The 57,671-nt window shown below is 73.0% G+C and carries 46 protein-coding genes (2 of these 46 only partly in view); 31 read left to right on the top strand and 15 right to left on the bottom strand.

The genetic code is table 11. From position 1 onward, the window contains the following. From BMX74_RS31060 to BMX74_RS31075, 4 genes are all read left to right on the top strand, one after another. Window positions 1-820, top strand: the 3' portion of a protein-coding gene (locus BMX74_RS31060) for a bifunctional MaoC family dehydratase N-terminal/OB-fold nucleic acid binding domain-containing protein (RefSeq protein ID WP_091104161.1). The gene continues 125 nt to the left of window position 1, outside the view; only the last 820 of its 945 coding nucleotides appear in the window; its start codon lies beyond the left edge, outside the window; it ends in the stop codon at window positions 818-820. Continuing rightward, window positions 817-1,251, top strand: coding sequence for a MaoC/PaaZ C-terminal domain-containing protein (locus BMX74_RS31065; protein WP_091104163.1), 435 nt, complete (start codon window positions 817-819; stop codon window positions 1,249-1,251). The genes BMX74_RS31060 and BMX74_RS31065 overlap by 4 nt, the downstream gene beginning before the upstream one ends. Next, window positions 1,248-2,423: a lipid-transfer protein gene (locus BMX74_RS31070; protein WP_055505242.1), complete on the top strand. Its 1,176-nt coding sequence runs from the start codon at window positions 1,248-1,250 to the stop codon at window positions 2,421-2,423. The genes BMX74_RS31065 and BMX74_RS31070 overlap by 4 nt, the downstream gene beginning before the upstream one ends. A 69-nt stretch (window positions 2,424-2,492) precedes the next feature. Then, entirely contained in the window at window positions 2,493-3,212 is a 720-nt protein-coding gene (locus tag BMX74_RS31075) for a DUF981 family protein (protein ID WP_236714883.1), read from the top strand. A 4-nt stretch (window positions 3,213-3,216) separates the two neighbouring features. On the opposite strand, the gene BMX74_RS46370 is transcribed toward BMX74_RS31075, so the two are convergent. After that, a complete protein-coding gene (locus tag BMX74_RS46370; protein WP_055505240.1) occupies window positions 3,217-4,800 on the bottom strand; it encodes a sigma factor-like helix-turn-helix DNA-binding protein in 1,584 nt (527 codons plus the stop codon). A gap of 264 nt (window positions 4,801-5,064) precedes the next feature. Here BMX74_RS46370 and BMX74_RS31085 point away from each other — a divergent pair, with 264 nt between their 5' ends. The 5 genes from BMX74_RS31085 (at window position 5,065) to BMX74_RS31105 (ending at window position 8,965) form a co-directional block, all read left to right on the top strand. Beyond that, the gene (locus BMX74_RS31085; protein WP_091104164.1) at window positions 5,065-6,123 is read left to right on the top strand and encodes an ABC transporter ATP-binding protein; all 1,059 of its coding nucleotides are present in this window, start codon (window positions 5,065-5,067) and stop codon (window positions 6,121-6,123) included. After that, entirely contained in the window at window positions 6,116-6,790 is a 675-nt protein-coding gene (locus BMX74_RS31090; protein WP_055505238.1) for an ABC transporter permease, read from the top strand. Before BMX74_RS31085 ends, BMX74_RS31090 begins: the two co-directional genes overlap by 8 nt. Beyond that, a complete protein-coding gene (locus BMX74_RS31095; protein ID WP_082535195.1) occupies window positions 6,787-7,509 on the top strand; it encodes an ABC transporter permease in 723 nt (240 codons plus the stop codon). Before BMX74_RS31090 ends, BMX74_RS31095 begins: the two co-directional genes overlap by 4 nt. Next, window positions 7,506-8,435 (top strand): ABC transporter substrate-binding protein, encoded by a 930-nt coding sequence (locus BMX74_RS31100; RefSeq protein ID WP_091104166.1) that lies wholly within the window; start codon window positions 7,506-7,508, stop codon window positions 8,433-8,435. The genes BMX74_RS31095 and BMX74_RS31100 overlap by 4 nt, the downstream gene beginning before the upstream one ends. A 71-nt stretch (window positions 8,436-8,506) precedes the next feature. Further along, a complete protein-coding gene (locus BMX74_RS31105; RefSeq protein ID WP_420538152.1) occupies window positions 8,507-8,965 on the top strand; it encodes a flavin reductase family protein in 459 nt (152 codons plus the stop codon). Window positions 8,966-8,999: 34 nt separating this feature from the next. Here the strand turns inward: BMX74_RS31105 and sppA are convergent, their stop codons facing one another. The 4 genes from sppA to glgB all read right to left on the bottom strand — a co-directional run bounded on the left by sppA (window position 9,000) and on the right by glgB (window position 17,063). Then, window positions 9,000-10,694, bottom strand: coding sequence for a signal peptide peptidase SppA (gene sppA / locus BMX74_RS31110; RefSeq protein WP_055505236.1), 1,695 nt, complete (start codon window positions 10,692-10,694; stop codon window positions 9,000-9,002). A 135-nt stretch (window positions 10,695-10,829) separates the two neighbouring features. Continuing rightward, window positions 10,830-12,224 (bottom strand): S8 family peptidase, encoded by a 1,395-nt coding sequence (locus BMX74_RS31115; protein ID WP_177227572.1) that lies wholly within the window; start codon window positions 12,222-12,224, stop codon window positions 10,830-10,832. Window positions 12,225-12,376: 152 nt separating this feature from the next. After that, the gene (locus tag BMX74_RS31120) at window positions 12,377-14,470 is read right to left on the bottom strand and encodes a S8 family peptidase (RefSeq protein WP_143078819.1); all 2,094 of its coding nucleotides are present in this window, start codon (window positions 14,468-14,470) and stop codon (window positions 12,377-12,379) included. A 382-nt stretch (window positions 14,471-14,852) separates the two neighbouring features. Continuing rightward, window positions 14,853-17,063, bottom strand: a complete 2,211-nt coding sequence (gene glgB, locus BMX74_RS31125) for a 1,4-alpha-glucan branching protein GlgB (RefSeq protein ID WP_091104173.1) — start codon at window positions 17,061-17,063, stop codon at window positions 14,853-14,855. A 214-nt stretch (window positions 17,064-17,277) separates the two neighbouring features. On the opposite strand from glgB, the gene BMX74_RS31130 reads away from it, so the two are divergent. The 6 genes from BMX74_RS31130 to BMX74_RS31155 are packed head-to-tail and all read left to right on the top strand — an operon-like array spanning window position 17,278 to window position 22,603. Then, window positions 17,278-18,576 (top strand): ABC transporter substrate-binding protein, encoded by a 1,299-nt coding sequence (locus BMX74_RS31130; protein ID WP_091104174.1) that lies wholly within the window; start codon window positions 17,278-17,280, stop codon window positions 18,574-18,576. Further along, window positions 18,573-19,421 (top strand): carbohydrate ABC transporter permease, encoded by an 849-nt coding sequence (locus BMX74_RS31135; protein WP_055505230.1) that lies wholly within the window; start codon window positions 18,573-18,575, stop codon window positions 19,419-19,421. The genes BMX74_RS31130 and BMX74_RS31135 overlap by 4 nt, the downstream gene beginning before the upstream one ends. Further along, entirely contained in the window at window positions 19,418-20,245 is an 828-nt protein-coding gene (locus BMX74_RS31140) for a carbohydrate ABC transporter permease (RefSeq protein ID WP_055505229.1), read from the top strand. The genes BMX74_RS31135 and BMX74_RS31140 overlap by 4 nt, the downstream gene beginning before the upstream one ends. 7 nt (window positions 20,246-20,252) lie before the next feature. Next, the gene (locus BMX74_RS31145) at window positions 20,253-21,098 is read left to right on the top strand and encodes an ROK family protein (protein ID WP_082535192.1); all 846 of its coding nucleotides are present in this window, start codon (window positions 20,253-20,255) and stop codon (window positions 21,096-21,098) included. Between the two features lie 2 nt (window positions 21,099-21,100). Beyond that, the gene (locus BMX74_RS31150) at window positions 21,101-21,835 is read left to right on the top strand and encodes a GntR family transcriptional regulator (RefSeq protein ID WP_063792198.1); all 735 of its coding nucleotides are present in this window, start codon (window positions 21,101-21,103) and stop codon (window positions 21,833-21,835) included. Between the two features lie 9 nt (window positions 21,836-21,844). Further along, complete coding sequence (locus tag BMX74_RS31155) at window positions 21,845-22,603, top strand: sugar isomerase domain-containing protein (protein WP_091104176.1); 759 nt, start codon at window positions 21,845-21,847, stop codon at window positions 22,601-22,603. Window positions 22,604-22,684: 81 nt separating this feature from the next. Here the strand turns inward: BMX74_RS31155 and BMX74_RS31160 are convergent, their stop codons facing one another. Continuing rightward, on the bottom strand, window positions 22,685-25,783 hold the full coding sequence (locus tag BMX74_RS31160; protein ID WP_091104177.1) for an AfsR/SARP family transcriptional regulator: 3,099 nt from the start codon (window positions 25,781-25,783) through the stop codon (window positions 22,685-22,687). A 132-nt stretch (window positions 25,784-25,915) separates the two neighbouring features. On the opposite strand from BMX74_RS31160, the gene BMX74_RS31165 reads away from it, so the two are divergent. Next, window positions 25,916-26,776: an NAD(P)-dependent oxidoreductase gene (locus BMX74_RS31165; protein ID WP_055505225.1), complete on the top strand. Its 861-nt coding sequence runs from the start codon at window positions 25,916-25,918 to the stop codon at window positions 26,774-26,776. Between the two features lie 24 nt (window positions 26,777-26,800). Here BMX74_RS31165 and BMX74_RS31170 read toward each other — a convergent pair whose 3' ends face one another. The 3 genes from BMX74_RS31170 to BMX74_RS31180 all read right to left on the bottom strand — a co-directional run bounded on the left by BMX74_RS31170 (window position 26,801) and on the right by BMX74_RS31180 (window position 31,987). After that, the gene (locus BMX74_RS31170; protein WP_091104179.1) at window positions 26,801-28,132 is read right to left on the bottom strand and encodes a maltokinase N-terminal cap-like domain-containing protein; all 1,332 of its coding nucleotides are present in this window, start codon (window positions 28,130-28,132) and stop codon (window positions 26,801-26,803) included. A gap of 3 nt (window positions 28,133-28,135) precedes the next feature. Next, the gene (gene treS, locus BMX74_RS31175; protein ID WP_055505223.1) at window positions 28,136-29,839 is read right to left on the bottom strand and encodes a maltose alpha-D-glucosyltransferase; all 1,704 of its coding nucleotides are present in this window, start codon (window positions 29,837-29,839) and stop codon (window positions 28,136-28,138) included. Window positions 29,840-29,911: 72 nt separating this feature from the next. Continuing rightward, window positions 29,912-31,987 (bottom strand): alpha-1,4-glucan--maltose-1-phosphate maltosyltransferase, encoded by a 2,076-nt coding sequence (locus BMX74_RS31180; protein ID WP_177227574.1) that lies wholly within the window; start codon window positions 31,985-31,987, stop codon window positions 29,912-29,914. A 244-nt stretch (window positions 31,988-32,231) separates the two neighbouring features. Between BMX74_RS31180 and glgP the strand changes: the two genes are divergently transcribed. Both glgP and BMX74_RS31190 read left to right on the top strand, forming a co-directional pair. Then, window positions 32,232-34,811 (top strand): alpha-glucan family phosphorylase, encoded by a 2,580-nt coding sequence (gene glgP, locus BMX74_RS31185; protein WP_091104182.1) that lies wholly within the window; start codon window positions 32,232-32,234, stop codon window positions 34,809-34,811. Between the two features lie 20 nt (window positions 34,812-34,831). Beyond that, window positions 34,832-35,728 (top strand): MurR/RpiR family transcriptional regulator, encoded by an 897-nt coding sequence (locus BMX74_RS31190; protein WP_055505220.1) that lies wholly within the window; start codon window positions 34,832-34,834, stop codon window positions 35,726-35,728. Here BMX74_RS31190 and BMX74_RS31195 read toward each other — a convergent pair. Further along, entirely contained in the window at window positions 35,691-37,604 is a 1,914-nt protein-coding gene (locus BMX74_RS31195) for an N-acetylmuramoyl-L-alanine amidase (protein ID WP_055505219.1), read from the bottom strand. The genes BMX74_RS31190 and BMX74_RS31195 overlap by 38 nt on opposite strands. Before the next feature lie 163 nt (window positions 37,605-37,767). Here BMX74_RS31195 and BMX74_RS31200 point away from each other — a divergent pair, with 163 nt between their 5' ends. The 11 genes from BMX74_RS31200 (at window position 37,768) to BMX74_RS31250 (ending at window position 50,748) form a co-directional block, all read left to right on the top strand. Further along, window positions 37,768-38,541 carry an enoyl-CoA hydratase/isomerase family protein gene (locus BMX74_RS31200; RefSeq protein WP_091104183.1) on the top strand — a complete coding sequence of 258 codons (774 nt, stop codon included), beginning with the start codon at window positions 37,768-37,770 and terminating at the stop codon, window positions 38,539-38,541. A gap of 75 nt (window positions 38,542-38,616) precedes the next feature. Beyond that, window positions 38,617-38,988, top strand: coding sequence for a hypothetical protein (locus tag BMX74_RS31205; RefSeq protein ID WP_091104185.1), 372 nt, complete (start codon window positions 38,617-38,619; stop codon window positions 38,986-38,988). After that, entirely contained in the window at window positions 38,979-40,214 is a 1,236-nt protein-coding gene (locus BMX74_RS31210; protein ID WP_055505216.1) for a DUF6395 domain-containing protein, read from the top strand. Before BMX74_RS31205 ends, BMX74_RS31210 begins: the two co-directional genes overlap by 10 nt. Further along, a complete protein-coding gene (locus tag BMX74_RS31215) occupies window positions 40,211-41,053 on the top strand; it encodes a M55 family metallopeptidase (protein ID WP_055505215.1) in 843 nt (280 codons plus the stop codon). Before BMX74_RS31210 ends, BMX74_RS31215 begins: the two co-directional genes overlap by 4 nt. A 24-nt stretch (window positions 41,054-41,077) precedes the next feature. Further along, the gene (locus BMX74_RS31220; protein ID WP_091104186.1) at window positions 41,078-42,631 is read left to right on the top strand and encodes a flavin monoamine oxidase family protein; all 1,554 of its coding nucleotides are present in this window, start codon (window positions 41,078-41,080) and stop codon (window positions 42,629-42,631) included. 61 nt (window positions 42,632-42,692) lie between these two features. Then, the gene (locus BMX74_RS31225) at window positions 42,693-43,226 is read left to right on the top strand and encodes a YbaK/EbsC family protein (protein WP_091104188.1); all 534 of its coding nucleotides are present in this window, start codon (window positions 42,693-42,695) and stop codon (window positions 43,224-43,226) included. A 121-nt stretch (window positions 43,227-43,347) separates the two neighbouring features. Beyond that, window positions 43,348-45,501: a serine/threonine-protein kinase gene (locus BMX74_RS31230; RefSeq protein WP_177227576.1), complete on the top strand. Its 2,154-nt coding sequence runs from the start codon at window positions 43,348-43,350 to the stop codon at window positions 45,499-45,501. A 13-nt stretch (window positions 45,502-45,514) separates the two neighbouring features. Next, complete coding sequence (locus BMX74_RS31235) at window positions 45,515-47,428, top strand: serine/threonine-protein kinase (protein ID WP_091104217.1); 1,914 nt, start codon at window positions 45,515-45,517, stop codon at window positions 47,426-47,428. A gap of 35 nt (window positions 47,429-47,463) precedes the next feature. Next, entirely contained in the window at window positions 47,464-48,726 is a 1,263-nt protein-coding gene (locus tag BMX74_RS31240) for a serine/threonine-protein kinase (protein WP_091104191.1), read from the top strand. Window positions 48,727-48,993: 267 nt separating this feature from the next. Continuing rightward, window positions 48,994-49,773 (top strand): electron transfer flavoprotein subunit beta/FixA family protein, encoded by a 780-nt coding sequence (locus BMX74_RS31245; RefSeq protein ID WP_055505209.1) that lies wholly within the window; start codon window positions 48,994-48,996, stop codon window positions 49,771-49,773. A gap of 21 nt (window positions 49,774-49,794) precedes the next feature. Beyond that, on the top strand, window positions 49,795-50,748 hold the full coding sequence (locus BMX74_RS31250) for an electron transfer flavoprotein subunit alpha/FixB family protein (protein WP_055505208.1): 954 nt from the start codon (window positions 49,795-49,797) through the stop codon (window positions 50,746-50,748). 63 nt (window positions 50,749-50,811) lie between these two features. On the opposite strand, the gene BMX74_RS31255 is transcribed toward BMX74_RS31250, so the two are convergent. The 3 genes from BMX74_RS31255 to BMX74_RS31265 form a co-directional block, all read right to left on the bottom strand. Continuing rightward, window positions 50,812-51,516, bottom strand: coding sequence for a rhomboid family intramembrane serine protease (locus BMX74_RS31255; RefSeq protein ID WP_091104192.1), 705 nt, complete (start codon window positions 51,514-51,516; stop codon window positions 50,812-50,814). A gap of 221 nt (window positions 51,517-51,737) precedes the next feature. Further along, window positions 51,738-52,931 carry an MFS transporter gene (locus BMX74_RS31260; protein WP_055505206.1) on the bottom strand — a complete coding sequence of 398 codons (1,194 nt, stop codon included), beginning with the start codon at window positions 52,929-52,931 and terminating at the stop codon, window positions 51,738-51,740. Window positions 52,932-53,173: 242 nt separating this feature from the next. Continuing rightward, the gene (locus tag BMX74_RS31265; RefSeq protein WP_091104194.1) at window positions 53,174-53,695 is read right to left on the bottom strand and encodes a TetR/AcrR family transcriptional regulator; all 522 of its coding nucleotides are present in this window, start codon (window positions 53,693-53,695) and stop codon (window positions 53,174-53,176) included. Between the two features lie 54 nt (window positions 53,696-53,749). Here BMX74_RS31265 and BMX74_RS31270 point away from each other — a divergent pair, with 54 nt between their 5' ends. Continuing rightward, on the top strand, window positions 53,750-54,913 hold the full coding sequence (locus tag BMX74_RS31270; RefSeq protein WP_256257366.1) for a cysteine desulfurase family protein: 1,164 nt from the start codon (window positions 53,750-53,752) through the stop codon (window positions 54,911-54,913). Between the two features lie 10 nt (window positions 54,914-54,923). On the opposite strand, the gene BMX74_RS31275 is transcribed toward BMX74_RS31270, so the two are convergent. Further along, a complete protein-coding gene (locus BMX74_RS31275) occupies window positions 54,924-55,973 on the bottom strand; it encodes a DUF695 domain-containing protein (protein WP_055505203.1) in 1,050 nt (349 codons plus the stop codon). 137 nt (window positions 55,974-56,110) lie between these two features. Between BMX74_RS31275 and mnmA the strand changes: the two genes are divergently transcribed. Beyond that, window positions 56,111-57,169 (top strand): tRNA 2-thiouridine(34) synthase MnmA, encoded by a 1,059-nt coding sequence (gene mnmA / locus BMX74_RS31280; protein WP_091104196.1) that lies wholly within the window; start codon window positions 56,111-56,113, stop codon window positions 57,167-57,169. 3 nt (window positions 57,170-57,172) lie between these two features. On the opposite strand, the gene BMX74_RS31285 is transcribed toward mnmA, so the two are convergent. Beyond that, a protein-coding gene (locus BMX74_RS31285; RefSeq protein WP_055505201.1) for an MBL fold metallo-hydrolase crosses the window boundary here: on the bottom strand, window positions 57,173-57,671 show its 3' portion. The gene runs 131 nt beyond the window's last position; the window shows 499 of its 630 coding nt (coding positions 132-630); its start codon lies off the right edge, out of view — the gene reads right to left on this strand; it ends in the stop codon at window positions 57,173-57,175.

A 57,671-nucleotide genomic window follows, 5' to 3' on the forward strand; every position in this document is an offset into this window, starting at 1 on the left:
CATGATCAGGCACTGGCTCGACGCGATGGGCGACGAGAACCCCGTCTACCTGGACGAGGGCCTCGCGCCGCCCGCGATGGCGCAGGTCTGGACGATGCCGGGCGTGCGAAGGCGGGCCGGTGACCCCTCGCCGGTGGACGACGTGCTCGCCGCCCTCGACGCCGGCGGGTACACGGGCGTGGTGGCGACGAACTGCCGCCAGACCTACCACCGCTACGCCAGGGTCGGGGAGCGGCTGACGCCCGCCACGAGGTTCACGTCGCTCGCGGGCCCCAAGCGCACGGCGCTCGGCGAGGGGTACTTCGCCACCTGGGACGTCACCTGGTACGCCGAGACCGGCGAGGCGGTGGCCGAGATGATGTTCCGCGTGCTCAAGTTCCGCCCCCCGAGGAACCAGGAGCAGCCCCAGACCGTGGAGCCGTACCCGTTGCGGCCGGCGGTCAGCCCCGACACCGCGTTCTTCTGGGAGGGCGTGCGGCGCGGCGAGCTGCGCGTCCAGAGCTGCGGCGACTGCGGCGAACTGCGCCACCCGCCCGGCCCCATGTGCCCGCGCTGCCGCTCGGGCAACCGCTCGTACGCGGTGGCGTCGGGCGAGGGCGTCGTCCACAGCTACGTCGTCCACCATCACCCGCCGGTGCCGGGTCTCCGCCCGCCGTTCGCGGTGGCCCTCGTGGAGCTGCCGGAGGGCGTCAGGATCGTCGGCGGCGTCGTGGACTGCCCGCCGGGCGACGTGACGGTGGGCATGCCGGTGCGGGTGACCTTCCGCCGGATGGACGACGAGCTGACCCTGCCCCTGTGGAAGCCGAAGGAGCGACGATGACGACCGCCGGCGAGCCCGCCCGCGACGAGGCCGAGGTGGGGGCCGAGCTGCCCGCCCTGTCGATCGACCTCACCCCCACCGTGGTGATCTCCACGGCGCTGGCCACGATGGACTTCACCCCGGTGCACCACGATCCCGCGCTGGCCCGCGCCCAGGGCTCGAAGGACGTCTTCCTCAACATCCTGACGACCATGGGCCTGGTGGAGCGGTACGTCACGGACTGGGCCGGGCCGGGGGCGGTGATCAGGGGCATCGACGTCAGGCTGGGCGTCCCCGCGTACGCGGGGGATCGGCTGACCTTCGCCGGCGCCGTCGCCGCCCGGGACGCGGGCGAGATCACCGTGGAGGTACGCGGCCGGGTGAGCCTGGGCGACCACGCGACGGGCACGGTCACGCTGTCCCTCCCCCGGCGAGGGGAGGAGGGGCGGTGAGCGGCGGGCTGTCGGGGCGGGCGGCGATCGCCGGGATCGGCGCCACCGAGTTCAGCAAGGAGTCGGGCCGGTCGGAGCTGCGGCTCGCCGCCGAGGCGGTGCTGGCCGCGCTCGACGACGCCGGCCTGTCGCCCGCCGACGTGGACGGCCTGGTCACGTTCACGCAGGACGCCAACCAGGAGATCGCCGTCGCCAGGGAGATCGGCGCGGGCGACCTGAGCTTCTTCTCCCGCGTCGAGTACGGGGGCGGGGCGGCCTGCGGGACGGTGGCGCACGCGGCGATGGCGGTGGCGACCGGCATGGCGCGGACGGTGGTGTGCTACCGGGCGTTCAACGAGCGGTCGGGGCGCAGGTTCGGCAGGCCGGACGCGGGGCTGGGCGGCCAGCCGACGTCGCAGGGGCTGGAGATGAGCTGGCACGTCCCGTACGGGCTGGCGACGCCCGCCGCCTGGGTGGCCATGTTCGCCCGCCGCTACCTGCACGTCCACGGGGCGTCGTCGGAGGACTTCGGCCGGGTGGCGGTGGCCATGCGCAGGCACGCCGCGACGAACCCGGCGGCGTGGTTCCACGGGCGGCCCATCACGCTGGAGGAGCACCAGGCGTCGCGCTGGATCGCGGAGCCGCTGCGCCTGCTCGACTGCTGCCAGGAGAGCGACGGCGCGGTGGCGCTGGTGGTGACGTCGGCCGAGCGGGCGCGGGACCTGCGCAGGTCCCCGGCGCTGATCACGGCGGCGGCGCAGGGGTCGGCGGCGGGCCAGATGATGATGACGAGCTACTACCGCGACGACCTGACGGGGCTGCCGGAGATGGGGGTGGTGGGCAGGCGGCTGTGGGAGGCGTCGGGCCTGTCGCCCGGCGACGTCCAGACGGCCATCCTGTACGACCACTTCACGCCCTTCGTCCTGGTGCAGCTGGAGGAGCTCGGGTTCTGCGGGCGCGGGGAGGCGCCGGACCTCGTCAGGGACGGCGGCATCGAGCTGGGCGGCAGGCTGCCGGTCAATCCGCACGGGGGGCAGCTCGGGGAGGCGTACATCCACGGGATGAACGGCATCGCGGAGGCGGTGCGCCAGATCAGGGGGACGTCGGCGAACCAGGTGGGGGGAGTGGCGAACGTGCTGGTGACGGCGGGCACGGGGGTGCCGACGAGCGGGCTGGTCCTGTCGGCGGGGTGAGTGTGCGCGCCATGTTCGCGCTCGACGACCCAGGGTAATCACCCCACTATGGGTGGATATTGGGGGATCTTGGCCCAGCCGGAGTTGAAGATCGACTGGACCCGGATGCCCACCTACAACACGATCATGTCGGTCGCGGCCGGCGTGGGGCTCCTGCTGGTGGTCGCCTTCGGCCGCCGCGTGCTGCGCGGCGACCCCCTGGAGCACGTGGACGGCTGGGCGCTCGCGTTCGGCGCGCTCGGCGCCCTGCTCGCCGCCACCGGGCTGCACATGACGCTCACCTGGCCGCTCGCCGGCCAGGGCTTCCCCTTCGACAACATCGTCTTCGGCGAGCCGTCGCTCGCGTTCGGCACGCTGCTGCTGGCCGCCGCCCTCTACCTGTGGAAGCGGTGGGGCATCACCACGGTCACGCCCGACCGGGGCAGGTTCGTGGCGAGGACGATGGCGCCGATCTCGGTGTTCGTCCTCGCCATGGGGCTGGCCTGCTTCGGCATCGCGGCGGCCGGGTGGACGTACGCGCTGTTCGCCGCGCCGCCCCAGGAGCCCATCAGCGGCGCGTTCGCCCGCTGGCCGCTGCTGGAGGCGTCCTTCATCTCGGGCCTGTACGTGCTCGTCGGCGTGGGGGCGGTGCTGCTCCCTTTCGTGCTGCGCGCCCGCGTCAAGGCGGCGGGGAGCGGCCCCCTCGCCGTCGTGACGGGCGTCTGCTGGGGCGTCGCGGGCGTGGCGTTCACGCTGTTCGGCGCGCTGAACTACTTCACCCACATCGGACTGATCATCAACACCATGTAGGGGCTCAGGGGTGGACCATCATCGGCACCGAGAAGAACACGATCATCGCGATGGCCACGCAGATGAGGAACCCGATGAGCTCCCAGGCCCAGTCGTGGTGCCGCTCCCGCCGCCTGGCCGCCGCCCGCTTGCGCGCCCTAGCGGACGGCTTCCCGGACGGCTTCGCGGACGGCTTTCTCGATGGTGCCGCGGCCTCGGTGGTTTCCGCGGGCTCGGCGGTGTCCGGGGTCTTGGCGGTGTCCGGGGTCGCGCCTTCCGGCGTCCCGGTCACCGCGGCCCCCTGGACGGCCTCCCGCGCCTCGGCCGGGAGCGGCAGCCGGTAGACCGGCTCGTCCTGGCGTGGCGGCGTGGCGGGCCTGGGCGTGAACAGCGGCGCCGGGTGGCGGGACGCCGTCTCCGCGGAGCCCGGGACGTCGCGGATGGCGGGCAGTTCCAGCGTGATCGGCTCGTCGTCGAGCACGTCCGCGGGGACGGGCGCCGACAGGAGGAAGGGCCGCGCAGGGGGAAGGACGTCACCGGTGGCGGGCCCGCTGTCGGACCTGCCTGCCGGCCTGAACGCCTGGAACCCGCCGGACGCGGGCGGCTGGAGGTCGCCGGGCTCCGGTGGTTGCGGGGTGTCGGGCGCGGGCGCCTGGACGGGGCCTCCGCTGGTGAACGGGCGGAAGGGCTCCGGGCTGAGGGGGCGGAAGGTGCCCGGGCCGTCGTCCGGCAGGGGGCGGAAGGCGCCCAGGCCGCCGTCCGGCAGGGGGCGGAAGCTGCCGGGGTCGCCGTCCGGCAGGGGGCGGGCCCGGTCGAGGTCGGCGAGCGGGTCGCGCAGCCTCGGCATGGGCGCGGTGGTGGCCTCGTGGTCGGCGACGTGCCCGGGCGGGCGCGGCGTGAGCAGGTCGGCGGGGAAGACGCCGGTGCTGGTGGCCGGGTCGGTCCGGGCCAGCGGCAGCGGCCAGGCGGGCGGCACGGGCCAGCGTGGCCTGACGAACAGGGGCGCGGGCTCGGCCGGGCGCGACCCGGCGAACTGGACGCGCAGCGCGGCGGGCGGCAGGGGCCACGGCAGGCGGCCGAGCACGTCGCGCAGCGGCGCCACGCCGATGGCGCCGTACACGTCGGCGACCGGTTTCGGCACTCGGATGCCGGTGGAGGCGAGCGCGCCGCCCAGCGCCTGCCTGAACCGCTGGGCGGCGGCGGCCAGCAGCTCCTCGGCGGTGTCGGGGGCGACGTCGAGCGCGACGGCCAGCTCGGCTCCGCTCAGCCCGCACACGGCGCACAGCACGAGCACCTCGCGCTGGTGCGGCCGCAGCTCCCGCAGGCTCCGCTCGACCAGCGCGGACGCGGGATCGACGAGCGGATCGACGACGGGCGGCGCGTAGACGACGTCGCGCAGGCGGATCTGGCGGCGGGCGAAGGCGTAGAGCGCGGCGCGGGGCGGTTCGGTGTCGGGGACGCCGGTGAGGACGGACACCAGGACGTCGGCGGCGGAGCCGAGATCGCCGAGCTGGTCCGCGCAGTACGCGAACAGCCCGGCGGCGTGACGGTCGTAGAGCCGCGCGACGAGCTCGCCGCGCGGGCGCTGACCGGTCAGCGGGTGGGACACGGGGCCGGTTCCTCTGGGTGGACGTGCGGACGCTGACGGTGAGGGACGGCGTCGGAAGATTGTGGAGGTAATCATGCCAAGTCCGCCCGCTTCAGCGCACCCTCTGCTCCGGATTTTCGCGGAAATCGCCCAGCTCAGTGAAGCGCTTAAGGACGGGGCGGGGGGACATATCCGAAACATCCGCCGTAGTCTGGGCGATCAGGAGATCATGCGGCGGTCGTGGCATCGGGGGCCGCGGCCTCGCCCACGAGCGGAAGGTCGCGCGTGATCACATTCGACGAAGTCACCAAACGCTATCCGGACGGCACCGTCGCCGTGGACCGCCTCAGCCTGGAGGCGCCCACCGGCGAGATCACCGTGCTGGTCGGCCCCTCGGGCTGCGGGAAGACGACGTCACTCCGGATGATCAACCGCATGATCGACGCCAGTGAGGGCCGGATCCTCCTCGACGGCGTGCCCGTCGAGGGCATCGACCCGCCGACCCTGCGGCGCGGCATCGGGTACGTCATCCAGCAGGCCGGGCTGTTCCCCCACCGCAAGATCGTCGACAACGTCGCCACCGTCCCCTACCTGCTCGGCTGGGACCGCAGGAAGGCCAGGGACCGGGCGATGGAGCTGCTCGAACGCGTCGGGCTCGACCCGTCGCTCGCCGGCCGCTACCCGTTCCAGCTCTCCGGCGGCCAGCAGCAGCGCGTGGGCGTGGCCAGGGCGCTGGCCGCCGACCCGCCGGTGCTGCTGATGGACGAGCCGTTCAGCGCCGTCGACCCGATCGTGCGCACCAGCCTCCAGGACGAGCTGCTCCGCCTGCAGGCGGAGCTCAACAAGACCATCGTCTTCGTCACCCACGACATCGACGAGGCGATCAAGCTCGGCGACCGGGTGGCGGTGCTGCGGGTGGGCGGCACGCTGGCCCAGCTCGCCGACCCCAAGACGCTGCTGTCGCGGCCCGCCGACGACTTCGTCAGGGAGTTCCTCGGGCACGACAGGGGCATCCGCCGCCTCCAGTTCGTCCCCACCTCCGGACTGGAGCTGCGGACGGACCTGGCCGTGGCGCCGGGCGCGAGCGGCCCCGACGGCGAGCCGTGGCACCTGGCGCTGACCCCCGAGGGCCGGCCCGCCGGCTGGGTCCCCCGCGACGAGCCTGAACGCCTGGAGCGGTACGGGACGTTCGTCCTCGGCCGCGACTCCCTGCGCTCGGCCCTCGACGCCGCGCTGCTGTCGCCGTCGGGCTGCGCCGTGGCCGTGGACGGCGACGGCAAGGTGGTGGGCGTCGCCACCAGGGACGCGCTCGACCGGGCGCTGGCGGAGGCCGCCGATGGGTAGCGGACCCCCCACCCTCTGGGAGTGGATCGCGCGCAACTGGGACACCGGCCGGGCCGACAGCATCAGGAACCTCTTGCTCGACCACCTGGTCATGTCGCTGACGCCCGTGCTGTTCTCGCTGCTGGCCGCGCTGCCGCTGGGCCTGGCCTGTGCCCGGTGGCGCCGGCTGTACCAGCCGACGTCCGGCCTGATGAACGTGATCTACGCGCTGCCGTCGCTGCCGGTGTTCATGCTGCTGATCTCGGTCACCGGCCTGTCGCAGACCACCGTCATCATCCCGCTGACCTTCTACGGCATGGCGGTGCTGATCCCGGCCGTCGTGGACGGCCTGGCCTCGGTGCCCGACCACGTCCGCCAGGCCGCCGTGGCGATGGGCTTCACCCCCGCGCGGCGGCTGCTGACCGTGGAGCTGCCGATCGCCGTCCCCGTCGTGCTGTCGGGGCTGCGGGTGGTCGCCGTGTCGAGCATCAGCCTGGTCAGCGTCGGCGCCCTCATCGGGCAGGGCGGCCTGGGCGGGCTGTTCACCCGGGCCTACCAGAACCCGTTCACCCCGCCCGTGATCGTCGGGATCGTGCTCGTCGTGGCGCTGGCCCTGGTGGCGGACGGCGTCCTGGTCCTCGCGCAGCGGCTGCTCACGCCGTGGGTGCGGGCGAGGAGGCCCGCGTGAGCTGGCTGACGTCGTTCCTCGGCTGGCTGGGGGAGTTCTTCGGCGACCCGGCGAACTGGTCGGGGCCCGGCGGCATCCCGGCCCGGCTGACCGAGCACCTGGAGTTCTCGGCGCTGGCGCTCGCGCTGGCCGTGCTCGTCGCGGTGCCCGTCGGGCTCGCCATCGGGCACACCGGCAGGGGCCAGCTCGTCGTGGTCGTCGCGGCGAACCTGGCCAGGGCCCTGCCCACGCTCGGCGTGCTGGTGCTGTTCGTGCTGCTGCTCGGCACGTCCTCGATCTGGCCGGTGATCATCCCGCTGGTGCTGCTGGCCGTGCCGCCCATCCTGGTCAACACCTACGAGGGCATCAGGGGCGTCGAGCCCGAGCTGCGCGACGCGGCGTACGGGATGGGCCTGCGCGGCGGGCAGGTGCTCGGCCAGGTGCTGGTGCCGGTGGCGCTGCCGCTGATCCTGCTCGGGCTCAGGCTCTCGGCCATCCAGGTCGTGGCCACCACGACGGTGGCGGCGTACACGGGGCTGGGCGGGCTCGGCCGCTACGTGATCGACGGCTTCGCGACCAAGGATTACTCCAGCGTTGTCGGGGGTTCTGTACTGATTGTGGCTTTCGCTCTCGTGGTGCAGGCGGCGTTCACGCTCGTCCAGAGGGTGACCGTGTCTCCCGGCGTGAGCCGGCGACTGAAAGTTCGACAGCCTCCCGCTAGGAAGGAAAACTCACGATGAGACGCATGTTCGGCGGCGCGGCCGTACTGGTGTCCGCGATGCTCGCGCTGGCCGCCTGCGGCGGCGGGGGCGGCACCGGCGCCAACCCCCTCACCTCCGGCAGCGCCGCCCCCAGCGGCTCGGCCACCGCCTCAGGGGCAGGAAAGGCCGTCATCGGGTCCTTCGACTTCGACGAGAGCGTCCTGCTCGCCTCGATCTACGCCCAGGCCCTGGAGGCCAAGGGCGTGCAGGTCGAGGAGAAGCCCCGCATCGGCACCCGCGAGGTCGTCTACGACCAGGTCAAGAGCGGCGGCCTGACCGTCGTGCCCGAGTACAACGGCAACCTGCTCGGCTTCGTCGACCTGCAGAACACGGCGAGCACCACCGACGAGGTCGACGCGGCGCTGAAGGAGAAGCTGCCGCCCGAGCTGGAGGTGCTCGACTCGTCCCCCGCCGAGGACAAGGACACCCTCTCGGTCACCAAGGCGACGCAGCAGAAGCTGTCGCTGACCTCCATGGAGGACCTCGCCAAGGTCTCGAAGGACCTCGTCGTCGGCGGCCCGCCGGAGTTCAAGAAGCGCTGGGAGAAGCGCTTCAAGGACGTGTACGGCATCGAGTTCAAGCAGTGGGAGCCGAAGGGCCCGGCCACGGCCGACGCGCTCAAGGACGGCAGCATCCAGGTCGGCAACGTCTTCAGCACCGACCCGAAGATGACGGCCAACGGCCTGGTGCCGCTGGAGGACCCGAAGCACGTCTTCGCCGCGCAGAACGTCACCCCGCTCGTCTTCAAGAGCGCGGCGGACGACACGGTCAGGACCACGCTGAACGCCGTCTCGGCCAAGCTGACCACCCAGTCGCTGCTGGACATGATGCAGAAGATCTCGGTCAACAAGGACGAGCCCGCTACGGTGGCCAAGGAATGGCTGACCGCGAACGGCCTCGGCTGACCCGCCCGACCGGCGCCCCCGCACACCGGGTGGCGCCGGTGAGCGCGTTCACGGGGGAGTTCAGGGAGGCGATGGCCCAGCTCGCCTCCGGCGTGGCCGTCGTCACCGTACGCGACGGCCGCGACGACGTCGGCGCCACCGTCTCCGCGCTCATGTCCGTGTCGATGGACCCTCCGCTGGTGCTGGTGAGCCTGGCCGGCGCCGGCTACCTCACCGAGGTGCTCCAGCGGCAGGAGCGGTGGGCGGCCTCCCTGCTGTCGTCCGGGCAGGCGGCCGTGGCCAGCCGCTTCGCCGCGAAGGGACGCCCCAGCGCCCGCCTGCTGCTCGCGGGCACGCCCCACCACCGGGGCGAGCACTCGCAGGCCCTGGTCGTCGAGGGCGGCGTGGCCGCGCTGGAGGTCGAGACCGCGCAGGCGGTGCCCGCGGGCGACCACATCCTGTTCGTCGCCCGCGTCCTCGGCGTCCCGTACGTCGAGTCGTCGCTCCAGCCCCTGGTGCGGCTGCGCGCCCGCTACCGCAGCGTCGGCTGACCCGCCCCCGCCGCGGGCAGGGGCGGTCCCGGCGTCAGCGGATCGTGAGCCAGGGCGTCGACAGCGGACCCGCCGCGGGCAGGCCCAGCTCGGCCGAGAGCCGCGCCAGCGGCCCCCACGCGTCGAGCCGCACCCGCGCCAGCGCCGCGGTCTTGTCCTCGCTCGACTCGGGGCCCCGCAGGCGCTCCAGCGGGTGGGTCTTCGGGAAGTGGCGCACCGGCGCGTCCTCGGCGAGGCCGGCGCGCTTCCGCGCCGCGGCCAGCGCGTCCTCCAGCCCGCCCAGTTCGTCCACCAGGCCGCGTTCGCGGGCGTCCGCGCCCGTCCAGACGCGGCCCTTGGCCAGCTCGTGCGCCCGGTCCCGGTCGAGGCCGCGGCCCTGCGCGACCTTGCCCACGAAGTCGTCGTAGATGCGGTCCAGCCAGGCGTTCATCCGCTGCCACTGCTCGGGCGAGAACTCGCGCGAGGTGGAGAACATGCCCGCGTTGACGCCCTCGGCCATCAGCTCCGACGTCACGCCGATGCGCTCCAGCAGCTCGGCGAGGACCGGCTTGCCGCCGAACACGCCGATCGAACCGGTGAGCGTGCCGGGCTGGGCGAAGATGCGGTCCGCCGCCATCGAGACGAAGTAGCCGCCCGAGGCCGCCACGTCGCCCATCGACACGATGACCGGCTTCACCTTGCGGGTCAGCACGACCTCCCGCCAGATCGTGTCGGACGCCACGTACGAGCCGCCGGGGCTGTCCACGCGGAACACCACGGCCTTGACGTGATCGTCGCGCCGGGCGGCACGCAGGGCGGCGCTCACCGTGTCCGAGCCCATCGCGCCGCCGCCCCCGAGCGGGCTGCGGCCGCTGCGGCCGGTCCTGATCTGGCCGATGCCGTGGACCAGCGCGATGCCGGGCGCCGTGGGCTGCGGCAGCCTGCGCAGGTTCGCGGCCTTGGCGTACCTGGCGACGTACTGCAGGTGGGCGTCGGCGCCCGCGGCCCGCTTGACCTCGTCGTACACCTCGTCGCGGTAGGCGAGCCCGTCCACCAGGCCGGCCTCCTGCGCCTCAGCGCCGATGAAAGGCCCCCTGTCGATCAGCTCGCGCACCTTGCCGGGGTCGAGCCTGCGGCCCTCGGCGATGCCGGCGACCAGCTCGTCCACGACCGACTCCAGGATGCGGCCGGTCGACTCGCGGTGCGGCTCGGTCATGTGGTCGTGGGTGAAGGTGTTGGGCGCGGTCTTGTACTCGTGCCGCTGGCCCATGGCGACCCCGACGCCGAGCTTGGTCAGCGCGCCCTTGAGGAAGCGCTGCTCCAGCGCCACGCCGGTGAGGCCGACGTCGCCGCTCGGCTGGAGGTAGACCCGTTCGAACGCGCTGGCCAGGTAGTACGGGACGGTGCCGCTGGCGAACTCGCCGAACGTCTCGCCGAAGGCCACGGTCAGCTTGCCGGAGGCGCGGAACCTGGTGACGGCCTCGCGCAGCTCCTGCACCATGGCCAGCCCGATCGGGTTGCTCCCGATCTTGACGACGAGCGCCTTCACCCTGGAGTCGGTGCGCGCCCGCCTGAGACCCCCGAGGACGTCCGACAGGCGGGGCTTGCGGATGGACAGCACGGCGGTGAGGGGGTCCGTGGGCGGGCCCTCGGTCAGCCCCTCGGTCAGATCGAGTTCGAGCACCAGCGGGGCGGTGCGCCGCTGGCGCAGCTTGTCAACGGTTTCGAAGATCGCTTTGCCTGCGTCCATAGATGCCACCCTAAGCGACAGATCTCGACATATGCGGTGAAGTTGGCAAGACGTGGAGCCGGGGTCCACGCCCGCCCGCCCCGCACCGTCACCCGCGTCCGCCGGCCGCGACCCCCGACCGCCCCGCCTCGCGTCTCACCTGCGTGGATCGGCCGCCACCCCCACCGTGGCGGCGCCCACGTCGATCCGCGGCGTCGTCACCGTCGCGCCTCCCGACGGGTAGGAGACCGGCCTGCCCGTGCTCTGCAGCCTGCGCAGGCTCTGCAGCACCGTGTTCCGCGGGAACCGCTGCCTCATCAGCGCGAACGATCCCGCGACGTGCGGCGCCGCCATCGACGTGCCGCTCAGCTCCCGGTACGTGTCGTCGGGCACCGACGAGTCGATCGCCACGCCCGGCGCGAACACGTCCACCAGCTTGCCCCTGTTGGTGAACGAGGCGAGCCGGTCGCGGTCGTCCGTCGCCCCCACCGCGATCGCGGAGGAGATGCACGCGGGCGCCGAGACGCCGTCGGTGAAGCCGCTGTTGCCCGCCGCCACGACCGGCGCCACCCCCAGCGCGAGCAGGGCGTCGAAGTCCGGCTTGAGCGAGGCCGCGCCCGGCTGGCCGTCGCAGTGCTCCTTGAACGGGCCCCCGCCGCCCAGACTCATGTTCGCCGCGGCGACCCGGTACGTCGCGGCCACCTTGGCGACGTACTCGAGCGCCAGCTTCTGGTCGGAGGTGTAGCTCAGGAAGCAGGGCGCCGAGACGCCCATGCCGCCGCAGACCGTGCCGCTGTCGATCCGGCTGAACACCTGGATGGGCAGGATGCCGGCCGCGGGCGCCACCCCGTCGGACGGCGCCCCCGCCGTCAGCCTGCCCGCCGCGATGCCGGCGACGTGCGTGCCGTGGAAGCAGGCGTTGGAGCCGCCGGCCACGCACTGCGCGGTCTCCGCGTCGGCCGCGCCCGGCCCCGTCTGGCTGGGCTGCCCGTTCGGGCACAGCGACACCGAGCCGTCACCGGCGTACGAGGAGGAGAAGCAGGCCTCGTCCACGATCCTGCCGCGGAAGAACGGGTGGTCGCGGTCGATGCCGGTGTCGAGCACCGCGATCGTCGTGGCGACGCCGGTGACACCGGCGCGGTTGGCGCGGTCCGATCCGATGATCTTCGTGCTCGCGTCCAGGGCCGGGGCGCGCAGCTCGTCCTCGTAGACGGCCTTGACCCGGTCGTCCCTCATCAGCCGGCGCAGCGTGCGGCCGTCGAGCTCGGCGACGAAGAAGTGCGGCGACTGCGCCGCCTCCAGGATGCGCGCGCCCTTCGAGCCCTGCTCCAGGTCGGCGGCGACGTCCTGCGGGCGGTGGCCCGGCCTGACCTCCACGATGGACCTGACCCGGGTGCGCTCCCGCACCTCCGCCGCGAGAGCGGGGCTCACGGCCGGGCCGCCGTCGCCCGCGCCCGGGGTGTCGCGGGCGTCGGCGCCGAGCGCGGCAGGCGCGGCGAGCGTGGCCGAGATCGCGGCCACGGCCAGGGCGCAGGCCAGCAGTGGTCTCACGGGTTCCTCCGAGGGTGTCAGACGTCCTTCCCGCATACCTCTCCAGCCGGGACTGGAGTGATGTGGGAGGCGCCCGCAACCGGAGGGAACGGTGGGAGCTTCTTTGCCGGTGCCAGGCGGGGGCCGCGTCCGGCCCCCGCCCGCGGCCCGTGTCAGCGGGTGAGGGTCTTGGCGGCGCGCCTGAGCGCGGCGCTCGACGCCTTGCCGCTCAGCCGCACCTTCTCCGCCGCCTTCAGCGCCGTCGTGGCGTTCGCGCCGCCGTGCGCCCAGTTCAGCCAGCCCGTGAGCAGCGCCGCGTCGAGCTTCGCCTTGGCCGTCCCCGAGCTCTTCAGCACCCGGTAGGCCTTGCCCAGCGACGACGCCTTCGTCGTCTCGGGGAACACCTTGCTGGCCTTCTGGATCAGCTTCAGGTAGCAGACGAGCGTGGCGTCGGCGATCGTGCCGCTGCTGCGGTGGACCTCCACCGCCCACTGCCTGGCGCTCATCCTGCCGCCCGCCGTGCCCCGCGTGCACACCCCCGCCGAGGAGGACGGCGACGGGGTCGGCGTGACCGTCACCGTCACCGTGACCGTCGGCAGCGGCACGGGCGACGACGTGGCCGTCGAGGTCGGCGCCGGGTCCGGGTCCCCGGTGTCCCGCCCGTCGTCGGTCGGCCCCGGCGCGGGGGCGCCGCCGTCGGACGGGTCGTCGGGCGAGGCGTCATCCGTCGGCCAGGGCTCCGGGACCACCGGCGTCTGCGTGACCGGCGGCTGCGTGGCCGCGCCCGCCAGCGCCGCCGCCAGGTCGAGCCGCGGCGTCGTGACCTGCGCGCCGTTCGCCTGGTAGACGTACGGGCGGCCCGACGCCTTCAGCTTCTCGACCAGCTCAGCCATGGGCGTGTCGGGCGAGGCCGCCTTCATCAGCGCCAGCGCGCCCGCGACGTGCGGCGCGGCCATCGAGGTGCCGCTGTGCACCGCCATCTGGTTGTCGGGCACCGACGACTCGACGTCCACGCCCGGCGCGAACAGGTCCACGAGCGCGCCCCGGTTGGAGAAGTCCGCCATGGCGTCGGCGTCGTCGCTCGCGCCCACCGCCACGGCCGTGGACACGCAGGCCGGGTACGAGGCGCCCTCGAAGTACTCGTTGCCCGCGGCCACCACGGTGGCCACACCCTTCGCCAGGAGCGCGTCGATCTTCTGCTTGAAGACCGCGCCGTCCTCGCCCGTGTCGCACGCCGTCTCCGACAGCTCGCCGCCGAGGCTCAGGTTCACCGCGGCGACCGGCTGGGTGAGCGTCGCCACCCAGTCCATGGCCTGCCGCAGCGACGACTCGAAGGCCAGCAGGCAGGACGGCTCGCCGCACACGTCCTCGTCGTCCACGCGGCTGAACACCTGCACCGCCACGATGCCCGCCCCCGGGGCGACGCCGCCGCCGCCCGCCGCGATCCCCGCGACGTGCGTGCCGTGCTCGCACAGGTTCACCCCGTCGGCCAGGCACGCGGCCGTCGCCGCGTCCGCCGCGCCCGCGCCGGTCTGCTGCGGCTGCCCGTTCGGGCACAGCGACCTGACGCCCTGCTCGGCGTTGGAGAAGCAGGCCTCGGCGACGATCCTGTTCCCGAAGTACGGGTGGTCGCGGTCGATGCCGGTGTCGAGGACGGCGACCGCCTGGCCCGCCCCGGTGAAGCCCTTGGCGTGCGCCTGGTCGGCGCCGATCAGCTTCAGGTTGCCGCCGACGGCCGTGGGGGTGAACGTCCTGTCGCGGTGGATGGAGGTGACGCGCGGGTCCTCGGCCAGGGCGGCCAGCTCCTCGGCGGTGCCCTCGACCACCATGAACGGCTGCTCCTGCGTCCGCGGCTGGAGCACCACGTCGACGCTCTCGCGTGCCGCCTGCGCGGCCACCGGGGCGTCCTGGGCCGGGTCGGCCAGCTCGACGATGGCCCGGACGGTGCCGCCGTCCACGCCCAGCCCTTCCTCGACCTTGTCCTCGGGCGCCGGAGGGGCGCTGTCGGAGGGGGCGGCCTCGCTGGGCTCGCTCGGGGGCGCGTCGCTGGCCGGCGGCTCGGCGGTGGGCGGCTCGGTGGTGGGCGGCCCGGTGGGCTCCGTGGCCGGGTCCGTGGCGGGGTCCGTAGGCAGGGCCGTGGGAGGGGGCGGCGCCGTGGCCTGGGCGGCCGGGGCCGGGGTGGGGACCTGGTCGTCGGCGTACGCGGGGGTGGCCGCGGGCAGCAGGGCCAGCACGATCGAGCACACGATCAGGGGGCGAAGTCGCACGGGTCCTCCGAGGTGATGATCTCGGAGTTTATGGTGATTTGCCGGGCTGGCACAGAGCCAAAGCCCGTTCTCACCGAACTTTCAGCGTCCCTCCAGCCGCCATCCACCTCACCGTGGGCAAGCGCCGCTACGCGCAGGGGAGGGCCCACCGGGGGAAAGTCCCACCGGAGGAAAGGCCCAGCGGAGGAAAGGCCCAGCGAAGGGAAGGCCCAGCGGAGGGAGGGCGGCTTCGGACAGGGCGCTCACCCCGCGCGCTCACCCACGGCGCTCACGCCGCGCGCTCACGCCGCGCGCTCACGCCGCGCGCTCACCCCGGGCGCTCACCCCGGCAGGGGCCGAGCGCCCTCAGGGCGTTCGGGGGCGGTCGCTGAGGGCGCTGGGTTCAGGCCGGTTCGTTCGTGCGGGTGCCTGAGGCGTCGTCGCCTGTGGTCGTCGGCCCAGTCTCAGGGGCTTCCTTCCTCAGCCAGACCGCGCCCAGCGGCGGCACGCGCAGGGTCGTCGAGTACGGCAGCCCGTGGCACGGCGTCTCCGCCGCCACCACCTCGCCGAGGTTCCCCACGCCGCTGCCCCAGTAGTCGTACGCGTCCGTGTTGACCACCTCGGCCCAGGTCCCCTCGTACGGCAGGCCGAGCCGGTAGTTCTCGTGCGGCGCCCCGCTGAAGTTGACCACGCACGCGAGCGCCGACCCGTCGGAGGCGTACCGGACGAACGAGAACGTGTTGCCGGAGGCGTCGTCCGCGTCGATCCAGCGGAAGCCGTCGGGCGTGCAGTCCTGCTCCCACAAGGCGGGCGTCTCCTTGTAGAGCCGGTTCAGGTCGCGTACCAGCCGCTGCACGCCCTGGTGCCCGTCGAACTCCAGCACCCACCAGTCGAGCCCGCGCTCCTCCGACCACTCGGAGCCCTGGCCGAACTCGCCGCCCATGAACAGCAGCTGCTTGCCCGGGTGCGCCCACATGAACGCGAGCAGCGCCCTGAGCTGCGCGAACCGCTGCCACTCGTCGCCCGGCATCTTGCCGAGCAGCGAGCCCTTGCCGTGCACGACCTCGTCGTGCGACAGCGGGAGCACGTAGTTCTCGGAGTACGCGTAGATCAGCGAGAACGTCATCTGGTGGTGGTGGTACTGCCGGAAGATCGGCTCGTGCCGCAGGTACTCCAGCGTGTCGTGCATCCACCCCATGTTCCACTTGAAGCCGAACCCGAGCCCGCCGAGGTGCACCGGACGCGACACGCCGGGCCAGGCCGTCGACTCCTCGGCCACCGTGGAGATGCCGGGGGACTCCCGGTAGCAGACGGCGTTCATCTCCTTGAGGAACTCGACGGCGTCCAGGTTCTCCCTGCCGCCGTAGACGTTGGGCGTCCACTCGCCCTCGCGCCGCGAGTAGTCGAGGTAGAGCATCGAGGCCACGGCGTCCACGCGCAGGCCGTCGATGTGGTACTCCTTCAGCCAGAACAGCGCGTTGGCCACCAGGAAGTTGCGCACCTCGCGGCGGCCGAAGTCGAAGACGTAGGTCCCCCAGTCGGGGTGCTGGCCCCTGGCCGGGTCGGCGTGCTCGTACAGGGGGGTGCCGTCGAAGCGGGCGAGCGCCCATTCGTCCATGGGGAAGTGGGCGGGCACCCAGTCGAGCAGCACGCCGATGCCGCGCTGGTGCATCCGGTCCACGAAGTGGCGGAACTCGTCGGGGGTGCCGAAGCGCGCGGTCGGCGCGTAGTAGGACGTCACCTGGTAGCCCCACGACCCGCCGAAGGGGTGCTCGGCCACCGGCATCAGTTCGACGTGGGTGAAGCCCATGTCGGCGGCGTACTCGGAGAGCTGCTCGGCCAGCTCCAGGTACGACAGCCCGGGGCGCCACGACCCGAGGTGCACCTCGTACACGCTCATCGGCCCGGCCTGGGCCTGCCGTCCCGCGCGGCGCTCCATCCAGGCGTCGTCCTGCCAGGTGTACGCCGACTCCTCGATGACGGAGGCGGTCATCGGCGGGACCTCGGTGCGCCTGGCCATGGGGTCGGCCTTGTCGCGCCACACGCCGTCGGCGCCGAGCACCTGGTACTTGTACCGCTCGCCCGCGCCGATGCCCGGGACGAACAGCTCCCACACGCCGGACCGGCCGAGCGAGCGCATGGGGTGGGCCACGCCGTCCCAGTGGTTGAAGTCGCCGGCGACCCTGATGCCGCGCGCGTTGGGCGCCCAGACGGCGAACGCGGTGCCGCGGACGTCCTGGTGCGTCAGCACGCGGGCGCCGAGCGCCTCCCACAGCCGTTCGTGCCGGCCTTCGCCGATGAGGTGCAGGTCCACCTCGCCCAGGGTGGGCCAGAACCGGTAGGGGTCCTTCGTCTCGTACGGCTCGGCCCCCGCGTACCTGACGCGCAGCGTGTAGTCGGGCACCTTGTCGAGACCGGGGACGGTGACCTCGAACACCCCGTGCGCCTGGTGTCTCATGTCGTGGACGGACCCGTCGTCCAGCACCACCTGCACCCGCTCCGCCAGGGGGCGCAGGGCACGGAAGGTCATCCCGCCCGCCGCGGGATGCGCGCCCAGCACCGAGTGCGGGTCGTGGTGTGCTCCGCCCGCGAGGCGGTCGAGCTCTGTCCTCATCGGCATGCTCCCAACCCTGCCCTATGACGACCGTCCAACCCAGGCACTGCCCGCTTTCACCGCGACAATCACCGAAAGTGCGGAATCAGCCCCTCAATAACACCGACGAGCGGTATTTGTCCGACTTCGTACAGGGGGCGGCCGGAGGGGGTTCCCAACCCGGCCGAAATTCGTTATAACAACCTAACGACCTGATGACTCAGGAGGCCCCCCAATGAAGACGACGCAAGTGCTCGCGCTCGGCGCGGCCGTGATGGTGGTGGCGGCGGGCTGCGGCGGTGGAGGCACGGACCGGCCCGCCGCGACGAAGATCTCTTTCCTCACCCACTGGGGCCCTGACCAGGTCAAGGCCCTCGAAGCCGCCGCCACGGCGTTCGAGAAGCAGAACCCCGGCACCACCGTGGACATCCGGGCCGTGCCGTTCGGGAACCTGCTCACCACCCTGCGCACCCAGGGCGCGAGCCCCAATGGCCCGACCATCGCCGGCATCTACGACCTGTGGCTGCCCGAGCTCGTACGCGACGGCCTCGCCGCGTCGATGCCCGCCGACGCCGCCGCCGAGCTGGCCGCGAGCTGGCCGAAGAACCTTGTCGAGGGCGTGACCAAGCAGGGCGCCCCCCGCGGCTACCCCAACGAGGTCGACCTCTACGCCCTGAACTACAACAAGAAGCTCTTCCAGCAGGCCGGCATCGCCCAGCCGCCCAGGACGTGGGCCGAGCTGGAGGACGCCGCCGCCAAGCTGACAGGGAACGGCACCCAGGGCTTCGGCGTCATCACGAGCTGGCCCGCGGGCGCCGTCCACCCCTGGCTGTCGCTCGTCACCTCCAACGGCGGCGCGCTCATCGACGGCACCACCCCCAAGCTGGACGACCCCAGGACGGTCGCCGCGACCCAGCTGTACGCGCGCCTGATCGCCAAGGGCTCGACCAAGCCCGAGATGAGCAACGCCAACGCCAACACCACCGGCCCCTACCTCGACAACTTCGTCAACGGCAGGACCGGCATGATCATCATGGCGAACTGGTGGCAGAGCGCGCTCAAGGACGCCATGGGCGACCGCTACCAGGACGTCGGCGTCGCCCCCGTCCCCGTCGGGCCCGACGGCACGAAGAGCGCCCCCGTCTCCTACTCCTGGCTCACCGTCGTCAACGGCAAGGCCGACCAGGCCAGGCAGCAGGCCGCCTGGAAGTTCCTCACCTACCTCAACGGCGGGAGCAGCGGCAGGAACGGCTCGTCCGCGATGGGCGACATCCTCACCTCCATGGGCATCCTGCCCAGCAGGACCGGCGACCTGGAGGCGCACAAGGCCGAGCTGTCCGACCCGTTCCTGTCGGTCTATGTGCGGGAACTGCCCAACGCCGTGCCGTTCCCCTCCGTGCCGGGCGGCGAGGCCATGAGCCAGACCGTGCAGAAGCACCTGGAGAACGTGATCTTCGGCAAGGAGACCCCCGAGGCCGCGATGAGCGCGGCCCAGAAGGAGATCCCGGGCGTCCTGCAGAAAGCGGGAACGTGAGGCGCTCCGCCGCGGTGGCGTTCCTGTCGCCCGCCATGCTCGTGATCGGCCTGTTCACCGTCGTGCCGATCGCGCTGACCTTCTGGATCAGCCTGCACGAGTGGTCGATGTACACCCCGCTGGGCGACATGGCCTGGCGGGGGTTCGGGAACTACGCCGACCTCGCCGCCGACGACGGCTTCTCCACCGCGCTCGGCAACACCGCGCTCTACGTGGCGCTCGTCGTGGTGGTGACGCTGCCGCTGTCCGTGGCGCTCGGCATGCTGCTCTACTTCCCGAAGGCCGCGGGCAAGGGCGTGGCGCGGGCCGTGCTGTTCTCCACGTACGTCGTCCCGACCGTCGCCATCGCGATCGTGTGGGGTGGGCTCTACGCCCCCTCGTACGGGCCGCTGTCGGTGCTCTTCGGCGGCGCCACCTGGCTCAGCGCGCCCGGCACGGCGCTGGTCTCCCTGGTGATCTTCCACGTCTGGCAGATGACCGGCTACTACACCGTGCTCGTCATCGCCGGGCTCACCCAGATCCCCGGAGACCTGTACGAGGCGGCCCGCATCGACGGCGCCGGCTTCTGGCGGCAGACCGCGCACGTCACGCTGCCGCTGCTGCGCCGCACCACCGTGTTCATCGGCCTGGTGTCGATCATCAACGCGATCCAGGTGTTCGACCCCGTCTACATCCTCACCCAGGGCGGCCCCGCGGAGAGCACCGCCGTGCTCTCGTTCGCGATCCAGCGCTCCGCCTTCCAGCACGGCCTGGCCGGGCAGGCGAGTGCGATGGCGTTCACCCTGCTGGTGCTGCTGGTCGCGCTCGGCGGCGTGTTCCTCGCCGCGGTCAGGAGACGTTCATGAGGCGTGCCGCCGCCCGTGCCGCCGGCACGGCCGCGATCGCGCTGGTCATGGTGCCCGCGCTCTTCCCGCTGTACTGGATGGTGATCTCCAGCCTCAAGGGGCCGCAGGAGCTCCAGACCATCCCGCCGACCTGGTGGCCGCGCTCGCCGTCGCTCTCGGCGTTCACCGAGGTGTTCGACGCCGTGCCGTTCGGCGCCGCGTTCGTCAACAGCCTGCTGCTGGCCGGGCTCGCGACCGCGTCGGTGCTGGTCACCAGCGTGCTCGCCGGCTACGTGTTCGCCAAGTGCCGCTTCAGGGGGCGCGAGGCGCTCTTCTGGGGCGTGGTCGCCACCATGTTCCTGCCGCCCGTCGTCACGCTGGTGCCGCTGTACTGGATGGTCTCGTCGCTCGGGCTCGCCGACACCTACCTCGGGGTGCTGCTGCCGTGGCTGGCGAACCCGTTCGGCGTCTTCCTGATGCGGCAGTTCGTCGCCGACGTCCCTGACGAGCTGCTGGACGCCGCCCGCATCGACGGCGCGGGCGAGCTGCGGATCGTGTGGCGCGTCGTCACGCCGCTGCTGAAGCCCGCCGTGGTCAGCCTGGCGATCTTCTCGTTCGTCTTCTACTGGAACAGCTTCATCTGGCCGCTGTCGATCCTCCAGGACGACGCCAAGTTCCCCGTCGTGCTGGCGCTGTCGCAGCTGCTCAGCTACAGCACCTCCGTGCAGTACCAGAACGTCGTCATGGCCGGGGCGCTCATCGCCTCCCTGCCCACGATCGCGGTGTTCCTGGTGGCCCAGCGGGTGTTCGTGGCCTCGCTGTCGCGTACCGGGGTGAAGGGGTGAGCCGGGGATGAGACACGTCGGCGTGGACGTCGGGGGCACGTCGGTCCGCGTGCTGCACGAGCAGGACGGCACACGCGGCCCGGTGGCGCGCCGCGCCGTCCCCGGCTCGTACGAGGAGCTGGTCGAGCTGGTCGCGGACCTGGCCGGGCCGGGCGCCGACGCCGTCGGGGTGGGCCTGCCGGGCACGTCCGCGGACGGCGTGCCGCGCTTCGTGCCCGCCCTGCCGTGGACGCAGGGCCGCCCGCTCGCCCGCGACCTGGCGGAAGCGGTCGGCGCCCCGGTGCGGCTGGGCCTCGACGGGCACCTGACGCTGCTGGCGGAGTCCGTGGAGGGCGCGGCGAAGGGGCGGCGTTCGGCCGTGCTCGTCGCGGTCGGCACGGGCATCGGCGGCGCGCTGCTCGTGGACGGGCGCGTCTGGCGGGGCGCGCACGGCAGCGCAGGCTCCTGGGGCTGGCTCACCGCGACGGGCACCGCCGGGGCGGCGGAGTCGGCGGCGGAGGCGGCGGCGCACGGGCCGTACGAGCGGGCCGCCTCCGGCTCGGCCCTCGGCGGGCGCGGCCCCGCCCTGGTGGCCGCCGCCCGCGCGGGACGGGCGGCCCCCGAGCTGGAGGCGTACGCCGCCCGCCTGGCAGAGGGGATCGCGGCGCTGGCCAGCGCGCTCGACCCCGAGATCGTGCTGGTCGGCGGCGGCATGGCGGACGCGATGGACGTCCTCGGCCCGCTGCTCGCCCGCCACATCGCAGTGTCCGCCTCGCCCGACGGCCGGCGGGTGCCCGTCGTCCCGGCGGGCCTCGGGTCCGAGGCGGGAGTCGTGGGCGCCCTGCTCGCGGCCAGGATCGGGGAGGATTGGTGATCATGAAAGGGCTCGACCCCACGTCGGGCGTGCCGCTCTACCTGCAGGTCGAGCGTTCCCTGCGGCATCGCATCGACACAGGGGAATGGGTCGCGGGCGCGCAGCTGCCCAGCGAGGAGGAGCTCGGGAGACACTACGAGGTCAGCAGGGTGACCATCAGGCAGGCCGTCGCCAGGCTGGTGGACCGGGGGGTGCTCGTCCGCGAGCAGGGCAGGGGCACGTTCGTCCGCGACACCAGCCTCACGGCGGGCGCGCGCGGCGTCACCTCCTTCACCACCGAGCTGGCCGAACTCGGGCACGCCTCGGGGGCGAAGGTCCTGGAGCAGACGGTGGTCACCGCCGCCGAGTGCGACCTCCCTCCCGAGATGGGGCTCGGCCCCGGCGACCGGCTGCTGCGCCTGCGCAGGCTCAGGACCGACAGCGCCAGGCCGGTCGGCGTCCAGACCGCGCTGCTGCCGCTCGACCGCTTCCCCGGCCTCGACGGCCTCGGCTTCGACGACCGCTCGCTCTACACCACGCTGCGCGAGCGGTACGGGCTGGTGCCGCGCGAGGCGATCGAGACGTTCACCGTCGGCGGCGTCCTCGACGAGGACGCGCCCACCCTCGGCGTCGCGCCCGGCGCGCACGCCTTCTACGTCGAGCGCCTGACGTTCGACGCGCACGGCCCCTTCGAATACGTCCGCAGCGTCATGCGCGGCGACCGCTACCAGGTCCGTCTGGCCCTACGCAACCCCTAGGAAGTGATCATGACCTACACCCGTCTGATGATCGACCTGCTCGACCGCCTGGACCGCACCCAGGGCGAGGTGCTGGACACCGTGGCCGAGCGCTGCGCCGACGCCGTCCAGAACGGCGGCCTCATCCACCTGTACGGCAGCGGCCACTCCGTCATCCCCACCATGGACGCCTTCCCGCGCTACGGCAGCTTCGCCGGGCTGCACCCGCTGACCGACCCCCGCCTGATGTGGCACAACGTGCTCGGCCCCGGCGGCGTGCGCGAGCTGCTGTGGCTGGAGCGCACCGAGGGCTACGTGCAGCAGTACCTCGACCACGAGCCGCTGAGCGCGGGCGACGTCCTCATCGTGTACTCGCACGGCGGCCGCAACGCCGCCCCCGTCGAGGCCGCCATGTACGGCGCCAAGCGCGGCCTGTTCACGGTGGCCGTCACCTCGGTCGCCAACCTGGAGCGCCCGGCCGAGCACTCCAGCGGGCAGCGCATCGCCGAGGTGTGCGACGTGACCGTGGACACCGGCGTGCCGGTGGAGGACGCGATCGTCGCCGTGGACGGCTGGGACCGGCCCGTGGGCGGCGCCTCCACCGTGGTGGCCTGCGTGGTCAGCCACGAGATCGTCACCCGTACGGCGGCCGTCCTCGCCGGGCGGGGGGTCGTCGTGCCGACGTTCGTCTCGCCCACCGTGCCGGGGGCGACGGTGTCGTCCAACGACGAGGTCTTCGCCGACCACCGCCGCCGCCTGCACGCCGCCGAGTCGCGCACGCTGAGCTGACCCGGGCGCGGGCCGCCGCCTCGCCCCCCGGAGACGGCGGCCCGCGCAGGTGGCCTCCAGGAGGTGGCCCGGGGAGATCGCTCAGGGGGCCGGGGTGGCCGCGAGGAGGGCGTCGAGCGGCAGGCCGGCGCCCTCGGCCGCCAGGCGGGCCAGCGGCTCCGGCCCGAGCGCCGTCTCCAGGGCGGCGGTGACCCGGTCCACGTCGCCGCGCTCGCCCGCGGGGAGCGGCGCGCCCACCGACGCGCGCAACGCCCCCGCCTTGCCCAGCAGCCTGGCCGCCTGCTCCGGCGCGCCGCCGATCGACAGCGCGCCCGCCAGCCCCTCCAGCGCCAGCGCCGTCGCCCGCGGGTCGCCCACCGTGCGGGCCGCCGACAGCGCGTCGAGCTGGAGCCCGAGCGCCGCCGCCGCGTCGCCGCGCTGCTCGGCGACGAACCCCAGCTCCGCCAGGATCAGCGCCGCCCCCGGCTCGCCCGACACGTCCCTGACCCAGCCCAGCCAGGAGCGCAGCAGCCGCTCCGCCTCGTCCAGCCGGCCCTGCCGCCGCGCGCCCAGCGCCAGGCCGACCTCGGCGAACTCCTCCGCCGGACGGTTCGACTGCGCCACCGCCAGCGCCCTGGCCCGCTCGTGGTGGTCGGCGGCCCGTTCGTGGTCGCCCATCAGCAGCGCGATCCTGCCCAGGCGCGCCAGCGCGTCCGACACGGAGCTCCACATCCCCAGCTCCTCCGCCATCCGCAGCACCTCGCCCCGCAGCGCAGCGGCCCGCTCGTAGTCGCCGGTGATCTCCGCCAGCGTGGCCAGGTTCTCGGCGGCCCGCATCTCGCCCCACCGGTCGCCGAGGCGGCGGAACAGCGTCAGGCCCCGCTCGCCGTCGCGCCGCAGCGCCGCCAGGTCGCCGCGCATCGCCGCCCACCTGGCCAGGACGTTCAGCGCGGCCGCCACCCCCCAGTCGTCGCCGAGAGCGCGGAAGCCGGCCAGCGCGCTCTCCACCAGCCCGGCGCTCACCGCGAGGTCGTTGTAGCCGAACAGGGCGTACCCGAGGAACCAGCGCGCCCGCGCCCGCTCCAACGGGTCCTCCACCGCGTCCGCCGGCCCTGGATCGGCTGCCACCGGGCGGCCCGCCAGCGCCCGCATCCCCGCCAGCCACACCGCGGCCCGCGGGTCGGCGCTCACCTCCACCACCGTCTCCAGCGCCCGCTGCCCCTCGCCCAGCCTGCCGCGCAGCACCCAGTACCAGGCCAGCGCGTTGCCCAGGCGCACCGCCTCGGCCGGCGCGCCGAGCCGCGCCGCCGCCTCCAGCGCGGCCCGCAGGTTCGCGCCCTCCGCGTCGAGCGCCGCCAGGTGGGCGCGCTGGTCGTGGCCGCGCAGGTGCGGCTCCGCGCGTTCGGCCAGCTCCGCGTAGTGCCGCGCGTGCCGCAGCCGCACGCGGTCCAGCTCGCCCGCCTCGGCCAGCCGTTCCAGCCCGTACGCCGCCACCGACTCCAGCAGCCGGTACCTCGGGCCGGGCGCGCGGACCACGAGCGACCGGTCCACCAGGCCGGCCAGCGCGTCCAGCACGTCCACGCCCGGCTCCGCGCAGACCTCCTCGGCCGACTCCAGCGTGCACCCGTCCGCGTGGACGGCCAGCCGCCGCAGCACCACCCGCTCGGCGTCGGACAGCAGCTCCCAGCTCCAGTCGATCATCGACCGGAGCGTCTGCTGCCGGGCGGGCCCGCCCCTGCGGCCGGCGCCGAGCAGCCGGAACCGGTCGTCCAGGCGGTCGGCGAGCCGGTCGGCCAGCTGGCGCGGCGTCAGGGCGCGCGTCCTGGTCGCGGCCAGCTCCAGCGCCAGCGGGATGCCGTCGAGGCGGGCGCAGATCTCGCGTACCGCGTCGTCGCGCAGCGCCTCCCCGCCGAGGCCGGCGCGCGCCGCGAACAGCTCCGCCGCCGGGCCGGGCGCGAGCGGCGGCACGTTCCACGGCGTCTCGCCCTCGGCCCGCAGCGGCTCCTGGCCGGTCGCCAGCACCCGCAGCCGCGGGACCGCGCGGAGCAACCGGGTCACCAGCCCGGCCACCTGCTCGACGACGTGCTCGCAGTTGTCCAGGACGAGCAGCCGCTCCTCGCCCCGCAGTGCGCCCTCCAGCCGCGCGGTCACGTCGCCGGGACCCTCGTCACGCACCCCCAGCACGGCGGCGACGGCCTCCGCCACCTCCACGTCGGCGGCACCCCGCGGCACGCCCGCCAACTCCACCAGCCACACGCCCCCGGCATACGCGCCGCCGCCCGGGGCGGGCTGGGCGGGCGGGGTGGCGGCGGCGAGGGCGAGACGGGTCTTGCCGACGCCGCCGGGGCCGGTCAGGGTGACCAGGCGGTGGTCGCGAAGCAGGGCGCGCACCCGCGCCACGTCCGCCTCGCGCCCGACGAGCCCGGTCAGCGGCGCTGGCAGGTTGCCGCGGGGCCGGGCGGGCGCGTCCAGCTCGGGGTCCTGGCGCAGGATCGCCTCGTGCAGGGCGGCCAGCCCGGGGGAGGGGTCGGCGCCCAGCTCCTCGGCGAGCCGCGCGCGCAGGTCGGCGTATCCGGCGAGCGCCTCGCCCTGCCGCCCCGCCCGGTACAGGGCCCGCAGGTGCAGGCCGCGCAGGCGCTCGCGCAGCGGGTGGCGCGACACCGCCCCCGCCAGCTCGGCGGCCAGCTCCGCGTGCTCGCCCAGCGCGAGCCTGGCCTCGGCCAGGTCCTCCTCGGCGGCGAGCCGCAGCTCCTCCAGCTCCGCCACGGCCGCCCTGGCGAACCCCTCGTCGGCGAACTCCGCGTACGCGGGTCCCCGCCACAGGGTGAGCGCGCGTACCAGCAGGTCACGGCGTACGGACGGGTCGGAGGCGCGCCGGGCGGGCCCGAGGAGGGCCTCGAAGCGCCCGGCGTCCACGTCGTCGGCCGCCGCCCGCAGCACGTACCCGGGCGCCTGGTACGCCACGAGCTCCTTGTCGCCCAGCGCCGCCCGCAGCTGCGACACCTTCACCCGCAGCGCGGCGCGCGGGTCGGCGGGCGGGCGCGCGCCCCAGAGGTCGTCCACGAGCCGGTCGGCGGGCACGGGACGCCCCCGGTGCACCAGGAGGTCGGCGAGGAGCGCCCGCACCTTGGCCTCCGGCACCTGGACCGGCGTCCCGTCGGCGGCCCACACCGCCAGCGTGCCCAGCACCCCGAACCGCATCCGCCCCCCACCACCCCCGCCGTCCGTTACGTCCGAGCCGCTCCTCCCGGCCCCATAACCGGTTCGGAACCCGACCATAACCCCCCGCCGCCAGCCTGGAAGCACGCACCGTTCAACTGGAGGAATACCGATATGTCGGAGAATATTTCGATCATTGGCCTGGGCCTGATGGGCTCCGCCCTGGCAGGCGCGCTCCTGGACGCCGGGCACCGCGTCACCGTGTGGAACCGTTCGGCGGGCAAGGCCGACCCGCTGGTGGCGAGGGGCGCCGTCCGCGCCGCCACCGCCGCCGAGGCGGCCGGCGCGAGCCCCCTCGTGATCGTCTGCGTGCTCGACTACGCCGCCGCGCACCAGGCGCTCGACGGCGCCCCGCTGGACGGGCGCGTGGTGCTCAACCTGACGAACGGCAGGCCCGCGGAGGCCCGCCGCACCGCCGCCTGGGTGGAGTCGCAGGGCGGCACGTACCTGGACGGCGGCATCATGGCGGTGCCCCAGATGATCGGCCAGCCGGGCGCGCTGATCCTCTACAGCGGCTCGCGGGCCGCGTTCGAACGGCACGAGCAGGCGCTGTCGGCGCTGGCCGCGCCGCGCTTCCTCGGCGAGGAGCCGGGCCTGGCCGCGCTGCACGACCTGGCCATGCTCACCGGCATGTACGGCCAGATCGGCGGCTTCCTGCAGGCGGCGGCCCTGGTCCGGTCGGAGGGGCTGCCGGTGGCGGAGTTCACCGAGGAACTGCTGGTGCCGTGGCTCCACGCCATGGCGGCGCTGCTGCCGAGGTGGGCGGAGGAGATCGAGGCGAGAGACTACGCCACGGACGTCTCCAACCTGGAGATCAACCAGGTGGGCCTGGAGAACCTGGTGACGGCGTTCGAGGAGCAGGGCGTCAAGCCGGACCTGTTCCTGCCGATGAAGGCGATCCTCGACGCCCGGGTCGCCGGCGGCCACGGCGCGGAGGGCCTGCCCGGCCTGATCGAGGAGATCCAGCCACGCTAGCCGAACCGAAGCAGGTGTGGTGGGCTAGGTGGGGCGGGGGCGGAAGGCGGCCAGGGGGATGGGCACCCACGACGGCCGGTTGCGGGCCTCGTAGACCACCTCGTACACCGCCTTGGACAGCTCGAAGGCGTGCAGGAGCGCGGCGTCGCGCGCCGTGACGGCGCCGCCGCCCTCGATGTAGCCGTCGAGGAAGGCCATGCGGTTGCGGTCGGCCCACTCCTCGGCCCGGGGTTCCAGCTCGGCGGCCCTCGGGTTGTCGGCGAGGAGATGCCTGGCGGCGTAGTCGAACGAGCGCAGCATCCCGGCGACGTCCCTGAGGGGGGAGTACAGCGCGGTGCGCTCGGCCAGCGGCTGTCCCGGCTCCCCCTCGAAATCGAGCACGACCCACTCGGTGGGGGTCCGCATGACCTGGCCGAGGTGGTAGTCGCCGTGCACCCGCTGGACCCGCACCTCGGCGGCGAGCTGGTCCACCTTGTGGTAGGCCGCCTCCACCGCGTCGGCGTGCGGCCGCAGCGCGGGCACCTCGGTCATGGCCCGGCGCAGCCGCTGCCTGAACCCCTCGGCCATGCGTTTGACCTCGTGGCACTGGATGACGCCGGTGGGGAAGGCCTCGGCGAGCTCCTTGTGGACGCGGGCGGTGGCGACGCCGAGTCGCAGCGACTCGGCGGCGAAGTCGCCGCCCGCGTCCGCCGCGCTGATCTCGGGCATGCACGCGTACAGGTCGCGGACGCTGGCGAGGGCGAGGTCCCAGCCGTCGTTGGCGGTGCACAGGTACTCCTGCATGATCGCCAGCGTGGTGGCGGTGCCGTCGAGTTCGGTCTCGATCCACCCGTACGGCCTGGCGATGTGCGGGGCGTGCCGCTCGGCCAGCGCGGTGACGATCTCCAGTTCGGGGTTCACGCCGGGGATCAGGCGGCGGAAGAGCTTGCAGATGTAGGAGTCGCCGAAGACGAGGGAGGTGTTGGACTGCTCGGCGCCGAGCACGAGGCTCTTCGGGGTGGTGTCGATCTCGACGCCGGGGACGTGCCGCATGCGGATCCCGCCCCGGCTCTCGTCGCGCGCCATGCCGCCGAGCAGCAGGCCCATCAGGTCGGAGTCGTGGACGGCGTCGTACAGGTACGTGCCGCCGAGCGTGCCGATGAGGGCGTGGCCGAGGCGGTCGGGCAGTTCGGCCCGCTCGCCCAGCAGGATCTGGTACCGCTCGCGCGAGCCCTCCTGCCAGACCGCCGCGACCAGGTGCCTGAGGCCGGGCGCCAGTTCGACGTCCGACTCGATCGACAGTGCGTCGATCGCGCGCCCCTTGCCGCCGAACCAACGCTGGCGGCCGATCCATGCGGCAAGGAGCTCGTCGAGCACGTCCTACTCCTCCTGGGTGGAAGCCGGCGGGAGAGTGAACCAGTAGAACCCATGCCCAGGAAGCGTCAAAAGATACGGTAGTTCGCCAATTGGGGGGAACGGGACGCCGCCCATCGTCTCCACCGGCGAGACCCCGACGAATCTGCGCAGGTCCAGCTCCACGGGCTGGGGGAAGCGCGAGAGGTTGTTGACGCAGAGCATCCTGTCGTCGCCCAGCTCGCGGACGAACGCGAGGACGCTCGGGTTGGACGAGTTCAGCTCGGTGTACTCGCCCAGGCCGAAGACCGGGTGGCGCTTGCGGATCTCGATCATCCTGCGGGTCCAGTGCAGCAGCGAGTTGGCGTTCTTCTGCTGCGCCTCGACGTTGATGGCCTGGTAGCCGTAGATCGGGTCCATGATGACGGGCAGGTAGAGCCGCCCGGGGTCGCAGTCGGAGAAGCCCGCGTTGCGGTCGGGGTCCCACTGCATCGGGGTGCGCACGCCGTCGCGGTCGCCGAGCCAGATGTTGTCGCCCATGCCGATCTCGTCGCCGTAGTAGAGGACGGGCGAGCCGGGCAGCGACAGCAGCAGGGCCGTGAACAGCTCGATCTGGTCGCGGTCGTTCTCCAGCAGGGGCGCCAGGCGGCGGCGGATGCCGACGTTGGCCCGCATGCGCGGATCCTTGGCGTACTCGGTGTACATGTAGTCGCGTTCCTCGTCCGTGACCATCTCGAGCGTCAGCTCGTCGTGGTTGCGGAGGAAGATGCCCCACTGGCAGTGCTCGGGGATCTTCGGCGTCTGCGCCATGATCTCGGAGATGGGGTAGCGCGACTCCCGGCGCACGGCCATGAAGATGCGCGGCATGAGCGGGAAGTGGAACGCCATGTGGCACTCGTCGCCGCCGCCGACGGGGTCGCCGAAGTACTCCACCACGTCCGACGGCCACTGGTTGGCCTCGGCCAGGAGCACCCGGTCGGGGTAGATCCGGTCCACCTCGGCCCTGACCCGCTTGAGGTACTCGTGGGTCCTCGGCAGGTTCTCGCAGTTGGTGCCGTCCTCCTCGAACAGGTACGGCACGGCGTCCAGCCGGAACCCGTCGATGCCGAGGTCGAGCCAGAACCTCAGGACCTCCAGCATCGCGTCCTGCACGTCCGGGTTCTCGTAGTTGAGGTCGGGCTGGTGGTGGAAGAAGCGGTGCCAGTAGTACTGGCCGCGCACCGGGTCGTACGTCCAGTTGGACGTCTCGGTGTCGATGAAGATGATCCGGGCGTCCTGGTACCGCTCGTCGGTGTCGGACCAGACGTAGAAGTCGCCGTACGGCCCCTCGGGGTCGTGGCGGGACGCCTGGAACCAGGGGTGGGCGTCGCTGGTGTGGTTCATGACCAGGTCGGCGATGACGCGCATGCCACGTTTGTGTGCCTCGTCGACCAGCTTCACGAAGTCCCCCAGGTCTCCGAACTCCGGGAGGATCTTCATGAAGTCGGCGATGTCGTAACCGCCGTCACGAAGGGGTGAGTCGTACAGCGGCAGCAGCCAGAGGCAGTCGACGCCGAGCCACTGGAGGTAGTCGAGTTTGCCGATCAGGCCCCGGATGTCGCCGGTGCCGTCGCCGTTGGAGTCGGCGAATCCCCTGATCAGGACCTCGTAGAAGACCGCGCGCTTGTACCAGTAGGGATCGCGCGGCTTCTCCTCGTCGAAGGTGTTGGGAATGGGCGTGGTGGAGCTCATGAGCGCTCCCGGGAGTCGCTCATGAGGAGGGACCTTTCACACACGTTTGAAGACTCCCCGCTGAATTCAGTTCTACCGTGGCGCGGCTCGCACGGTGAGAATGTGGGCAGGCTGGATGTGGGGGTCGAGGCGCACGTAGTTGTTCTGCCTCCACCGGTACGACTCTCCCGACAGCTCGTCGTCCACGACGAACTCCGCGTTCCAGTCGAGGCCGAGGGCGGGCAGGTCGAGGTCCACCGTCGCCTCGTGGGTGTGGTGCGGATCGAGGTTGACGACCGCGATCACGACGTCGCCGACCCCGTGCCGTCGTGTGGCCGGGTCGTAGGCGCCGGGAAGCCGTTTGGAAAAGCAGACGATATCCGGCTGGTCGACCCTGTGGAACCGTAGATTACGCAATTCCTGGAGTGCCGGATGCGCTCTTCGGAACAAATTCAGGCGCGTGACGAAGGGCGCGAGACTCCGTCCCTCGCGTTCGGCGGTCATCCAGTCGCGAGGTCTGTACTGATATTTCTCGCTATCAAGGTATTCCTCGCTCCCAGGGCGAACTGGAATATTTTCCCCAAGTTCGTACCCGGAATACATGCCCCACGTCGGCGAGCCCAGCGCGGCCAGCACCGCCCTGATCTTGAAAGCGGGGACGCCGCCGTGCTGGAGGTACTCGTGGAGGATGTCCGGGGTGTTGACGAACAGGTTCGGCCGCAGGTACGCGGACGTCTCGCGGGCCAGCTCCGACAGGTACGTCTCCACGTCGTACTTGGAGTTCTTCCACGTGTAGTACGTGTACGACTGGTCGAAGCCGATCTTGGCCAGCGTCCGCAGCATCGCCGGCCTGGTGAACGCCTCGGCCAGGAACAGCACGTCGGGATCGGTGGCGTGGATGTCGTCCAGCAGCCGCTCCCAGAAGGACACCGGCTTGGTGTGCGGGTTGTCCACGCGGAAGATCCGCACGCCGTGGTCCATCCAGTGCCGCAGCACCCGCCTGACCTCGGCGTAGATCCCCTCGGGGTCCTTGTCGAAGTTGATCGGGTAGATGTCCTGGTACTTCTTCGGCGGGTTCTCGGCGTACGCGATCGTGCCGTCGGCCCTGATCGTGAACCACTCCGGGTGCTCCTTGACCCACGGGTGGTCGGGCGAGCACTGCAGCGCGAAGTCGAGCGCCACCTCCATGCCCAGCTCGCGGGCCCTCGCGACGAAGGCGTCGAAGTCCTCGATCGTGCCGAGGTCGGGGTGCACGGCGTCGTGCCCGCCCTCCTCTGAGCCGATCGCCCACGGCGAGCCCGGGTCGTCGGGCTCGGGGTTGAGCGTGTTGTTGCGGCCCTTCCTGAACGTGTGGCCGATCGGGTGGATCGGCGGCAGGTACACGACGTCGAAGCCCATCTTGGCGACGGCGGGCAGCCGCCCGGCCGCCGTGCGGAAGGTGCCGGACCTGGTGACGCCGGACGCGCTGACCTCCGCGCCCTCGGAACGCGGGAAGAACTCGTACCAGGAGCCGAAGAGCGCCCGCCGCCTGGAGACCCTGACGGTGTTCCACCTCGACCTGGTCACCAGCTCCCGGTACGGGTGCGCGTCGAGCAGCGCGGCCGTCTCGGGCAGCTGCGCCACCGACAGCCGCGCCCGCGGGTCGAGCTCCTCGTCACGCAGCGTGGCGGCGACCGACAGCAGCGAGGCGCGGTGGCCGCACGGGCTCTCGCCGTTCCTGGCCCCGGTCTGCGGCGCGGTCTTCGGCGCGGGGTGCGGGGCGGGGCAGTCGGCCTGCTTGACGGCTCTCGCCGCCTTCTCGAACAGGCGCGCGCCCTCCTCGCACATCAGGTCGGTGTCCATGCCACGGGGGATCTTGATCTCGGCGTCGTGCAGCCAGGTGCTGATCGGATCGCTCCACGCCTCCACGCGGAACTGCCAGTCGCCCTCCGACGGCAGGCAGACGTCGACGGCCCACCGGTCGGTTCCGGGGGCGATCTCCCGCATCCGTCTGAGCCGCCCGCGCTGCCCGTCGGGCGAGCTGAGCACCACACCGGCGGCCACGGCGTCGTGGCCCTCCCTGAACACGGTCGCGGAGAGCTCGAAGGTCTCTCCGGCGACCGCCTTGGCGGGCCACTGCCCGCAGTCGACGATGGGGGAGATGTCCGTGATGGGAATTCGTCCGATCATCGCTTTCAAGAGGTTTGCGGCGGTACTCCCGGTACCGCCGGAGGCTTTCCGTGGCAGGAACGATCCTTGCATGTAAATTGCGGACAGCAGCGGATAGACCTCCCGAGTCTCATCGGGAGAGGCCCAACAAAGCAGAAACGTGCCCCAATACTCCCTCTTCATGCTTGCTCCCGGAAGTGGTTTGAAGGGGGCTGATGGGGGTGAAGGACTCAGAGGTCCCTCCTAGCCCATAGGGTGCAGAAACGTGAGAGCTATTCGCCGGTTTACCGTCCGCACCGTCCTGCCCGCGGAGCTGGCCGCCCTCGGCGAGCTGGTCCACAACCTGCGCTGGTCATGGCACCCCGAGACGACCGACCTCTTCGCGGAGGTCGATCCCCGTCTCTGGGAGCAGGTGGGGCACGATCCCGTCGCCCTGCTGGGAGCCGTCACGCCGGCGAGGCTGAACGAGCTCGCCGCCGACCGCCGCTTCCTGCGCCGTCTCGCCGACGCCGCCGACGACCTGCGCGAGTACATCGTCTCGCCGCGCTGGTACCAGACACTGCCCGACGCCCCGCAGGCCGTCGCCTACTTCTCGCCCGAGTACGGCATCGCCGCCGCGCTGCCGCAGTACTCGGGCGGCCTCGGCATCCTCGCCGGAGACCACCTGAAGGCGGCCAGCGACCTCGGCGTGCCCGTCCTGGCCGTGGGCCTGCTGTACCGGCACGGCTACTTCACCCAGACGCTGTCGCCCGAGGGCTGGCAGCTGGAGCACTACCCGTCGCTCGACGCGGGCGGCCTGCCGCTCGCCCTGCTCAAGGACGACGACGGCCCCGTCAAGATCCGCATCAGCCTGCCCGAGCAGCGCGTCCTGCACGCCCAGGTGTGGGTGGCGCAGGTCGGACGGGTGCCGCTGCTGCTGCTCGACTCGGACGTCGCCGACAACGACACGGCCGCCCGCGACGTCACCGACCGCCTCTACGGCGGCGGCACCGACCACCGGCTCATGCAGGAACTGCTGCTCGGCATCGGCGGCGTGCGCGCGATCCGCGCCTACTGCCGCGTCACCGGCCACCCCGAGCCCGAGGTGTTCCACACCAACGAGGGCCACGCCGGGTTCCTCGGCCTGGAGCGCATCCGCGAGCTCACCGAGACGCGGCTGTCGTTCGACGAGGCGCTGGAGGCGGTGCGCGCCGGCACGGTCTTCACCACGCACACCCCGGTGCCCGCCGGCATCGACAGGTTCCCCACCGAGATGATCGAGCGCCAGTTCGGCGGCGACAACGCCTGGCCGACCGTGCCCGTCGAGCGCATCCTCGCCCTCGGAGCCGAGTCCGACCCGGCCAGGTTCAACATGGCCGTCATGGGCATGCGCCTCGCCCAGCGCGTCAACGGCGTGTCACGGCTGCACGGCGAGGTCAGCAGGGACATGTTCAAGGACCTGTGGCCCGGCTTCGACGTGGACGAGGTGCCGATCGGCTCGATCACCAACGGCGTCCACGCGCCCACCTGGGTGGGACGCGAGCTGATGGAGCTGGCCGGGCGCGAGCTGCCCTCGCTGATCGAGCGCGCCCGCGGCTGGGACGGCATCCAGAAGATCCCCGACGCCGAGCTGTGGGACATCAGGGGCCTCATGCGCCGCCGCCTGGTCGAGGGGGCCCGCAAGCGGCTGCGCGAGGCCTGGCGCGAGCGCGGGGCGTCCGACGCCGAGCTGGGCTGGATCGAGGAGGTGCTCGACCCCGAGGCGCTGACGATCGGCTTCGCCCGCCGCGTGCCGTCGTACAAGCGGCTCACGCTGATGCTGCGCGACCCGGAGCGGCTGGCCGGCCTGCTGCTCGACCCGGACAAGCCGGTGCAGATCGTGATCGCGGGCAAGGCGCACCCGGCCGACGAGGGCGGCAAGAAGCTGATCCAGCAGATCGTGAAGTTCGCCGACCAGCAGCACGTCAGGCACCGGATCGTCTTCCTGCCCGACTACGACATGGCGCTCGCCCAGCTCATGACGCAGGGCTGCGACGTGTGGCTGAACAACCCGCTGCGCCCGCTGGAGGCGTCCGGCACGTCGGGCATGAAGTCGGCGCTGAACGGCGGGCTCAACCTGTCGATCCGCGACGGCTGGTGGGACGAGTGGTACGACGGCACCAACGGCTGGGCCATCCCCACCGCCGACGGCGTGTCCGACCCCGACAGGCGCGACGCCCTGGAGGCCGCGGCCCTGTACGACCTGATCGAGCACGAGGTGGCCGACCGCTTCTACGACCGGGCGGGCGACGGGCTGCCGCGCCGCTGGATGGAGATGGTCAAGCACACCCTGACCTCGCTCGGGCCGAAGGTGCTCGCCGGGCGCATGCTCCGCGACTACGTGACCGACCTGTACACGCCTGCCGCGAGGTCGGCGCGCGCCCTGTCGGCCGACGGGTACGCGTCGGCCAAGGCGTTCGCCGCGTGGCGGCTGCGCGTCGCCCAGGCGTGGCCCGGCGTCCGGGTCGAGCACGTGGAGACGTCGGGCGTCGGCGAGGCGCCGGAGGTGGGGTCCTCGATCGAGCTGCGCGCCACCGTCGCGCTCGGTGACCTGGAGCCGGACGACGTGCTGGTCGAGGCCGCGTACGGCAAGGTCGGCGCGCACGACGAGCTGGTGCGGCCCACGTACGCGAAGCTCGCCGCCGACGTCGTGGACGACGACGGCCGCGCCCACTACACGGGCGTGGTCCCGCTCGACCGCACCGGCGCGTTCGGCTACACGGTGCGGGTGGTGCCGTACCACCCGCTCGCCGCGTCGCCCGCGGAACTGGGCCTGGTGACGGTGCCGGAGGAACCCGCGGGTATGACGAACGGCACATTGCGCTGAACGGGCGGCATAATCGGTCCGTGGACGACAGCGGCAACGGCCTGCGGGCCGACACTCTGGTGGCCACGGTCCGCGGTGTGCTGCCGTCCCTGACGCCCGCCGCCCAGACCGTCGCCCGGCTCATCCTGGAAGACCCCGCCATGGTGGCGCGCAGCACGATCACCGAGCTGTCCGCCGCCTCCGGCACGAGCGAGGCGACGATCGTGCGCACCGCCAGGCTGCTCGGCTTCGCGGGCTACCCGCAGCTGCGCCTGGCGCTCGCGGCGGCCGCGGCCCAGCCCGACCGGCTGGTGCCGGGCGACCTGGCCCCCGACGACCCGCTGTCCGAGGTCATCCAGAAGGTGGCGAGGGCCGAGTCCGAGGCGATCAACGACACCGTGGCCCAGCTCACGTCCGAGCGGCTGGGCCTGGTCATCGACGCGGTCGTCGGCGCCCGCAGGGTCGACGCCTACGGGGTGGGCGCCTCCGGCCTGGTGGCGGCCGACGTGGCCCAGAAGCTGCTGCGCATCGGCATCTCCAGCCACGCCTTCCAGGACGCGCACCTGGCGCTGACCAGCGCCGTCCTGCTCAAGCGCGGCGACGTGGCGATCGGCATCAGCACGTCGGGCGAGACGCCCGACGTGCTGGAGCCGCTGGGACGCGCGAAGGAGGCGGGCGCCACGACGGTCGCGATCACCAACAACCCCCGCTCGTCCATCGCGGAGCTGGCCGAGCACGTGCTCATCTCGGCCGGGCGCGAGACGGAGTTCCGCCCCGGCGCCCTGGCCAGCCGCATCAGCCAGCTCCTCGTCATCGACTGCGTGTTCGTCGGCGTCGCCCAGCGCACCTACGAGTCCTCGCAGGAGGCGTGGGACAGCACCAGGCGCGCCGTCCAGCAGTTCACCCGGAGAACGTCAGCTGCACGTCGTCAGCCTTGACGAACATGACCCGGTGCCCGAACTGGATCTCCAGGTACCTGGTCTTGCCCTTGACCACCACGTGGTCCTCCAGTTTGAAGGTGACCGCCCGGAAGTACTCGGTCGCCGCCGGCCCCGCGAGCGTGTACTTCTCGCCCGCCGAGAACGTGTACTGCAGCGGCGTCACCGCCTGGTAGGGGATGCCCGCCGGGTACGCCTCCTTCTCCGGGTACGCCCTGCCGTACACGGGGACGGTGGCCAGGCCCGGCTTGGGCGTCACCACCAGGCCGGCCGACGGCACGGCCGTGGGCGCGGAGGCCGGGTTGTGGAACCACGCCTTCTGGCCGAGGTACCAGATGGCCGTCCAGTCGCCCTGCCGGTCGGCCACGGCGAAGCGCTGCCCGGTGCTGGCGCGGGCGCTGTGGTCGTACACGCTGTAGAGCGACTCGCCGGTCGGGTGCTTGCCGATGTCCTTGACGAGCGGCGCGTCGGCGCGCGGCTCGGTGCGCAGCCAGACGGTGTTCGCGCTGAGCGGCGGGCAGTCGGCGGAGGGGTTCTCCTTGTCGCAGCCGTAGAAGTACGGCTTGTTGGTGGCGAAGTCCGGCTTGATCATGATCGAGCCGGCGTCGGGGCCGCCGAACTGGTGCAGCGGGGCGCCGATGAGCTGGAAGTAGTGCGCCCAGTCCCAGAACGGGCCCGGGTCCTCGTGCATGGGCTTGACCGTGGTCGGCAGCGTGCCGGGGACGTTGTCGTGGCCGAGGATGTGGGCGCGGTCGAGCGGCACCGCGTGCTTCATCGCCAGGTAGCGGACGAGCCGGGCGGACGAGCGGTACATCGCCTCCGTGTACCAGGTGCTGCCCCGGGCGAGGAAGCCCTCGTGCTCGATGCCGATCGACTTGGCGTTGACGTACCAGTTGCCGGCCTGCCAGCCGACGTCCTTGGTCTTGATGTGCTGGGCGATGTGCCCGTCACTGGCGCGGACGGAGTAGTGCCAGCTCGCGCCGTACTCGGGGTCCTGGTTCAGCCTGATCGACGGGAGGAAGTAGCCCTCCATGTCGTGGATGATGATGTAGTCGACCTTCTGGTTGACCGGCCGGTTCGACAGGTCGTAGTGGCCGTAGTCGTCCGGCGGCAGCTCCTGGTAGGCCGCGGGGATCCACTCGCACGAGATCGAGGCGGGGCACTCCACCCCGTCACGGCGGGCCGGCCGCAGGCCGAGCTTCTCCAGCCACTGCTCGGCGGCCTCCAGGCCGGGCACGGGCGGCAGGGTGACCTTCTGGCCGTCGTCGGTGACGCGCTCGGCGCCCTGCTTGATGGTGGCGAAGACCTCGTCGGCGAAGAACCTGGCGGCCTCCTGCTCCTCGGCTCCCGAGTACCTGGCCACGGCACCGTACCAGTCGGCGGGGTTGTCGCTGAGCGGCGCGCCGATCGCCTTCTGGTAGTCGGCGAGCAGCGCCGCGCCGCCCCTGATGTTGGCGGCGTCGTCGGCGCGGAGCCGCTCGTGGCTCTCGCCGGTGAGCGCTGCGGCCCGCTCCATGGTCCTGAGCGAGGCGGGCGGCGCGGCGGCCGCCTCCTGCGGGGCGGGCGCGGGCAGGGGGCGGCCGTCGTCGCCGCGGGCGTCCTCCTCGCCCTCGCCGTGGTGGTTGGCGCCGGTGAAGGCGGCGGCGTCGGTGAGGTGCATCGGGCCGAACCCGGCGTCGCTGGACGGCTGCCCGGCGTGGGCGTCCCAGCGCGACTCCAGGTAGGAGACGCCGAGCAGGACGCTCTCGGGGACCTTGAACTCCTTGGCCGCCGCGGCGAACGCCTCCTGGCGTCCCGCGGGCTCCTGTGCGTACGCCGCCGTGGTGATCGTTAAGGGCAGGGAGGCGATCGCCGCGACCGCCAGTGCTCTGCGCATGAACCGCTCCTTGGGTGGGGGGCGTGATGCCGTTCAGCGTCTCAACATTTTCCTTCTTAGGCGAGATCTTTAAGAAGGTTTTCTTCACTCATTGATCCGCTGCTCGCGGGGACGCCGACGGGCCTCCCGGGATGTCGCGGCGGCCGGGTGTTAGGTTCGGCCCATGGGTGAGTACGTGAGTGTCGAGGTGGCCGACCAGATCGCCACGATCCGTCTTGACCGTCCGAAGATGAACGCCCTCAGCAGCCAGGTGCAGCAGGAGCTCACCGAGGCCGCCCGCCTCGTCGACGCCGACCCCGAGGTGCAGGCCGTGATCCTGTACGGCGGCGAGAAGGTGTTCGCCGCCGGGGTGGACGTCAAGGAGATGGCGGACATGTCGTACGCCGACATGTCCGCTCACTCGCGCACGCTCCAGGCGTGCTTCGCCGCCGTCGCCGCCATCGGCCAGCCCGTCATCGCCGCCGTCACCGGCTACGCCCTGGGCGGCGGCTGCGAGCTCGCGCTGTGCGCCGACTTCCGCGTGGCGGGCGAGAGCGCCAGGCTCGGGCAGCCGGAGATCCAGCTCGGCCTCATCCCCGGCGCGGGCGGCACCCAGCGGCTGCCCCGCCTGGTCGGCCCGGCCAGGGCCAAGGACCTCATCTTCACCGGCCGTCACGTCCCCGCCCCGGAGGCCCTCGCCATGGGCCTGGTCGACCGCGTCGTGCCCGACGAGCAGGTGTACACGGCGGCGCTGGAGTGGGCCGCCACCTTCGTCGGCGGGCCCGCGGTCGCGCTGCGCGCCGCCAAGCAGGCCGTCGACAGGGGCATGGAGGTCGACCTCGAATCGGGGCTGGAGATCGAGCGCCTGCAGTTCTCCGGCCTGTTCGCCACCGACGACGCCAGGGCGGGCATGCGTGCCTTCGCCGAGAAGACCAAGCCCAAGTTCACCGGACGCTGACCTCGCCGGCGGCCTTCATGCGGGTTGGTGAAGGCCGTCCAAGCATGGTGGGGTTTGCCAGTATCGTGGCGTCCCATGATGCGCGTCCTGGTCCCTCTCCGGCTGCGTAAGGCCGTTCGTGCCTGGTTCGACTCCCGCTACATCTCGGTCGCCGACCACTGTCAGGACATCAAGGACGCGCTGTGGGAGGTGCAGACGCTGCGCCGCGAGGTGAGCGCCCTCCAGGCCGAGGTGGAACGTCTCAGGCAGGCCAGGCAGGCGGCGCCGGGCGGGCTCGGCCAGGCCGACCGCGCGAGGCTCGACGACGCGCACCGGCTGTCGCAGGAGACCGCCCGGTCGCTCGACGGCCTGCTCCAGAACGAGGTGCTGCTCTGGCAGGCCATCGACGGGCTCAAGGCCGCCGTGGAGCGCTCCGGCGAGCGGGCGGGGGAGCGGCCGTGCGCGTGACGTGGACCGGCGGCCGGCTGACGTTCAGGCTCGACCCCGAGGACGAGATCACCGGCAGGGCGTCCGACGAGCACCCGGTCAAGCTCGCGACCAACACCTGCTCCGTCGGCGGCGTGCCGGACGACGCCCACCCCGACCTCTTCGCCGTCGCCGCGTGGACGATCGTCGCCCCCTGGACGCGCAGGCGCGTCACCTTCGACCGGGCGATCTCCGCCGGCCTGGCGCGGGCGCTGCACGACGGCTGGGGGATCGAGGCGGGACCCGTCGGCGCCGAGCCGCGCCCGGCCGGCCGCACCCTGGCCATCTCCTACAGCGGCGGCGCCGACTCGGTGGCCGCCGCCGCGATGCACCCCGACGCGCCGTTCGTCCACTTCAAGCGCGTCCCGCACCCGCGCGTGCCGAACCGGTGGACGCACTACCGCTCCGACGTGCTCGCCAAGCTGGCCGAGCGCACCGGGCGCGAGCTGACCACCGTCACCTCCGACCTGGAGTTCACGCTGGCCGAGCCGCGGCCCGGCTACCCCGAGCACCACGCGGTGGCGGCCGGCGCCCTGCTGCTCGCCGACCGGATGGACCTCGGCGGGCTGGCGTTCGGCTACGAGCTGGGCTCGCGCTGGCTCGGGGGCGACCGCTACCTGCTGCGGTACACGCCCGACAACCCCATGTGGGCGCCGCACGGCGCGTGGGGCCGGCTGTTCGCCGCGGCGGGCGTCCACATCGTGCTGCCCGTCGGCGGCGTGAGCGAGGCCGTCACCATGCGGGTGGCGCTGAACTCCGACCTGAAGGACCACGTGCGCTGGTGCCTGCGCGGCACCGACGGCCCCTGCCGCACCTGCGAGAAGTGCCTGTACAAGGAGCTGATCCAGGCCGCCGTCGAGCGCCGCCCCCTCGACACGCCGATCACCCCCGACCGGCCCGTCGCCCGCAAGTGGCTCAGACCGCCGCCCTACGGCGGCCAGGAGATGGTCGAGTACGCCCTCGCCAGGATCCCCGGCATCGAGCGGACGCTGTTCGCCAAGGCCCTCGACCACTTCGAGGCCACCGAGGAGTCCACGAGCTGGCTCGACCACTGCTACCCGCCCGCGCTCGACGAGATCCCGCAGCCGTGGCGCGAGGAGGCCGCCGCCTTCGTCGGCGAGCACGTCGGGCTCATGACCGGTGACGAGGCGCGGCGGGTCGAGACCTGGGGCGCGGAGCCCGACGAGGAGGCGAGGAGCACGCGGTGAAGGTTTACCTGTCGGTGGACATGGAGGGCGTGACGGGGCTGACCGACCCCGAGGAGATGCACGCGGGGAAGCGCGGCTACGAGCGCGGCTGCGAGCTGATGACGGCTGACGCCAACGCCGCCGTCGCCGGGGCGTTCGAGGCCGGGGCGCGCACCGTCCTGGTCAACGACGCCCATGGCTCCACCAAGAACCTGCGGATCGACCAGCTCGATCCCCGCGCGACGCTCATCCGCGGCCCTGGCAAGGCGCAGCGGATGGCGCAGGGCCTCGACGGGTCGTTCCAGGCCGCCTGCTTCGTCGGCTACCACGCCCGCGCCGGCGTGCCGCACGGCGTGCTCAACCACACCTGGATGGGCAAGGAGATCCAGAACGTCTACCTCAACGGCGAGCTGTGCGGCGAGACCCGCCTGGTGGCCGCCTGCGCCGGCTTCCACGGCGTGCCCGTCGTTCTGGTGACGGGCGACGAGGCCGTGGGCGAGGAGGCGCGCGAGCTGCTCGGCGACGTCGAGACGGTCGCGGTGAAGAAGGGCATCGACAAGTTCTCCGCCGAGCTGCTGCCGCCGAGCGTCGCCCAGCTCCGCATTCGTGAGGCGGCGGCGCGGGCGCTCGGGCGGTTGAGCGACTTCACGCCGTACCGGGTGGAGGCGCCGTACACGCTGGGCGTCGAGTGGAACTCCACGGCGATCGCGGCGGCCGTGGCGCTCGTTCCCGGCGTGAAGACCGTGGGGGCGCGGCACATCGAGTTCACCACCGACGACTTCGGCCAGGTCATGGCGCTGTTCGGGATCTTCGCCACCATCGGCGGCCAGATCGCGTGCGGCAGCGGGCCGTACGGCTGAGACCCGGGACGTAGGAGCGGTGCGATGAAGGACGGCGCGACCCTGACCCGGCGCGGCCTGCTGGTCGGCATCGGGGCCGTCGGCGGCGCGGGCGCCATGTACGCCGCCATGGGAGCGCTGGGCCTGGCCCCGTCCGGCCAGGACAAGGAGTACACGCCGCCGAGGCCGGGCGACTTCTCGCTGCGCGGGAAGGCGGCGGCCTCCGTGGTGATCCTCGGGGGCGGCGTGGCGGGGCTGACGGCGGCGTACGAGCTGGGCAAGGCCGGCTACGACTGCACCGTGTTGGAGGCCAGGCCGCGGGCCGGGGGCAGGAGCCTCACGCTGCGCCGCGGCGACAGGCTCACCGAGGAGAACGGCCCGGCCCAGGAGGTGACGTTCGGCGAGGGCGTCTACTTCAACGCGGGCCCGGGCCGCATCGCGCAGTGGATGCTGGCCATCGACTACTGCCGTGAGCTGGGCGTCCCCATCGAGACGTTCATCAACAACAACGCCCAGGCGTACGTGCACACGAACGGCCGAACGGTCCGGGCCCGCACTGCCCGAGCCGACATGTACGGATATATCGCGGAATTACTCGCGAAGGCCACGAACCTCGGCGCCCTGGACAGGACCATCACCAAGGACGACCAGGAGCGGCTGCTCGAGTTCCTCCGCCGCTTCGGCGACCTCGGCCCCAAGCACGAGTACGACGGCTCCACCCGGCGCGGCTTCGTCAGGAACCCCGGCATGGACGGCGGCGTCCCCATCCCGCCCCCCGGCAGCCTGCACGACGTCCTGGCCGCCGCCACCGGCCGCTCCATCACCAACGACTTCGGCTACGACCAGGCCACCCCCATGTTCCAGCCCGTCGGCGGCATGGACGCCATCGTCCGCAAGCTGGAGGCGGCCGTCGGCCCCGACCGGATCAGGACCGGCGTCCGGGTGACGAAGATCACGAACCTCGACGACGGCGTCGAGGTCGCCTGGGCCGGCGGCGCCGTCAAGGCCGACTACTGCGTCGCCACCCTCCCGCCCCACCTGCTCGCCGCCATCCCGCACAACCTCGGCGCCCAGGTCACCTCCGCGCTGAGGACCCCGGTGCCCGTCGCCGCCGGCAAGATCGGCCTGGAGTACGGCAGGCGCTGGTGGGAGCTGGAGGACCGCATCTTCGGCGGCGTCACGGAGACCGACCTCGACATCACCCACATCTGGTACCCGTCGCACGACTACTTCTCCGACAGGGGCGTCCTCGTCGGCTACTACAACACCGAGCGCGAGGCCGAGCTGTACGCCGCGCTCACCCCCCAGGACCGCCGGCGCAAGGCCGTCACCCAGGGCAGGAAGATCCACGGCGACAAGTACGGCAAGGACCTCCTGTCCAGCGTCTCGATCGCCTGGGAACGCCAGGAGCACATCAAGGGCGGCTGGGTGCGCTGGCCCGCCTTTGATTCGTCCTTCACTCTTCTGCAACGCCCCGCGGGAAGGGTCTACTTCGCGGGCGACTGGCTCACCCACCTGATCGCGTGGCAGGCGGGATCCATGGAGTCGGCCCGCAGCGCCGTCACCCAGCTGCACCGCAGGGCGCTGCAGTCACAGTGACGCCGCGACGCTGCTCCCGCGACCGGCGTAGGGTCCTGGGAGAAGCGGAAGAGGAGATGGGATGACGTTGCACTGGGTGCCGGCGGCCGAACGCCCCGACCTGCTCGCCGCCCCCGTCGCCCGCGCCGTGCGCGAGGTCGAGGGGGCGGAGGTGGCCGAGATCGACCCCGAGCTGGCCGACACGGCGGCGTTCTGCGAGCGCTACGGCGTGCGCCTCGACGAGTCGGCCAACTGCGTGGTCGTCGCCGCCCGCCGAGGCGGCGAGACGCGCCACGCCGCCTGCCTGGTGCTCGCCACCATGAGGGCGGACGTCAACGGCGTGGTGCGCAGGCGGCTGGAGGCGCGCAAGGCGAGCTTCGCGCCCATGGCGGAGGCGGTCGAGCTGACCGGCATGGAGTACGGCGGCATCACCCCCGTGGGCCTGCCCGAGCACTGGCTGGTCCTGGTCGACGCGCACGTCGCGGAGCACCCGCGGGTCGTCATCGGCAGCGGCGTGCGGGGGTCGAAGCTCCGCGTCCCCGGCGCCGCGCTGGCCGCGCTGAAGACCGCGGACGTGCTCTCCCTGGCGATCCAGGACGAACCGAAGCCGATCTGAAGCCGATTCGAGACCGTCGGTTGGGAAACCGATGGGCCCGATCGGAACGTTGTACGAGTGGGAATGTGGCCTCATGGTTCATCTCGTGGGCGGGGATTAAGCCGGTATGGTGCTTCATGCCATGAACGATGACCGACTAGGCCCTTACCGGCTGCTCAGGCGGCTCGGTGAAGGCGGCATGGGCGTTGTCCACCTCGCTGTCGACCCCCAGGGGCGTCAGGTGGCGGTCAAGGTCCTGCGGGGAGAGGTCGCCGGCGACGAGGTCGCCAGGCGGCGGCTCTCGCGCGAGGTGGAGACCATGCGCCGCGTGCGCAGCTCGTACATCGCCGAGGTGGTCGACGCCGACGTCACCGGTCATCGCCCGTACATCGTCACCCGTTACGTGCCCGGCCGTCCGCTCGACGAGATCGTCAAGGACGACGGCCCGCTCGACCTGCCCGCGCTGGTCAGGGTGGCGCACGGCGTGGCGTCCGCGCTGGCCGCCGTGCACTCCGTCGGCGTGATCCACCGCGACCTCAAGCCGGGCAACGTCCTCATCCTCGACGGCGATCCCGTCCTGATCGACTTCGGCATCGCCCAGGCCGTCGACGCCACGCGGCTGACCCAGACCGGCATGTTCATCGGCACGCCCGGCTACCTCGCGCCCGAGATCATCGAGGGCCAGGAGGCGGGGCCCGAGGTCGACGTCCACGCCTGGGCCGGCACGCTGCTCTACGCCGCCACCGGCCAGCCGCCCTTCGGCAAGGGCACGCTGGAGATGATCTTCTACAACATCACGGCGGGCAAGGCCGACGTGAGCGCGGCGCCCGCCGAGCTCCAGCCCATGCTGAAGGCGGCGTTCCAGCGCAACCCGGCCAAGCGTCCCAAGGCGGCCGACCTCGCCGAGCAGACGGCCAGGATGCTGCCGCGCCCCGCGCGCGGCGCGGTGCCCGACGAGATCTCCACGGTGCCGCGCTCCGAGCCGCACGGCCTGCTCGCGCCGCCCCCGTACGCCTCCGACAAGCCGTCGTACGACGTCTCGACGCCGCCGATGACGCCGCGCAGCCTCATCGACGCCCAGCAGGGCGCGATGCCGCCGGCGGCGTCGGCGCCGCCCGCGCCGTCGATCCCGTCGACGCCGCCGGTGCCACCGGTGCCCCCTGTGTCCACGGCGGCGCCCGCGCAGCAGCAGGTGCCGCCGGCCCAGCCCGCCGTGTCGCAGGAGCAGCCGCAGTACGTCTCGCTGCTGCCCGGCGAGGCCGACCCGTGGCCCACGCGGCGGGTGACGCCCGAGGAGCTGGCGCAGGTCAACTCCGTGCCGCCGAACCGGCCGTGGCCGCAGGCGGGCCCCGGGAGCAGCGCCCCTCACAGCGCCCCCCACAGTGCGCTGCCCGGCGCCCCCAGCGTCCCCCAGAGCGCCCCTCACGGCGCTCCGCAAGGCTTCCCCGGCGTTCCCCAGGGCACGCCGTACGGTGCTCCTCAGGGGCCTCACGGGGCCGCGCACGCCGTGCCGCAGGGTGCCGCGCCCGTGCCCGCCTCCTCCGAGACCGACATGCCGACCCGGCGGGTGCGGCCGGAGTCGCCCGACTTCCCGCGGCCGAACCCCGTGCCGCCGCCGTACATCCCGGCGCAGCCGCAGTTCCCGCCCGACCCGGTGACCAGGGGCGAGCCGTTCATCCCCGCGGCGGTCCCCGGGCAGCCGCTCAGGCAGTCCAAGGCGTACGCCGTCGCGAGCGCCATGCTGGCGGTCATCATGATCGTCGCGGCGGTCCTCGCCCCGGTGCTCACCGCCGTGGTCGTGCTGCCGCTCGCCGTGCTGCTGCGCGCGGCCGAGATGGCGCAGCCGTCGCTGATCTCCCGAAGGCCGTCCGGGGCGGCGGCGCTCGACGTCGTACGGGTGCTGGCCCTGCCGAAGGAACTGGTCAAGTCCGTGGGCATCACGCTGGCGCTGTCGCTGTACGCGCTCGTCCTCGGCACGCCCGTCACCCTGATCCTCACCGTGTTCGCCGGGATGGACCCGTCGAACGCGCTCGCCTGGGGCGCCGCGGTGGCGCTCTGGACCGTCTGCGCCGGGCCCGCGGTGGTCGCGCCAGGACGTCAGATGCGCAGAACGCTCTCATCCCTCGTACCCTCGAGAACAGCGGCGATGGTGATGGCGGGAGTCCTCGCGGTGGGGGCCGCGCTCTCGCTGATCCTCGCCTACAGCACGTTCGGGGACGATCCGAGGGGGGCCGTATGGACTCCGCTGAACGTCACGCCGGTGACCGGCAAACTGGAGGAGTTGGGCGGGGGATGACACGGAGGTGGCGATGAGCACGCAGGCGCCGGAGCGGCTCGGGCCCTATCGTCTGGTCAGGAAGATCGGCGAGGGCGGCATGGGCGTCGTCCACCTCGGTCTCGACGGCGAGGGCCGCGAGGTCGCCATCAAGGTGCTGCACCCGCACGTCGCCGCCGACCTCAAGGCCCGCGACCGGCTCACCCGCGAGGTCGAGACCATGCGCAGGGTGCGCAGCCCGTTCGTGGCCGAGGTGATCGACGCCGAGCTGGCCGGAGGCCAGCCGTACGTGGTCACCAGGTTCGCGCCAGGCCGCACGCTGGAGGAGACCGTACTCGGCGACGGGCCGCTGGAGGCCCGCGAGGTCATCAGGCTCGCCGAGGGCCTGTGCCAGGCGCTGGTGGCCATCCACGCGGCCGACGTCATCCACCGCGACTTCAAGCCGTCGAACGTCATGCTGGTCGACGGCGAGCCGCTGGTGATCGACTTCGGCATCGCCCACCTGGTGAACGCCACCAGGCTGACCCAGACCGGCATGTTCGTCGGCACGCCCGGCTACCTCGCGCCCGAGATCATCCGCGACTCCGAGATCACCCAGGCGGCGGACGTCCACGCGCTCGCCTCCACCGTGTTCTTCGCCGCCACCGGCGCCCCGCCGTTCGGCACGGGCACGTTCGAGGCGGTCTGCTTCAACATCATGGAGGGGCGTCCCCAGCTCGACCGCGCGCCCGTGTGGCTGCGCGGCTGGCTGAGCCGGGCCCTGCACGTCGACGCCGCCTCCCGGCCGGGCGCTCGCGAGCTGCTGCGCATGGCCAGGTCGCTCGACCCGTCGGTGGTGACGTTCAACGAGACGGCCATCCTCGAGGTGGAGCCGGACCGGCCCGACGACCGGTCCGAGAGCCGGTCCGACGAGGGGCCCACGGGCACCAAGCGCGTCGGCGGGGGCACCCGCGCCATGGACACGTTCTCCGACCTGCTGCCGCCCGTGCAGTACGCCGAGCCCGAGCCGCCGCGGCGGGCGGCGCGCACGCCTCCGACCAGGCGCGAGGAGGTCCCGCCGAGCCGCGACCCGCGTCCGCGGCCGCGGCGCGAGGAGCGCCCGCCTCCGTACGTGCCCGCGCCCGTCGGCGCCAGGCCGGTGCCGTACACCGACCGGCGGGTGGCCGGCCACCCGCCGCCCGCGCCCGTGCCCGTGCCCGTGCCCGCGGCGCCGCCGCAGCAGCCCCGCTACGCGCCTCCGCCCGCGGCGGAGGCCCCGCGCGGGCACACGCCGCCGGGCGAGCGGAGGCGCTACGTGTTCGGCGCCCAGTTCACCGGCCTGCTCCTGCTGGTCACGCTGATCGCCATGACCGTGATGATGCCCGTCATGGTCGGCGCGGTGGCGGTCGCGCTGGCGCTGGTGCTGCGCATGGGCGGGTACCTGTTCGGCGACCTGGTCAAGCGGCGGCAGCTGCGCGGCTCCAGCGCCGCCGACCCGCTGCTCGCCGTCGTCGGCACGCCGTGGGCGCTCGTCAAGGCGGGCCTGGTCACGATGGTCCACGTGCCGCTCGCGGCGCTGTTCGGCATGTGCGTCTGGGGCCTGCTGCGCTGGGGCGGCGGCATGACCGTCAACGACGCCGCCGCGTACGCGGCGGGCGCCTTCTCGGCCGGCCTGTTCGTGCTGCCGGGAGGCGGCGCGCCCCGGCTGGCCGTCGTCAAGTCGCTCACCGGCGTGCTGCGCAGCCCGGGGGCGGCCCTCGTCGCCGTGCTGGTGGTCGGCACGGTGGCGATGTTCGCGGTGATGTTCGCGCTCGGCCAGGAGACCACCTGGAAGCCCTGGCAGGCGCCCGAGACCGTGATACACCGGCTCAGCCAGCAGGCCGAGCAGAGCACCGTCGGGCTGCTGACCGGGCTGGTCGACGACTTCCTCAGGAGGGTGGGGCTCGGCTTCCTGTCTCCCTGGTCCTGAGTGTCCCGGCGGGCGGGTGAGGGGAGAGTAGGGGTATGAGCGATCACCTCGGCCCGTACGAGCTTCTCTCCCGGCTCGGGGCCGGCGGCTTCGGGGAGGTGCATCTCGCGCTCGACCCCGAGGGGCGCACGGTCGCCGTCAAGGTGCTGCACCCGCACGTCGCGGCCGACGGCGCGGCGCTCGCCAGGCTCTCTCGCGAGGTGGAGACCATGCGCAGGGTGGGCGGCCCGCACGTCGCCGAGGTGCTGGACGCCTCGCTGGAGGGCGCCAGGCCGTACCTGGTGACCCGGTACGTGCAGGGGCGGCCGCTCAGCGCCGTGCCCGTCCCCGTGGCCGACCTGCGGCTGCTGGCGAGCGGCCTGGCCGACGCCCTGGCGGCCATGCACGACGCCGGGGTGGTGCACCGCGACCTGAAGCCGGCCAACGTGATGATGAGCGAGGGCGAGCCCGTCGTCATCGACTTCGGCATCGCGAGCGCGTTCGACTCCCTGTCGGTCACGGCCTCGGGCGCCGTCGTGGGCACGCCCGGCTACCTGGCCCCCGAGGTGCTGGAGGGCGGGGAGGCGGGCCCCGAGGCCGACGTGTTCTCCTTCGGCGCGACGCTCGCGTACGCGGCCACCGGGCGGCACCCGTTCGGTCAGGGGCCGCCGTCGGCGGTGGCGTACCGGGTGGTGCACCACCCGCCCGACCTCGACGGCGCGCCCGCGTGGGTGGCGTCGCTGTTAGCCGAGTGCCTCGACCCCGACCCGGCGAAGCGGCCGTCGGCCGGCGAGATCCTGGCGCGGCTCGGCACGGCTCCCGAGCGGCGGCCCCGGCGGGCCGCCTTCCGCATGGGGAGCGACCGCCCCCGGGCCGGGCGGGCCGGGAGGGCCGGGAGGGCCGCACGTGAGGACGTGGACGTGCACGACTCGGTCACGAGGGAGTGGCGTCCGGGCACGGGGCCGCGCGGGGGCCAGGTGGAGGAGTCCAGGGCCAGGCACAGGGAGAGGGTGCGCAGGCGGTGGCTCGTCGGGTCGGCGATGTTCATGGCGCTGCTCGCCGCGGCGGCCCGCGGGCCGCTGCCGGAGGTGGCGCTGTTCCTGCTGGCGGCGTTCACGCTGGGCGGGGTCGCCGACGCGGGGGTGGCGCTGCTCTCGCGCGCGCCGCTGCGCAGGGGCAGGATCATCGCCGACCTGGTGGCCGTGGCGGGCGCGGTGGGGCTGTGCTTCGGGCTGAGCGCGGTGTTCAGCACGTTCACGCTGGCGCTGTTCGCGGGTACGGCCCTGGTGGTGGGCGTCGTGTTCCTGCTGTCGGCGTGAGGCCGTCAGGTCCGGCGCGGTGACGAGGCGCACACCAACTCCGGAACAAAGTTCGGTATGGTGGAGGTGGCTTTCGCGCAGCCCCTGCCACCTGGCGGTTTGCGGGTAAGCTACTGATGGGTAACATGGCCGCGGGAGCCAGGGGCGACTCTGACCCACCCGCTGTCACGAGCCCGTCGCGGCACCTGGCAGTCTGGACAGCATGCATCCGGCGCCCACCGCAACGAGGCGGTGGCGCACGCGAACACGGGAGGTCGGCCACCGGCCATGAACATCGTCGTCTGCGTGAAGCAGGTCCCCGACACGGCGACCGAGCGCAAGCTGCGGTCCGATGACAAGACGCTCGACCGCGACGCCGCCGACGGCGTGGTCAACGAGCTTGACGAGTACGCGGTCGAGGAGGCACTGACGCTCCAGAAGGCCCACGGCGGTGAGGTGACCGTCCTCACCATGGGTCCGGGCAAGGCCACCGACACCATCCGCAAGGCCCTCGCGATGGGCGCCGACAAGGCCGTCCACCTCAGCGACGACGCGCTGCACGGCTCCGACGCGCTGTCCACCTCGTACGCGATGGCGCAGGTGCTCAAGAAGATCGGCTTCGACCTGGTCATCCTGGGCTCCGAGTCCACCGACGCGCGCACCGGCGTGCTGGCCGCGATGCTGGCCGAGCGCCTGGGCGTGCCGCAGCTCACCCTGGCCAACAAGGTCGAGGTCGAGGGCGGCTCGATCACCATCCAGCGCCTGACCGACTACGGCTTCGACCGCGTCTCCGCGTCGCTCCCGGCCGTCGTCTCGGTGGTCGAGAAGATCAACGAGCCGCGTTACCCGTCCTTCAAGGGCATCATGAGCGCCAAGAAGAAGCCGGTCGAGACGCTCGGCATCGCCGACGCCGAGATCGACGCCGCGCAGGTCGGCCTGGGCGCCGCCTGGTCGGAGGTCGTCGACTTCGCCGCGGCCCCGCCGCGCTCGGCCGGCACCGTCGTCAAGGACGAGGGCGACGGCGGCGTCAAGGCCGCCGACTTCCTCGCGTCCAAGAAGTTCATCTGAGAGAACGGGGGTTTTGCTGATATGTCGGAGATTCTCGTTCTCGTGGAGCACGCCGACGGCGAGGTCAAGAAGGTCACGCTCGAACTGCTGACCCTGGCCCGCACGCTTGGCTCGCCCTCCGCCGTGTGGGCCGGCCCCGGCATCACCGCCGAGGCCAAGGCCAGGCTCGCCGAGTACGGCGCCGACAAGATCTACGTCGCCGGCTCCGAGGAGATCACCGGGTACGTCGTGGCGCCCAAGGCCGAGCTGCTCGCCCAGCTCGTCGCCGAGAAGCAGCCCGCCGCCGTCCTCGTGGCCTCCACGGCCGAGGGCAAGGAGGTCGCGGGTCGCCTGGCCGTCAAGACCGACTCCGGCGTCATCACCGACGCCGTCGGCCTCGGCGAGGGCTTCGTGGCCGACCAGTCGATCTTCGGTGGCGGCGTCAACGTGCGGTCGCGGGTGCGCACGGGCACCCCGATCGTCGCCATGCGTCCCAACTCGACGGCTCCCGAGCCGTCCGCGGGCGCGGGCGCCGAGGAGGAGGTGGCGGTCACGCTGTCCGACGCCGCCAAGGCCGCGCGCATCGTCGAGCGGGTCAAGCAGGAGAAGGGCGCCCGCCCCGAGCTGACCGAGGCCGCGATCGTGGTCTCCGGCGGACGCGGCGTGGGCTCGGCCGAGAGCTTCTCGGTCATCGAGGCCCTGGCCGACGCCCTGGGAGCGGCCGTGGGCGCCTCCCGCGCCGCCACCGACGCCGGGTGGTACCCGCACCAGTTCCAGGTGGGCCAGACCGGCAAGACCGTCTCGCCGCAGCTCTACATCGCGGCGGGCATCTCGGGCGCCATCCAGCACCGGGCCGGCATGCAGACCGCGAAGACCATCATCGCGATCAACACTGCCGAGGACGCCCCGATCTTCGAGCTCGCCGACTTCGGCGTCGTGGGCGACCTGCACCAGGTCGTGCCGCAGCTCACCGAAGAGGTCAACAAGCGCAAGTAGCGCGCGCGGGAGCGGCGGCGCCGGTGGTCCGGCGCCGCCGCTTCGTGCTGTCGCGGCCCGTGTTCACACCGGGCTGGTCGTCCGCGGAGGCGCCGGGGCCGACACTCCGCGCGCCAGCCAGCCCACGATGACCCCGGCCAGCAGCGCGACGCCGTGGAGGTCGCGCAGCAGGGTCAGCGTGAGCGCGACGGCGACGGGGACGGCCCCTGGCAGCCAGGAGGGGAGCCGGTCGCGCCGGGAGACGAGCTGGAAGCCCGCGGCGGCCACGGCCGCGACGAGGACGACGCGGAGCGTGCCGTCCGCGCCGGTCACGCCGGCCGCGCCGCCGACGGCCGAGAGCACCCAGGCGCCCGGCAGCAGCGTGTAGAACGCCGCCAGCGAGCGTTCGAGCGGGCCCGCCGCGGACATCGCCAGTGCCGCGGCCAGCCCGCACAGGGCGACCGAGTTGCCCGCGCCCGGCTGGCCCAGGAGGTACCCGGAGGTCTCGCCCGCCAGCGCGCCGGTCGCGTAGAACAGCAGCCAGCGGGCCGGGCCGAGCGCGCGTTCCGCCAGGTGGCCGAGCACCGCCAGGAACCCCAGGTTCACGACGGTGCCCGCCACGCCGCCGTCCTGGACGACCAGGGCCGTCACGAGCCGCCACCACTGCCCGTGGGCGATGGCGTCGGGGTCGCGCATCAGGGCCGGTACGAGACCGGGGACGGCGAACTGCGCCACGCTGGGGACCCCGGTGACGGCGAGGACGGCGAGGGTGACGTAGGGCTTGAACACGTCCCTCAGCCTGACACACTCCCTGACATCGGGGCAGTGCAGTCGCTCAACTCACAGAAAGGGCATCGGTCATGCCCGCCGGTGGGAGGGGTTCCGCCTCGGCGGGAACCGGGATTACGGACAGCGGCCGCGAGGCGCCCGCCGGGCCGAATCATCGGCCGCGGCGGGCGCCACCCGGCGGTGGTCGGGCGGCCGGTTCGGCGGGCGCGACCGGGCGGCGGTCAGGCGGCCAGTTCGGCGGGCTCGGGCTCGCGTGCCGGCATCCGCCGCACGGCGGCCGGCTCGCGGCCGGGCAGGAGCCTGGAGGCCAGCGCGATCAGCGCGCCCAGCACCACGGCGACGCCGAGGGCGGTCCGCAGCGACGTGGCGTTCGACAGGAAGCCGATCGCGACCGGGCCGAGCAGCAGGCCCGCGTAGCCCATGGCGCCCGCCTGAGCGATGGCCGGGCCGGGGTTGTCGGTGGCCGTGCCGGCCAGCGACAGCGTCATCGGCGAGATGGTGGCCACGCCCAGCCCCACGAAGAACATCGCGGACACCGCGACCAGCGGAGCCGGCGCCAGCAGCACGACGGTGAAGAACCCACCGGTCGCCACGCCGGAGACGGTCAGCATGCCGCGCACGCCGAACCGCTCGCGCAGCCGGTCGCCGGTGAGCCGCGCCACCAGCATGCCCACCTCGAAGACGGGGTAGCCGAGCGCCGCCAGAGCCTCGGGCGCGCCGAGCGAGTCACGCATGTACAGGCCGTTCCAGTCGGCCACGACGCCCTCCACCATGAACGCGAAGAACATGATCGCGCCCAGCAGGTAGACGATCGCCGGCATGCGCCGCCGCCCCGCCTTCGCGCTCTGCCCGCTCTTGGCCTCCGGCAGGTACGTACGCCCGATGAGCAGCATGAGCGGCGCCGACACCAGGCCGACCAGTGCCAGGTTGGCCGTGAACGACAGGCCGACGGCGATCGAGACGCTGCCGAGGAGACCGGCGGAGATGGCGCCGACGCACCACCCGGCGTGCATGCCGTTCATGAGCGGGCGCCCGTAGGCCTGCTCGACGGTCGAGCCCTGGGCGTTCATGGCGACGTCCACGGTGCCGAAGGCCATGCCGAAGAACGCGGCGGCGGCCAGCAGCCAGGGGAGGTCGGGGGCGAACGCCACGGCCACCAGGCCGGCGGCGGTGGCGGGGCCGCCGAACCGCAGCACGGTGCCGCTGCCCACCAGGGCCATCACCCGCCGCATGGACTGCATCGTGACCAGCGCGCCCAGGCCCCAGACGAGGAGGATCGTGCCGACCGACGCCTCGGACAGGCCGAGTTTGTCGGTCAGTGCGGGGATACGCACGGTCAGCGTCCCCACCATCAGGCCGGACAGGACGAAGGTGAGGATCGCCCCGTAACGGGCCGTCCTCAGGTCGCGGGTCATAACGCACTCCTCATGCACAGTCGTGGTGTTCATCACATCCGGGCGCGCGGGGGCGCGCTCCGGCAAAAGTGGGGGGTGAAGGGGGCGAACGGATCGCCCGGGGGCGGGCACGCCGGAGGAGCCCGCGCGCGGGCTCGGGCCGTGCCCTGTCGTAAGGAACGGGTGGGATCGCAGGGACGCCTGGGGTTCCGCAGGCGCTCAACCCGGGGCGGGCCCCGGCTATTCCCCGGGGCGCGCGGACGCTAGGCCGGGGGCGCCGGGGCTTTGAGCAGGGCTCTCAGCCGGCCTTCGAGCGCGCGCAGGTCGCCCTCGGAGTTCAGCCCGGGGTCGTGGCTGGCGACGTCCCACAGGCCCTCGCAGGCCAGCCGGACGATCTGGGAGGCCAGCGGGTCGGGCTCCTGGCCGAGGCCCTCACGATGCCAGCGGGCCATGGCCTCGCGCAGGGGCGCGAGCAGGTAGAGGTTCCCCGACGCGCCGGTGACGACCGCCCACCGCCTGAGCCTGCCGGAACGTACGGCGGCCAGGGTGGCGCCGAGGTAGCGCTCGGTGTAGGTGGGGTCGGCCTGCGCGGCCACGAGCTGGTCGAACTCCTCGACGAGCCGCTCGACCATGCCCTTGATCAGGGCCTCTTTCGTGCCGAAGTGGTAAAGGAGGCCGCCCTTGCTCACGCCTGCCCGGTCCGCCACGGCGGAGAGGGTGAGCGCGGCCGAGCCCTGGTCGCAGAGGAGGTCCTCCGCCGCGTCCAGTAGCTCTTCCCTTCGCATGGGATCAACTGTACCGTCCGGACGGTACAGTGGCAAACGAGATACCCTGGGCGGGTGAGCAGACCGTCGGCCTATCTAGATCACGCGGCGACCACGCCCATGCTGCCCGAGGCGATCGAGGCCATGACGGAGCAACTCGCGCGCGTGGGCAACCCGTCCTCACTGCACACGGCGGGCCGCCGCATGCGCAGGGTCGTCGAGGAGGCGCGCGAGACCATCGCCGACGCGCTCGGCGCGAGACCCAGCGAGGTGGTCTTCACCTCCGGCGGCACCGAAGCCGACAACCTGGCCATCAAGGGGCTCTACTGGGCGCGGGCGCCGAAACGGCGCATCCTCATCAGCTCCGTCGAGCACCACGCCGGGCTCGACCCCGCCCACTGGCTGGCCGAGAGCCAGGGCGCGCGGGTGGAGCTGCTGGAGGTCGACGAGCACGGCCGCGTCCACCCCGAGACGCTGCGCGCCGCCATCGCCCGCGACCCCGACGACGTCGCCCTCGTCAGCGTCATGTGGGCCAACAACGAGGTCGGCACCGTCCAGCCGGTCCACGTCCTCGCCGCCATCGCCCGCCACCACGGCATCCCGTTCCACACCGACGCCGTCCAGGCCATCGGCCAGCTGCCCGTGTCGTTCACCGGCTCGGGCGCCGACGCGCTCACCGTGACCGGGCACAAGGTCGGAGGCCCCATGGGCGTCGGCGCGCTGCTGCTGGCCCGCGGCCTGACCCCCGTGCCCGTGCAGCACGGCGGCGGCCAGGAGCGCGACGTGCGGTCGGGCACGCTCGACGCGCCCGCCGTCGCCGGGCTCGCCGCGGCCGTGCGCGTCGCCGTCAAGGAGCAGGAGGCGCTCAACCTGCGGCTGTCGCGGCTGCGCGACGAGCTGATCACCCGGGTCAGGGATGCCGTGCCCGACGTGGTGCTCAACGGCGACCCCCGCGACCGCCTGCCCGGCAACGCGCACTTCTCCTTCCCCGGCTGCGAGGGCGACGCGCTGCTCATGCTGCTCGACGCCAAGGGCGTCGAGTGCTCCACCGGCTCGGCCTGCTCCGCCGGGGTGGCCCAGCCGTCGCACGTGCTGCTCGCCATGGGCGCCGACGCGGCGGCGGCGCGCGGGTCGCTGCGGTTCTCGCTCGGCCACACCTCCACCCGCGAGGACGTCGACCGCCTCATCGAGGTGCTCCCCGGCGCGGTCGAACGTGCCCGCAGAGCCGGCCTGAGCTGACCCCCGGGGGTCAGCTCATGAAGGCCGAGACCGCGGCCCAGGCGGGGTCGGCCTCCACGTCCACCACGGCCTTGCCCTCCTTCCACCGCGCGGCCAGCTCGCCCACCCGCGCGGCGGCGTCGCTCCTGGAGTCGGCGTACACGTGGACGACCCGGTGCCCCTGCGCGCTCAGGTGCGCGGCCAGCAGGGCGTCGTCGCGCGGCGCGAGCAGGGCGCCCAGCCGCTCGTCGAAGGCCCGCAGCGCCTCCTCGGACGCGCCGGCGGGCAGGCCGTCCGCGTCATGGTGGGCGTACGGGAGGGTGATCATGACGTGCTGGTCGAGCAGCGGGTGGTCGACGGGCCGCAGCGGATGGCGCGCGGCCGCGACGAGCGGCGCGCCGTCGCCGGTCTGACCCTCCAGCAGCAGCCACTGGTCCTCGCCGGCGCCCGACGCCACGTCGGCCACCACGGCGGGCAGGTACGCGGCCGCCACGGCGTCGATCGGCGCCGCGGTGGCCGGGGTGATCTCGCCCACCCACCTGGCCACCTCGTCCTCGCCCAGGATGCGGTCGAGCGCGAGCAGGGTCGCCTCCGTCCGGGTCTCCTCGTCCAGCTCGGAGAAGATCGGGTGGTAGGCGGACACGTCCACCCTGTCGCTGCCCCTGGGCACGCGCAGGCCCAGCACCAGCTTGTCGAGCCCGAACGTGAACCCGCCCACGTCGAGCGAGAGCCCCGCCGGCTGCGGGTCGGGCCGGCGCGAGGGGTGGAACTCCCACATCAGGTCGGCGGCGGGCGCGGCCCCGGCCCACCGGTGCGCGAGCGGGCGCAGCTCGGCGTCGCCCGCCGCCGTGACCACCAGCGCGTTCACGGCGCTCCTGCCGGGCGCCACCTCCCACACCAGGCCGGGGTGGACCGCCCCGACCGCGGGGGCCAGCAGCTCGGCCAGCCCCTCCTTGTCGCCCGCGGCGACGAGCGCCTCCACGCGCGGCCTGGACTCCTGCCACCACGCCCAGAACGCGGCGACCGCGTCGTCCTGCCGAACGGCCTCTTCGTTGTCGTGCTCGCGCCCGAACAGTCGCATGGCCTGCATCCTCCCAGACCCGGGGTCCGGTCGCGCACTCGCGCCGCAGCCGCGGGGGGCAGTGGCGCCGATGGGCGCCGATGGGCGCCGAGGGGGCACCGCACGCACTGCGCCGCGGCCAGTACGCTGGAGACGTCATGGGACTCCGTGTGCTTGCCGCCATGTCGGGCGGCGTCGACTCCGCCGTGGCCGCCGCCCGCATCGCCGAGGCGGGCCACGACGTCACTGGCGTGCATCTGGCCCTGTCGGCCAACCCCCAATCCCACCGCACGGGCGCCCGGGGCTGCTGCACGATCGAAGACTCGCGCGACGCCCGCCGCGCCGCCGACGTCATCGGCATCCCCTTCTACATCTGGGACATGGCCGAGCGCTTCCAGCGCGACGTCATCGAGGACTTCGTGGCCGAGTACGCCGCCGGCCGCACCCCCAACCCGTGCCTGCGCTGCAACGAGAAGATCAAGTTCGCGGCGGTGCTCGACCGGGCGCTCGCGCTCGGGTTCGACGCCGTGGCCACCGGCCACCACGCCAGGCTCGTCGACGGCGTCCTGTCCAGGAGCGTCGATCCCGCCAAGGACCAGTCGTACGTGCTGGGGGTCCTCACCCGCGAGCAGCTCAGCCACGCGATCTTCCCGCTGGGCGACTCGACGAAGGCCGAGGTGCGCGAGGAGGCCGCCAGGCGCGGCCTGACCGTGGCCGACAAGCCCGACAGCCACGACATCTGCTTCATCGCCGACGGCGACACCCGCCGCTTCCTCGCCGACCGGCTCGGCTCCGCCGAGGGGCCGATCGTCGACGAGACCGGCGCGGTGGTGGGCAGCCACCAGGGCGCCCACGGGTTCACCGTGGGCCAGCGCAAGGGGCTGCGCATCGACCGTCCCGCGCCCGACGGCAGGCCGCGCTACGTCCTGTCGATCGAGCCGGTGTCCAACACGATCACGGTCGGCCCCCGCGCGGCGCTGGAGGTCACCACGATCACCTGCGGGGCACCGGTCTGGAACGGGCCGCGGGCGCACGACGACCTGACGGTGCAGCTTCGCGCCCACGGCGAGGTGTACGGGTGCCGGTTCGAGGAGCTCGACGGCGGGCTCACCGTCGAGCTCGACCGCCCCGCTACGGGCGTCGCCGCGGGGCAGGCGGCCGTGCTCTACTCGGGCCCCACCGTGATCGGCTCGGCCACCATCGTCTCGGCGGCCTGAGCCTCAGAGCTCGACCGAGTCGCCGGGGGCGAGGCGGCGCATGTCCGCGCCCTGCTTGTCCGACTCCATCCTCAGGTAGTTGTCCACCAGCGTCAGGCCGACGTCGTTGAGCAGGCCGTCGTGCGTGGAGTACGCCCGCGCGGGCCGCACCGCGCGCAGGTACTCCACCATCTCCAGCAGCTTCATCCACGGCGCGTTCGTCGGCACCAGCAGCGTGGGCACGTCCACGCCCGGGACGGTCAGGGCGTCGCCGGGGTAGAAGACCTCGTCGTCCACCATGAAACCGACGTTCTGCACGACCGGCACGTCGGGGTGGTTCTTGGCGTGCCACTCGCCGAACACCTTCACCGAGAAACCGGCCGCCTCGAACGCGTCGCCGGCGCGCACCACGTGGACCCCGGCGGGCACGTCGCCCAGCGCGTCGGCCACGCCCTGGCACGTCCACACCTCGATCCCCGGCCCGGCCGCCTTCAGCCGCTCGACGTCCACGTGGTCGAAGTGC

The organism is Nonomuraea pusilla, from assembly GCF_900109355.1.
Taxonomy (GTDB): Bacteria; Actinomycetota; Actinomycetes; order Streptosporangiales; family Streptosporangiaceae; genus Nonomuraea; species Nonomuraea pusilla.

Excerpts from the sequence above, each read along its gene's own strand:
- BMX74_RS31065 (WP_091104163.1), top strand. The coding sequence starts at position 817 with ATGACGACCGCCGGCGAGCCCGCCCGCGACGAGGCCGAGGTGGGGGCC.
- BMX74_RS31090 (WP_055505238.1), top strand. The coding sequence starts at position 6,116 with ATGGGTAGCGGACCCCCCACCCTCTGGGAGTGGATCGCGCGCAACTGG.
- BMX74_RS31100 (WP_091104166.1), top strand. The coding sequence starts at position 7,506 with ATGAGACGCATGTTCGGCGGCGCGGCCGTACTGGTGTCCGCGATGCTC.
- BMX74_RS31105 (WP_420538152.1), top strand. The coding sequence starts at position 8,507 with ATGGCCCAGCTCGCCTCCGGCGTGGCCGTCGTCACCGTACGCGACGGC.
- sppA (WP_055505236.1), bottom strand. The coding sequence starts at position 10,694 with ATGGACGCAGGCAAAGCGATCTTCGAAACCGTTGACAAGCTGCGCCAG.
- glgB (WP_091104173.1), bottom strand. The coding sequence starts at position 17,063 with ATGAGGACAGAGCTCGACCGCCTCGCGGGCGGAGCACACCACGACCCG.
- BMX74_RS31130 (WP_091104174.1), top strand. The coding sequence starts at position 17,278 with ATGAAGACGACGCAAGTGCTCGCGCTCGGCGCGGCCGTGATGGTGGTG.
- BMX74_RS31140 (WP_055505229.1), top strand. The coding sequence starts at position 19,418 with ATGAGGCGTGCCGCCGCCCGTGCCGCCGGCACGGCCGCGATCGCGCTG.
- BMX74_RS31145 (WP_082535192.1), top strand. The coding sequence starts at position 20,253 with ATGAGACACGTCGGCGTGGACGTCGGGGGCACGTCGGTCCGCGTGCTG.
- BMX74_RS31150 (WP_063792198.1), top strand. The coding sequence starts at position 21,101 with ATGAAAGGGCTCGACCCCACGTCGGGCGTGCCGCTCTACCTGCAGGTC.
- BMX74_RS31155 (WP_091104176.1), top strand. The coding sequence starts at position 21,845 with ATGACCTACACCCGTCTGATGATCGACCTGCTCGACCGCCTGGACCGC.
- BMX74_RS31160 (WP_091104177.1), bottom strand. The coding sequence starts at position 25,783 with ATGCGGTTCGGGGTGCTGGGCACGCTGGCGGTGTGGGCCGCCGACGGG.
- BMX74_RS31165 (WP_055505225.1), top strand. The coding sequence starts at position 25,916 with ATGTCGGAGAATATTTCGATCATTGGCCTGGGCCTGATGGGCTCCGCC.
- treS (WP_055505223.1), bottom strand. The coding sequence starts at position 29,839 with ATGAGCTCCACCACGCCCATTCCCAACACCTTCGACGAGGAGAAGCCG.
- BMX74_RS31180 (WP_177227574.1), bottom strand. The coding sequence starts at position 31,987 with ATGATCGGACGAATTCCCATCACGGACATCTCCCCCATCGTCGACTGC.
- BMX74_RS31195 (WP_055505219.1), bottom strand. The coding sequence starts at position 37,604 with ATGCGCAGAGCACTGGCGGTCGCGGCGATCGCCTCCCTGCCCTTAACG.
- BMX74_RS31200 (WP_091104183.1), top strand. The coding sequence starts at position 37,768 with ATGGGTGAGTACGTGAGTGTCGAGGTGGCCGACCAGATCGCCACGATC.
- BMX74_RS31205 (WP_091104185.1), top strand. The coding sequence starts at position 38,617 with ATGATGCGCGTCCTGGTCCCTCTCCGGCTGCGTAAGGCCGTTCGTGCC.
- BMX74_RS31220 (WP_091104186.1), top strand. The coding sequence starts at position 41,078 with ATGAAGGACGGCGCGACCCTGACCCGGCGCGGCCTGCTGGTCGGCATC.
- BMX74_RS31225 (WP_091104188.1), top strand. The coding sequence starts at position 42,693 with ATGACGTTGCACTGGGTGCCGGCGGCCGAACGCCCCGACCTGCTCGCC.
- BMX74_RS31230 (WP_177227576.1), top strand. The coding sequence starts at position 43,348 with ATGAACGATGACCGACTAGGCCCTTACCGGCTGCTCAGGCGGCTCGGT.
- BMX74_RS31235 (WP_091104217.1), top strand. The coding sequence starts at position 45,515 with ATGAGCACGCAGGCGCCGGAGCGGCTCGGGCCCTATCGTCTGGTCAGG.
- BMX74_RS31240 (WP_091104191.1), top strand. The coding sequence starts at position 47,464 with ATGAGCGATCACCTCGGCCCGTACGAGCTTCTCTCCCGGCTCGGGGCC.
- BMX74_RS31245 (WP_055505209.1), top strand. The coding sequence starts at position 48,994 with ATGAACATCGTCGTCTGCGTGAAGCAGGTCCCCGACACGGCGACCGAG.
- BMX74_RS31250 (WP_055505208.1), top strand. The coding sequence starts at position 49,795 with ATGTCGGAGATTCTCGTTCTCGTGGAGCACGCCGACGGCGAGGTCAAG.
- BMX74_RS31260 (WP_055505206.1), bottom strand. The coding sequence starts at position 52,931 with ATGACCCGCGACCTGAGGACGGCCCGTTACGGGGCGATCCTCACCTTC.
- BMX74_RS31265 (WP_091104194.1), bottom strand. The coding sequence starts at position 53,695 with ATGCGAAGGGAAGAGCTACTGGACGCGGCGGAGGACCTCCTCTGCGAC.
- BMX74_RS31275 (WP_055505203.1), bottom strand. The coding sequence starts at position 55,973 with ATGCGACTGTTCGGGCGCGAGCACGACAACGAAGAGGCCGTTCGGCAG.
- mnmA (WP_091104196.1), top strand. The coding sequence starts at position 56,111 with ATGGGACTCCGTGTGCTTGCCGCCATGTCGGGCGGCGTCGACTCCGCC.